General features: G+C 63.2%; 50 protein-coding genes (2 of these 50 running past the window's edge). 37 read left to right on the top strand and 13 right to left on the bottom strand.

From position 1 onward, the window contains the following. The 4 genes from DMB86_RS15300 to DMB86_RS15285 all read right to left on the bottom strand — a co-directional run. Nucleotides 1-137, bottom strand: partial view of a hypothetical protein gene (locus DMB86_RS15300; protein ID WP_113718559.1) — the start only. Its footprint begins 220 nt before the window's first position; the window shows 137 of its 357 coding nt (coding positions 1-137); it begins with the start codon at nucleotides 135-137; its stop codon lies off the left edge, out of view. Nucleotides 138-577: 440 nt separating this feature from the next. Next, on the bottom strand, nucleotides 578-1405 hold the full coding sequence (locus DMB86_RS15295; RefSeq protein ID WP_113718192.1) for a DDE-type integrase/transposase/recombinase: 828 nt from the start codon (nucleotides 1403-1405) through the stop codon (nucleotides 578-580). A 203-nt stretch (nucleotides 1406-1608) separates the two neighbouring features. Continuing rightward, nucleotides 1609-2013: a hypothetical protein gene (locus DMB86_RS15290; protein WP_113718558.1), complete on the bottom strand. Its 405-nt coding sequence runs from the start codon at nucleotides 2011-2013 to the stop codon at nucleotides 1609-1611. Nucleotides 2014-2172: 159 nt separating this feature from the next. After that, nucleotides 2173-2892, bottom strand: coding sequence for an IclR family transcriptional regulator (locus DMB86_RS15285; RefSeq protein ID WP_113718557.1), 720 nt, complete (start codon nucleotides 2890-2892; stop codon nucleotides 2173-2175). Between the two features lie 198 nt (nucleotides 2893-3090). Here DMB86_RS15285 and leuC point away from each other — a divergent pair, with 198 nt between their 5' ends. The 4 genes from leuC to DMB86_RS15265 all read left to right on the top strand — a co-directional run bounded on the left by leuC (nucleotide 3091) and on the right by DMB86_RS15265 (nucleotide 9870). Further along, entirely contained in the window at nucleotides 3091-4605 is a 1515-nt protein-coding gene (gene leuC / locus DMB86_RS15280; RefSeq protein ID WP_113719609.1) for a 3-isopropylmalate dehydratase large subunit, read from the top strand. Nucleotides 4606-4616: 11 nt separating this feature from the next. Beyond that, on the top strand, nucleotides 4617-5216 hold the full coding sequence (gene leuD / locus DMB86_RS15275) for a 3-isopropylmalate dehydratase small subunit (RefSeq protein WP_113718556.1): 600 nt from the start codon (nucleotides 4617-4619) through the stop codon (nucleotides 5214-5216). Between the two features lie 158 nt (nucleotides 5217-5374). After that, complete coding sequence (locus DMB86_RS15270; RefSeq protein WP_113718555.1) at nucleotides 5375-5866, top strand: MarR family transcriptional regulator; 492 nt, start codon at nucleotides 5375-5377, stop codon at nucleotides 5864-5866. Continuing rightward, the gene (locus DMB86_RS15265) at nucleotides 5863-9870 is read left to right on the top strand and encodes an ABC transporter ATP-binding protein (protein ID WP_227878418.1); all 4008 of its coding nucleotides are present in this window, start codon (nucleotides 5863-5865) and stop codon (nucleotides 9868-9870) included. Before DMB86_RS15270 ends, DMB86_RS15265 begins: the two co-directional genes overlap by 4 nt. 141 nt (nucleotides 9871-10011) lie before the next feature. Here the strand turns inward: DMB86_RS15265 and DMB86_RS15260 are convergent, their stop codons facing one another. Beyond that, on the bottom strand, nucleotides 10012-10992 hold the full coding sequence (locus DMB86_RS15260) for a hypothetical protein (RefSeq protein ID WP_113718554.1): 981 nt from the start codon (nucleotides 10990-10992) through the stop codon (nucleotides 10012-10014). Between the two features lie 671 nt (nucleotides 10993-11663). Between DMB86_RS15260 and murA the strand changes: the two genes are divergently transcribed. From murA to DMB86_RS15245, 4 genes are read left to right on the top strand one after another with little or no spacing between them, the layout of a single operon-like run. Next, nucleotides 11664-13001 (top strand): UDP-N-acetylglucosamine 1-carboxyvinyltransferase, encoded by a 1338-nt coding sequence (murA, locus tag DMB86_RS15255; protein ID WP_113718553.1) that lies wholly within the window; start codon nucleotides 11664-11666, stop codon nucleotides 12999-13001. 38 nt (nucleotides 13002-13039) lie between these two features. Further along, nucleotides 13040-13855, top strand: coding sequence for a lysophospholipid acyltransferase family protein (locus tag DMB86_RS21145; RefSeq protein WP_227878417.1), 816 nt, complete (start codon nucleotides 13040-13042; stop codon nucleotides 13853-13855). Continuing rightward, nucleotides 13852-14889 carry an NAD(P)H-dependent glycerol-3-phosphate dehydrogenase gene (locus DMB86_RS21140; protein WP_227878416.1) on the top strand — a complete coding sequence of 346 codons (1038 nt, stop codon included), beginning with the start codon at nucleotides 13852-13854 and terminating at the stop codon, nucleotides 14887-14889. Before DMB86_RS21145 ends, DMB86_RS21140 begins: the two co-directional genes overlap by 4 nt. A 3-nt stretch (nucleotides 14890-14892) precedes the next feature. After that, entirely contained in the window at nucleotides 14893-16035 is a 1143-nt protein-coding gene (locus DMB86_RS15245) for a D-alanine--D-alanine ligase family protein (protein ID WP_113718552.1), read from the top strand. Nucleotides 16036-16104: 69 nt separating this feature from the next. Here the strand turns inward: DMB86_RS15245 and DMB86_RS15240 are convergent, their stop codons facing one another. Both DMB86_RS15240 and relB read right to left on the bottom strand, forming a co-directional pair. Next, nucleotides 16105-16368 (bottom strand): type II toxin-antitoxin system RelE family toxin, encoded by a 264-nt coding sequence (locus DMB86_RS15240; protein ID WP_113718551.1) that lies wholly within the window; start codon nucleotides 16366-16368, stop codon nucleotides 16105-16107. Further along, nucleotides 16352-16579, bottom strand: coding sequence for a type II toxin-antitoxin system RelB family antitoxin (relB, locus tag DMB86_RS15235; protein WP_113718550.1), 228 nt, complete (start codon nucleotides 16577-16579; stop codon nucleotides 16352-16354). The genes DMB86_RS15240 and relB overlap by 17 nt, the downstream gene beginning before the upstream one ends. Nucleotides 16580-16930: 351 nt before the next feature. Here relB and DMB86_RS15230 point away from each other — a divergent pair, with 351 nt between their 5' ends. Beyond that, the gene (locus DMB86_RS15230; protein WP_113718549.1) at nucleotides 16931-17173 is read left to right on the top strand and encodes a hypothetical protein; all 243 of its coding nucleotides are present in this window, start codon (nucleotides 16931-16933) and stop codon (nucleotides 17171-17173) included. A gap of 257 nt (nucleotides 17174-17430) precedes the next feature. After that, a complete protein-coding gene (locus tag DMB86_RS15225) occupies nucleotides 17431-18597 on the top strand; it encodes a methyltransferase (protein ID WP_113718548.1) in 1167 nt (388 codons plus the stop codon). Here the strand turns inward: DMB86_RS15225 and DMB86_RS15220 are convergent. Beyond that, complete coding sequence (locus DMB86_RS15220) at nucleotides 18594-19091, bottom strand: DUF3515 domain-containing protein (protein WP_113718547.1); 498 nt, start codon at nucleotides 19089-19091, stop codon at nucleotides 18594-18596. The genes DMB86_RS15225 and DMB86_RS15220 overlap by 4 nt on opposite strands. A gap of 147 nt (nucleotides 19092-19238) precedes the next feature. Here DMB86_RS15220 and DMB86_RS15215 point away from each other — a divergent pair, with 147 nt between their 5' ends. From DMB86_RS15215 to DMB86_RS20375, 13 genes are all read left to right on the top strand, one after another. Beyond that, complete coding sequence (locus DMB86_RS15215; protein ID WP_113718546.1) at nucleotides 19239-20276, top strand: LCP family protein; 1038 nt, start codon at nucleotides 19239-19241, stop codon at nucleotides 20274-20276. Nucleotides 20277-20762: 486 nt separating this feature from the next. Further along, nucleotides 20763-21152: a hypothetical protein gene (locus tag DMB86_RS15210; protein ID WP_113718545.1), complete on the top strand. Its 390-nt coding sequence runs from the start codon at nucleotides 20763-20765 to the stop codon at nucleotides 21150-21152. Then, nucleotides 21145-22431 carry a glycosyltransferase family 4 protein gene (locus DMB86_RS15205; protein WP_227878415.1) on the top strand — a complete coding sequence of 429 codons (1287 nt, stop codon included), beginning with the start codon at nucleotides 21145-21147 and terminating at the stop codon, nucleotides 22429-22431. The genes DMB86_RS15210 and DMB86_RS15205 overlap by 8 nt, the downstream gene beginning before the upstream one ends. Next, entirely contained in the window at nucleotides 22431-24188 is a 1758-nt protein-coding gene (locus DMB86_RS15200; protein ID WP_227878414.1) for a glycosyltransferase family 4 protein, read from the top strand. The genes DMB86_RS15205 and DMB86_RS15200 overlap by 1 nt, the downstream gene beginning before the upstream one ends. Next, complete coding sequence (locus tag DMB86_RS15195) at nucleotides 24181-25068, top strand: ABC transporter permease (RefSeq protein ID WP_113718543.1); 888 nt, start codon at nucleotides 24181-24183, stop codon at nucleotides 25066-25068. The genes DMB86_RS15200 and DMB86_RS15195 overlap by 8 nt, the downstream gene beginning before the upstream one ends. A 52-nt stretch (nucleotides 25069-25120) precedes the next feature. Next, on the top strand, nucleotides 25121-25951 hold the full coding sequence (locus DMB86_RS15190) for an ABC transporter ATP-binding protein (RefSeq protein WP_227878413.1): 831 nt from the start codon (nucleotides 25121-25123) through the stop codon (nucleotides 25949-25951). Between the two features lie 68 nt (nucleotides 25952-26019). Further along, the gene (locus DMB86_RS15185) at nucleotides 26020-27852 is read left to right on the top strand and encodes a glycosyltransferase family protein (RefSeq protein WP_335645010.1); all 1833 of its coding nucleotides are present in this window, start codon (nucleotides 26020-26022) and stop codon (nucleotides 27850-27852) included. Between the two features lie 14 nt (nucleotides 27853-27866). Continuing rightward, nucleotides 27867-29123: a UDP-N-acetyl-D-mannosamine dehydrogenase gene (gene wecC, locus DMB86_RS15180; protein WP_113718540.1), complete on the top strand. Its 1257-nt coding sequence runs from the start codon at nucleotides 27867-27869 to the stop codon at nucleotides 29121-29123. A gap of 46 nt (nucleotides 29124-29169) precedes the next feature. Continuing rightward, the gene (locus DMB86_RS15175; RefSeq protein WP_171814519.1) at nucleotides 29170-31116 is read left to right on the top strand and encodes a glycosyltransferase family protein; all 1947 of its coding nucleotides are present in this window, start codon (nucleotides 29170-29172) and stop codon (nucleotides 31114-31116) included. Nucleotides 31117-31128: 12 nt separating this feature from the next. Continuing rightward, nucleotides 31129-32325, top strand: coding sequence for a hypothetical protein (locus tag DMB86_RS20385; RefSeq protein WP_129545560.1), 1197 nt, complete (start codon nucleotides 31129-31131; stop codon nucleotides 32323-32325). Nucleotides 32326-32459: 134 nt separating this feature from the next. Further along, nucleotides 32460-33773 (top strand): hypothetical protein, encoded by a 1314-nt coding sequence (locus tag DMB86_RS20380; protein WP_171814518.1) that lies wholly within the window; start codon nucleotides 32460-32462, stop codon nucleotides 33771-33773. Then, nucleotides 33704-34864, top strand: a complete 1161-nt coding sequence (locus DMB86_RS15170; RefSeq protein WP_113718538.1) for a glycosyltransferase family 4 protein — start codon at nucleotides 33704-33706, stop codon at nucleotides 34862-34864. The genes DMB86_RS20380 and DMB86_RS15170 overlap by 70 nt, the downstream gene beginning before the upstream one ends. Nucleotides 34865-35160: 296 nt before the next feature. Next, complete coding sequence (locus tag DMB86_RS20375; RefSeq protein ID WP_171814516.1) at nucleotides 35161-36102, top strand: hypothetical protein; 942 nt, start codon at nucleotides 35161-35163, stop codon at nucleotides 36100-36102. Nucleotides 36103-36214: 112 nt separating this feature from the next. Here the strand turns inward: DMB86_RS20375 and DMB86_RS20370 are convergent, their stop codons facing one another. The 4 genes from DMB86_RS20370 to DMB86_RS15155 form a co-directional block, all read right to left on the bottom strand. After that, entirely contained in the window at nucleotides 36215-37111 is an 897-nt protein-coding gene (locus tag DMB86_RS20370) for a hypothetical protein (RefSeq protein ID WP_171814515.1), read from the bottom strand. Between the two features lie 81 nt (nucleotides 37112-37192). Continuing rightward, nucleotides 37193-38332 (bottom strand): non-hydrolyzing UDP-N-acetylglucosamine 2-epimerase, encoded by a 1140-nt coding sequence (wecB, locus tag DMB86_RS15165; RefSeq protein WP_113718537.1) that lies wholly within the window; start codon nucleotides 38330-38332, stop codon nucleotides 37193-37195. 56 nt (nucleotides 38333-38388) lie between these two features. Then, nucleotides 38389-38979 (bottom strand): YdcF family protein, encoded by a 591-nt coding sequence (locus tag DMB86_RS15160; RefSeq protein ID WP_227878412.1) that lies wholly within the window; start codon nucleotides 38977-38979, stop codon nucleotides 38389-38391. Nucleotides 38980-39001: 22 nt separating this feature from the next. Further along, nucleotides 39002-40189 (bottom strand): CaiB/BaiF CoA transferase family protein, encoded by a 1188-nt coding sequence (locus tag DMB86_RS15155; RefSeq protein ID WP_113718536.1) that lies wholly within the window; start codon nucleotides 40187-40189, stop codon nucleotides 39002-39004. 146 nt (nucleotides 40190-40335) lie between these two features. On the opposite strand from DMB86_RS15155, the gene DMB86_RS15150 reads away from it, so the two are divergent. The 5 genes from DMB86_RS15150 (at nucleotide 40336) to DMB86_RS15130 (ending at nucleotide 46127) form a co-directional block, all read left to right on the top strand. Continuing rightward, a complete protein-coding gene (locus DMB86_RS15150) occupies nucleotides 40336-41178 on the top strand; it encodes an IclR family transcriptional regulator (RefSeq protein ID WP_113718535.1) in 843 nt (280 codons plus the stop codon). A 78-nt stretch (nucleotides 41179-41256) separates the two neighbouring features. Beyond that, nucleotides 41257-41871 carry a TetR/AcrR family transcriptional regulator gene (locus DMB86_RS15145; protein ID WP_113718534.1) on the top strand — a complete coding sequence of 205 codons (615 nt, stop codon included), beginning with the start codon at nucleotides 41257-41259 and terminating at the stop codon, nucleotides 41869-41871. Next, complete coding sequence (locus DMB86_RS15140) at nucleotides 41868-42623, top strand: maleylpyruvate isomerase family mycothiol-dependent enzyme (protein WP_227878411.1); 756 nt, start codon at nucleotides 41868-41870, stop codon at nucleotides 42621-42623. The genes DMB86_RS15145 and DMB86_RS15140 overlap by 4 nt, the downstream gene beginning before the upstream one ends. A gap of 145 nt (nucleotides 42624-42768) precedes the next feature. Next, complete coding sequence (locus tag DMB86_RS15135) at nucleotides 42769-44157, top strand: FAD-binding oxidoreductase (protein WP_113718533.1); 1389 nt, start codon at nucleotides 42769-42771, stop codon at nucleotides 44155-44157. Nucleotides 44158-44276: 119 nt separating this feature from the next. After that, nucleotides 44277-46127, top strand: a complete 1851-nt coding sequence (locus tag DMB86_RS15130) for an alpha/beta hydrolase family protein (RefSeq protein WP_227878410.1) — start codon at nucleotides 44277-44279, stop codon at nucleotides 46125-46127. Nucleotides 46128-46728: 601 nt separating this feature from the next. On the opposite strand, the gene DMB86_RS15125 is transcribed toward DMB86_RS15130, so the two are convergent. Further along, nucleotides 46729-48195 (bottom strand): purine-cytosine permease family protein, encoded by a 1467-nt coding sequence (locus DMB86_RS15125; RefSeq protein WP_113718532.1) that lies wholly within the window; start codon nucleotides 48193-48195, stop codon nucleotides 46729-46731. 213 nt (nucleotides 48196-48408) lie between these two features. On the opposite strand from DMB86_RS15125, the gene DMB86_RS15120 reads away from it, so the two are divergent. From DMB86_RS15120 to DMB86_RS15080, 9 genes are all read left to right on the top strand, one after another. Further along, complete coding sequence (locus DMB86_RS15120) at nucleotides 48409-49590, top strand: acyl-CoA dehydrogenase family protein (RefSeq protein ID WP_113718531.1); 1182 nt, start codon at nucleotides 48409-48411, stop codon at nucleotides 49588-49590. A 227-nt stretch (nucleotides 49591-49817) separates the two neighbouring features. Then, nucleotides 49818-51095: an AAA family ATPase gene (locus DMB86_RS15115; protein ID WP_113719602.1), complete on the top strand. Its 1278-nt coding sequence runs from the start codon at nucleotides 49818-49820 to the stop codon at nucleotides 51093-51095. Then, nucleotides 51092-51760, top strand: coding sequence for an RloB family protein (locus tag DMB86_RS15110; RefSeq protein WP_113718530.1), 669 nt, complete (start codon nucleotides 51092-51094; stop codon nucleotides 51758-51760). The genes DMB86_RS15115 and DMB86_RS15110 overlap by 4 nt, the downstream gene beginning before the upstream one ends. 430 nt (nucleotides 51761-52190) lie before the next feature. Then, nucleotides 52191-52418, top strand: a complete 228-nt coding sequence (locus DMB86_RS15105) for an AbrB/MazE/SpoVT family DNA-binding domain-containing protein (RefSeq protein ID WP_113718529.1) — start codon at nucleotides 52191-52193, stop codon at nucleotides 52416-52418. Beyond that, a complete protein-coding gene (locus DMB86_RS15100) occupies nucleotides 52408-52839 on the top strand; it encodes a type II toxin-antitoxin system VapC family toxin (protein WP_113718528.1) in 432 nt (143 codons plus the stop codon). Before DMB86_RS15105 ends, DMB86_RS15100 begins: the two co-directional genes overlap by 11 nt. Nucleotides 52840-53023: 184 nt before the next feature. Further along, nucleotides 53024-54703, top strand: coding sequence for a urocanate hydratase (gene hutU / locus DMB86_RS15095; protein ID WP_113718527.1), 1680 nt, complete (start codon nucleotides 53024-53026; stop codon nucleotides 54701-54703). Nucleotides 54704-55148: 445 nt separating this feature from the next. Then, nucleotides 55149-55970 carry a hypothetical protein gene (locus DMB86_RS15090; protein ID WP_113718526.1) on the top strand — a complete coding sequence of 274 codons (822 nt, stop codon included), beginning with the start codon at nucleotides 55149-55151 and terminating at the stop codon, nucleotides 55968-55970. Between the two features lie 4 nt (nucleotides 55971-55974). After that, the gene (locus DMB86_RS15085; RefSeq protein WP_113718525.1) at nucleotides 55975-56460 is read left to right on the top strand and encodes a hypothetical protein; all 486 of its coding nucleotides are present in this window, start codon (nucleotides 55975-55977) and stop codon (nucleotides 56458-56460) included. Between the two features lie 260 nt (nucleotides 56461-56720). Next, nucleotides 56721-57671, top strand: partial view of a phage tail sheath family protein gene (locus tag DMB86_RS15080; protein WP_113718524.1) — the 5' portion only. The gene runs 939 nt beyond the window's last position; only the first 951 of its 1890 coding nucleotides appear in the window; it begins with the start codon at nucleotides 56721-56723; the stop codon falls past the right edge of the window.

The raw sequence follows: 57671 nt of genomic DNA, 5'->3' as shown, positions 1-57671 counted from the left end.
TCCGCAGGGACGCTGAGGGTGAAGGCGGTGCCGGCCTTCAGGACCAGGCCGACCTTGGCGAATTGCAGGCCCTGGTAGCTGGCGCCGCCGCCCCAGTGGATGGTGTTTGAGCCGATCACGGAGATGCTGATGGCCATGACTCCGGTACGCCGATGGCGCCGGGTCCGGCGAGTTCCTGGGAAGTCGACGCAGCGCCGATGGGGTTGGCGCATTCAAACGGCAGGCTTGAACCGGCGGCGTGGGGCGAGATGTCGTTGCCCCGGGCAGCCGCAGGGGATCTGGCCCCGCCGGCCCCGAACAGGGTCGCGGAGCGTGTTCCCGGGGACGTGGCCGATTCCGCCGGACCTCCGGCGGTGGTAGTCGGAGCCGGAACGGCGGTGCACCCGGACAGGAGCAGCGCAGCCGCAGCAACGACCGCCGTCGTCCTATCCGCAAGCCAGTCCCAACCATGGCGCCCCATGCCTGCACCCTACAGCTGGACGCTTCCCTTGACAATGAATGCAACCCCTGCAATCGATAACGCAGAAGTTGGACCAAAAACCCCGAAAATCGAAAAATGTCAAGCTGTGTGGAGTCACTAGGCGGTTAGTTTGGCTGGTTTTGTTTCGGGGAGGTTGATGCCGACGTGGCCTGCCGGGGTTGGTGTGGTGGGTCGCTGTCGGAATCTTCCGGGGTTCTTGTCGTAGTAGTCCTGGAGTGCGTGGTCGCGTGTCTTCCACGCGTCCTTCCAGGACCCGTCGTGGACTTGTGAGGGTGAGAAGAGGGCAATTCCTGAGTGTTTGTGCTTGGTGTTGTACCAAGGCACGTAGTCGCCAATGTAGGACCTGGCGGCCTCGACGTCCATGAAGACGCGCGGGTAGCCGGGCCGGTACTTCATGGTGCGAAATCCCGACTCGCTGAACGGGTTGTCATTGGAGACGTAGGGCCGGTTATGGGACAGTTCCACGCCGTGGCCGGTGAGGGCATCGCGGAGCAGGTTGGACTTCATCGCCGGCCCGGAATCGGCATGGACGACCCGGGGCGCGCCGTAGAGGGCGATGGCGGTCTCGAACATGTCCACGGCAAGGTGGTCTGCCTCGCGTTCTTCCACCCGCCATCCGACGATCTGGCGGGAGAAAATGTCCATGATGGAGTAGACCTTGAAGGCTTTTCCCCGCCAGGGCGAGTAAATGTCAGTAATATCCCACGACCAGATCTGGCACGGGCCCGTGGCCTTCAGCACGGGCTTCTGCGCGGATCTGCCGTTCTTGTTCCCGCGCTTGGTGGGGATCGTGGGGCGGAGCATCTGCTCCTCGATCTCCGCGGCGATGCGCCACCAGGTGCGCTGGGAGGCGAGCATGACGCCAGCGTCCCAGGCCACCGCGAAAGAGTGGTCCACGGAGACCTGCCCGGCCCAGCCTTCCATAATGTACTCGGCGATCCGTTCACGGTCCTCGTCGCTGATGCGGCACTCGTACGCCCGCTCCGCCTGGTGGAGCGGGTCCTTTACCCGGGCGCGGGGATTTTGGCGGTAATGCCACGTCGAGCGCGATATGCCCGACAGCTCGAGGGCCTGCCGCTGGGAGCCCGTGAGCTCCGTCAGGGTGCGGATGAGGCGGTTTTCCGTCTCTATGAACTCTTTGTATCGTTCGTCGGTTTCGCATCGGGCTCTGGCACGTTCAACCCGTGCAAGAGCCCGATAGCTTTTCCCAGGGCATCGTTCGTGCCCTCAAGTTCCCGGATGCGGCCCTTGAGCTGTTCAACTTCGGACTGGTGGTCAGCGATTTTCTTGGCGCGCGCTCTTTCCAGCGCGGACCGTTCGCCATGTGTGCGGGCCATATCCCCATGATCCCTTGGAATAAGGGTTCGGTCGAGGTCACCTTCAAACACCATCTTCCGCCACTGCCGAAACGTCCAATCCGCCACTGACCGCGACGCAAGCCATACCGACTTCGACCCATGGGGCTGAAGATAATACTCATGGACGAACTGACGGATCTCCTCACGGGTATACCCCTGCGTAGCAACGCTCATGGCTGTCTCCTTCAATCAATAAGAAAGAACCGGATGGCTCACAACCAGCTTGACGTAGAGGGAATCGGGCATTTCGGTCCAACTTCTGCGTTATGGATTTCTTGGGTGCAACTACTGCGTTATCGATTTCAAGGCGGGGGTCGATTGTCGCGGGACCTGCTACTCCGCCGTCTTGCGCAGCGCCTCGGTCAGGATGCGGGAGGCATTGCAGACCACCTCGGCGTGCAGGCGCCCGGGCTGGCGGGTCAGGCGCTCGATGGGGCCCGAGATGGAGACGGCGGCAATCACGCGGCCGGACGGGCCACGCACCGGAGCCGAGACCGAGGCGACCCCGGGCTCGCGTTCGCCCAGGCTCTGGCCCCAGCCCCGCCGTCGTACCCCTGCCAGGACGGTGGGCGTGAAGCGGGCGTTGTGCAGGCCCTCCAGCAGGCGTTCGTGGTCCTCCCAGGCCAGCAGCACCTGCGCGGCCGACCCGGCCTTCATGGTCAGCTGCGTGCCCACGGGGATGGTGTCGCGCAGGCCGATGGGGCGCTCGGCGGAGGCGACGCAGACACGGGAATCGCCCTGGCGCCGGAAGATCTGGGCGCTCTCGCCGGTGGAGTCGCGCAGCTGCAAAAGCACGGGCCCCGCCGCGGCGATCAGCCGGTCCTCGCCGGCGGCGGAGGCCAGCTCCACCAGGCGGCTGCCCAACACAAAGCGGCCCTGCATGTCGCGGCTGACCAGCCGGTGATGTACCAGGGCAAGTGCCAACCTGTGCACGGTGGGACGGGCCAAACCGGTGGCCGCAACAAGCTGCGCCAGGGTGGTCGGGCCGGCCTCCAGTGCATCGAGCACAAGGGCCGCTTTATCGATGACGCCAACGCCGCTAGAATTGTCCATGTAATGATATTGACGTCTCATTATGTGAGATGCAAATCGACGGGCTGGCATCAGCGCCATCAACGCTGGAACAGTGGAGACATACAAACCACCGAGCTCCGTCCGTGTCGCCAATTCCACGGCCCGGGCGGGCTCCATCGATGAAGGGAGCTGGCCGTGACCGAGGCAACCACACCCGACGCACAGGACCAAGCACAGGTGCCTGCGGTTTCCGCGACGGCCCCGCGCAGGGCAGCGAAGACGCTGGCCGAAAAAGTTTGGCGCGACCACGTGGTCAAGCAGGGCGAGGGCAACGGCGACGCCGCCCAGCCCGACCTCCTCTACATCGATCTCCACCTCGTCCACGAGGTCACCTCCCCGCAGGCCTTCGAGGGGCTGCGCCTGGCCGGCCGCCCGCTGCGCCGCCCGGACCTGACCATCGCCACCGAGGACCACAACACCCCCACTCTGGCCATCGACAAGCCGATCGCGGACCTCACCAGCCGCACGCAGATCCAGACGCTGCGCAACAACTGCAAGGAATTCGGCGTCCGGCTGCACTCCCTGGGCGACGCCGAACAAGGGATCGTCCACGTGGTGGGCCCCCAGCTGGGCCTGACCCAGCCCGGCATGACGGTGGTCTGCGGCGATTCGCACACCTCCACGCACGGAGCGGTCGGCGCGCTCGCGTTCGGCATCGGCACCTCCGAGGTGGAGCATGTCATGGCCACCCAGACCCTGCCGCTGAAGCCGTTCAAGACCATGGCCGTCAACGTCGAGGGCACGTTGCGTCCCGGCGTCAGCTCCAAGGACATCATCCTGGCCATCATCGCCAAGATCGGCACCGGCGGCGGCCAGGGCTACGTCCTGGAATACCGCGGCTCCGCCATCCGCGCCCTGTCCATGGACGCCCGCATGACCATCTGCAACATGTCCATCGAGGCGGGCGCCCGCGCCGGCATGATCGCCCCGGACCAGACCACCTTCGACTTCCTTCAGGGCCGCCCGCACGCTCCCGTTGGCGCCGAGTGGGATGCCGCCGTCGATTACTGGAAGTCGCTGGCCACCGAGGACGACGCCGAGTTCGACGCCGAGGTGTTCCTGGACGCCAACACGCTGGAACCGTTTGTCACCTGGGGCACGAACCCGGGCCAGGGCGTTTCCCTGAACGACGCCGTTCCCTCGCCTGAGTCCTTCGGCGACGACAACGCCAAGGCGGCCGCCGAGCGCGCGCTGGCCTACATGGACCTCGAGGCCGGGACGCCCATGAAGGACATCCGCGTCGACACCGTGTTCCTGGGCTCCTGCACCAACTCCCGCATCGAGGACCTGCGCGCCGCGGCGGACATCATCCGCGGCCGTGAAAAGGACCCCAACATCCGCATGATGGTGGTTCCCGGCTCCGCCCGCGTCCGCCTGGAAGCCGAAGCCGAGGGCCTGGACCAGGTGTTCCTGGACTTCGGCGCGGAATGGCGCTTCGCCGGCTGCTCCATGTGCCTGGGCATGAACCCGGACCAGCTGGAACCGGGCGAGCGCTGCGCGTCCACGTCCAACCGCAACTTCGAGGGCCGGCAGGGCAAGGGCGGGCGCACCCACCTCGTCTCCCCGGTCGTGGCAGCCGCCACCGCCGTCCGAGGGACCCTCAGTTCGCCGTCGGACCTGGAACCGCTGGCCGCCCCCGCCCATCAGGTGGCCGCGCCCGGCCAGACCCAGTCCGCAAGCAACGTAGCGTAAGGAGCCCACCCATGGAAAAGTTCTCCACCCACACCGGCATCGGCGTTCCGCTGCGGCAGAGCAACGTCGACACGGACCAGATCATCCCCGCCGTCTACCTCAAGCGGATCACGCGCACCGGCTTCGAGGACGCCCTGTTCGCGAGCTGGCGCAAGAACCCGGAGTTCATCCTCAACCAGGAGCCGTTCAATGCCGGTTCCGTGCTGGTGGCCGGAGCGGATTTTGGGACCGGCTCCTCCCGCGAGCACGCCGTCTGGGCGCTGAAGGACTACGGCTTCAAGGCGGTGCTGTCCTCCCGTTTCGCGGACATCTTCCGCGGCAACTCCGGCAAGCAGGGCCTGGTGGCCGCCGAAGTGGCACAGGACGACATCGAGCTGATCTGGAAGGTCCTCGAACACGCCCCGGGCACGCAGGTCACGGTGGACCTGGAAGCCAAGATGGTCACCGCCGGCACCGTCGTGGCGCCGTTCCAGATCGACGACTACACCCGCTGGCGCCTGCTCGAAGGACTCGACGACATCGGTTTGACCCTGCGCGACGAGCCGGCGATCACCGCGTTCGAGGCCACCCGCCCGTCGTTCAAGCCGACCACGCTGCCCGCCAAAAGCTAGGATTTCCCGTCAGGGGCTGAACGGCTGCCGGAGACGGAATCGGTGGCGCAGCTCCTGCGGGCTGACCGGCGCCCAGCCCGCATTATGTGCACCGTCGAACCGACCCCGGTCCCCCCCGGCCCGCTTCGCGGCAAATTCACAGCCAAAATAATGGTTCGATGCCCGAACAATGTGTCTACGCTGGATGGGTGGCGGAAACCCGAGAATTCAGAACCGATCCCGCGATCGCGGCGGTCCGGGCGGTGGTGCGCGTGTCGCGGCTTTTGGAACGCTCCCTCGAGGAGCTGAGCCTGCCGCACTACCGGGTCCTGGCGGCAGTGTCCGCCGGCGAGGAGATTGCCTCCCGCGTCGCCGCCCGGCTGGCCCTGGGCCGCCCCGCCGTCAGCGCCGCCGTCGCTGCCCTTGCCGAACGCGGCTTCCTCGTCCGCGTCGACGTCGCGGGGGACCAGCGCGCGGCGGGCCTGCAACTGACCGATGACGGCTGGGCGGCGCTCGCGCGGGCCGACGCCGCCATGGCCGCCGAACTGCGCGCAATTGCCGAAGCGACCGGCGAACCGGAACACCTGATGGACACGATGGGCCTGCTCAACGACGCCGTCAGCCTGGTCTACGCCGAACATAAAAAGGCGCGCGGGGTGGCGGCGCCGTGACCCAGGTGAGGGACCGCGGCACGCAGGGTGACGGCGTCGAACACCGGGACAGGGCCTGGCAGGCGACAGGCCGGACGGCCGCGCCGGGCTGGATCCGCCGGCTCTGGGGCTATCTGCTCCGGCACAAGCTGGACATGGCGCTGGCGGTCTCCGCGGCCGTGGTGGGCAGCGCGTGCCAGACGGTGGTGCCGCTGGTGACCCGGCAGATCGTGGACAACGTGATCCTCACCCGGAGCTCGCCGCTGCTGCCGTGGCTGGTGCTGCTGATCGCGCTCGCGGCGGCGACGTTCGGCTTCTCCTACCTGCGCCGGTACCGGGGCGGCCGCGTGGCCCTGAACGTGCAGTACGACCTCCGCAACGACATGCAGTCGCACCTCCAGTCGATGGACGCCGCCCACCTGGACACCATGCCCACCGGCCAGCTCGTGGCCCGCGCCAACTCGGACACGGCGCTGGTCCAGGGCCTGCTCGCGTTCCTGCCGATGATGAGCGGAAACGTGCTGATGCTGCTGCTGTCCATGGCGGTCATGCTGTACCTCTCGCCCCTGCTGGCCATCATCAGCCTGGTCATGGCGCCGGCGCTGCTGGCGGTTTCCTACCGGATGCGCTGGCGGATCTTCCCGGCGACGTGGGACGCCCAGCAGCGGGAGGGCGACGTCGCGCAGATCGTCGACGAGGCCGTCAACGGGGTGCGGGTGGTCAAGGCCTTCGGCCAGGAGCGGCATGAGATCGGCCGGATGGCGCGCGCCGCCGGCACCCTGTACGGATCCCAGATGCGGGCCACCCGGCTGCAGGCCCGCTACCAGCCGCTGCTGCAGGCCGTCCCGTCGCTGGGGCAGGTGGCAGTGCTGGCGGCCGGCGGCTTCATGGTCCTGCACCACCAGATCACGCTGGGCACGTTTCTGGCGTTTTCCACCTACGTGGCCCAGCTCATGGCGCCCGCCCGCCAGCTGGCCGGCCTGCTGACCATCGGCCAGCAGGCGCGCGCCGGCGTGGAGCGGATCTTCCAGCTCCTGGACCTCAAGCCCACCATCACCGACGCGCCGTCCGCGCTGCGCGTGCCGGACCTGCGCGGCGCCATTGAGTTCCGCAACGTGCGCTTCACGTACGACGCCGGCTCCCGCCCCGTGCTGGACGGCGTCACCTTAAGCGTGGCGCCGGGGGAGCGGGTGGCCCTGGTGGGTGCCAGCGGCAGCGGAAAGTCGACGGCGACGCTGCTGGTCCCGCGCTTTTACGACCCGGCCGCCGGGCAGGTGCTGGTGGACGGGCACGACGTCCGCGGGCTGACGCTGCATTCGCTGCGCCGCCGGATCGGCACCGTCTTTGAGGAAAGCTTCCTCTTCTCCGACACCGTCCGCGCCAACATCTCTTTTGGGCGACCCGACGCCACCGACGCGCAAATCGAGGCCGCGGCCCGGATCTGCCAGGCACATGACTTCATTCAGGGCCTGCCCGCCGGCTATGACACCATGGTCGGCGAGCGCGGGCTGGTTCTCTCGGGCGGGCAGCGCCAGCGCATCGCTCTGGCCCGCGCCCTGGTGTCCGGGCCGCGGATCCTGATCCTGGACGACGCCACGAGCGCCGTCGATTCCCGCACCGAGGAGGCCATCCACGCCGGCCTGCGCGAATCCACGGCGGGCATGACGGTGCTGCTGGTGGCGCACCGGCTCTCCTCCCTGCATCTGGCCGACCGCATCGTGGTGTTCGACGGCGGCCGCATTGCCGCGGCCGGCACGCACGACGAACTGCAAACGTCCAGCGCGCTGTACCGCACGCTGCTGAGCGGCCTGGCCGAGCTCGAGACGGAAGGGCACGGCGACCCGGCCGGCGTCGTGCCCGAAAAACACGGAGTCACGGCGGCGGCCTGGGGCGCCCACCGGGCGAAGGCACTGGCCGGCGCCGGACCCTCGATCGGCGCGCCGAGCCTGGGCGGCGGGCTGGGTCGCGGCGGGGGAGGCGGCTGGCGCCGGAGCCTGGCACCCACGCCGGAGCTGCTGGAGCGCGTGGCGGCGCTGCGCCCGGTCAAGGACGCCGCCGCGGTGGACCTGGCGCGGGAAACCCGGCCGGATCCGCGGTTCAGCCTGTGGCGGCTCATGGGCGAGTTCCGCCGGCCGCTGCTGCTGGGCCTGCTGCTGGTGGTGCTCGACGCCGTCGCCTCCCTGGTGGGGCCCGTGCTGGTGCGCACCGGGATCGACCAGGGCGTCAGCCGGGGCGCGGTGGCGGTCCTGCTGGCGGCGTCGGGCATCTACCTGGCCGCGACCCTGGCGGACCTGTTCATTGAAATTGGCGAAACGTTCGTCACCGGGCGCACGGCCCAGCGGATCATGCTCTCGCTCCGGCTGCGGATCTGGGCGCAGCTGCAGCGGCTCTCGCTGGATTACTACGAGCGGGAGATGGCCGGGCGGATCATGACCCGGATGACCACCGACGTGGACCAGTTTGAGTCGCTGATCCAAAACGGGCTGCTCTCGGCGCTGGTGGCCTTCGTGACGTTTGCCGGAGTGGGCACGGCGCTGGTCATCTTCAACGCCGAACTGGCCCTGTGCGTGTTTGCCGTGGTGGTCCCGCTGGCCATCGCCACCGTCATGTTCCGGCGCCGTGCGGGCAGGCTGTACGACCAGTCGCGGGAGCGCATCGCCGTGGTGAATGCCGACTTCCAGGAAAGCCTGTCCGGCGTGCGGGAATCGCAGGCATTCGTCCACGAGGACGCAACCGGCACGAGGTTCCGGGCGCTGGGACGGCGGTACCTTTCGTCGAGGGTGGCGGCGCAGCGGCTCGTGGCGGTGTACTTCCCGTTCGTGGCGTTCCTCTCCGCCGTGGCCGACGCCATTGTGCTTGGCGTGGGATCGAACATGGTGGTGGCCGGGGCGCTGACCACCGGCGCCCTGATCGCGTTCCTGCTGTACATCAACATGTTCTTTTCGCCCATCCAGCAGCTCTCGCAGGTGTTTGACGCCTGGCAGCAGACGCGGGTGTCCGTCCTGCGGATCGCCGAGCTGATGAAGTTGGAGACCCTGACGCCCAACGACCCGGAGCCTGTGGGCGTGCAGCCCGTGCGGCCTGTGGGTGTGGGGCCTGTGGGTGTGGGGCCTGTGGGTGTGGGGCCCGTGCGGCCCGTCGGTGTGGGGCCTGTGGGTGTGCGGCCCGTGGGTGTGGGGGCTGTGGGGGTGCGCGGACCGGGTGCATCCGTGGACATCGCCGGAGCGCTGTCTCTGAACGGCGTCCACTTCAGCTACCCCGTCCCGCCGCCGCGCGCCGGCGCGGAGCTGCGGGGGCCCGCCGATCCCCGCAGCCTCCGCCCGGACTATGCCGGGTACGTCAAGCCGCCGGAAGCCATCCGCGGCATGGACCTGCGGATTGCGCCGGGCGAAACCGTGGCCCTCGTCGGGGAGACCGGGGCCGGGAAGTCCACGGTGATGAAGCTGCTGCTGCGCTTTTACGATCCCCAGTCCGGCAGCGTGTGCGTCGACGGCACGGCGCTTCGCCGGCTGGACCTGGCAGGGTACCGGCACCGGCTCGGCTACGTGCCGCAGGAGGCGTTCCTGTTCACGGGCACCGTCCGGGACAACATCGCCTATGGCCGCCCGGAGGCCGGCGACGGGGCCGTGGAGGCGGCCGCGCGGGCGGTGGGCGCCCATGACTTCATCGCCGGGCTCGACGGCGGCTACCGGCACGAGCTTGCCGAACGCGGGCGCTCGCTGTCCGCCGGGCAGCGCCAGCTCATTGCCCTTGCCCGCGCCGAACTGGTGGATCCCGCCATCCTGCTGCTGGACGAGGCCACCTCCAACCTGGACCTCGCCACGGAGGCCAAAGTCACCGCGGCCATGCACCGGCTGGCCCAGGGCCGCACCACGGTGGTCATCGCGCACCGGCTGCAAACGGCGCGGGCGGCCGACAGGATCGTGGTGCTGGCCCACGGCCGGATCGCCGAGATGGGCACCCACGACGAACTGATGGCCCGCCGGGGCGCCTACGCGGCCATGTGGGAAGCCTTCGAGCACTGAAACCCGGCCCCGACATCGCCTACGCGGCCATGTGGGAAGACTTCAAGCACTGAAACCCGGCTCCGACAGGCCCAGGATGACGATATGGATTATTGATCCCGATTTATCGACCTCAATTATCCATCGCGTCATCCTGCACACCTATGAGCCGGCCCGGCGCCCCGCATTGGAGGGCAGCCCCGCCCGGTGCAGCTTGGCGACAAGCACGCGCGGGTCCCTGAGGTCGTCCCAGATCCAGCGCACCACGGTGTAGCCCAGCGCTCGCAGGCGGTCCTCCCGCTTTTTCTCCTCAACGACCACCGCGGACGGCGTCCTTCCCTTGAGATAGCGCTGGGCAGAGTACTTTTCCAGGCCGTCAAATTCGCCGAGGATCTTGAATTCCTCCCAGTCGAAGTCCGGATAACCAATCAGTCCCCGGTCATCATGGAAGGGCCTCTGCAGCTCGGGCCTGGGGAATCCATTCAGGATCATGATCGCCCTGCTCCGCGACTCCCCGGCGGACTGCGCGCCGCCATCCGCAACATCAAGCACCCGCAGGACGCGACGCTGTTTGGCCATCGAGGGCAGCCTGGCAGCAGATGCGCGGACGTCCTCTTCGTCGAACACCAAGTTGGTGTTGATGGGAGAGCCGGGCAGCGCCTTGCGCTGAAGCAGCTTGTCCATGGCCGGCAAGGACCGCTCGAGGGACAAATGAACGGCCAGATCTCGCGCCGTCTCCACCGGCCGAGTCACCTGTAGCCCGAACATGGTCCACGGTTCAGGGTCTCCTGCGACGGCCATGATCCTCCGTACGCCGTGTCTGCTTTGACCCCCGGGAGTGCCCGCCGGGACGAGTGTCTGGACGTCCCGTGGAACACCGACCACGGGCAGACCCATGACCTCTGCCGCGGATTCCCTCGCGAACACGGGCGGAACCACGGCCAGCTCGTGCACGGCCTGGACCTTCATGCGGTGCTGCTCCCACGGCTTCAGTGCGGTCCAAACCTCAGCCGGCAGGTAAAGTCCCTGCCGGATCCGGACCAGTTCGCCGGCGTCAGCGCGCTTTGAAAGTTGCCGGCTGGCGTGCTCGTTCATGAACTTGCTCGGGGCAGTGATGAACGGAGGCAATTCAAGCATGGTCATGCGTTCATGATTCTCCGGCTGCGTGGCGTCCGCCGGCCTGTTCCTGCCAATTGTGGACAGGCAGGTCGCCGCTGGACTTGTGGAGGAAGCAGCCGCAGTACTCGCCGGCTGCCGCCGCCCAGGCTGGGTGCCGCCGCCGTCGCCGGGTGTCGCCGTCGCCGCCGGGTGCCGCCGCCCAGGCCGGGCGCCGCCGCCCAGGATGACGCGATGGACATTTGATCTCGATATATCGGGATCAATTATCCGAATAGTCATCCTGCACGGAATTTCGACGCCGAACCCCCTCCGGACCCGACCCCTGCCCCGCACCCGGACCCCCGCCCGGAAGTACGACGCCGGATCCGCCCCCTGCCCCGCGCCGCCCACGCCTGGTGCTGCCGCCCCGACTTGCGCCCAGACCCGCCGCCCACGCCTGATGCGGCCGCCCAGGATGACGCGATGGACATTTGATCCCGATATATCAGCCTCAAATATCCATATTGTCATCCTGCCCGGAAGTACGACGCCGGACGCGCCCCGGACCCTGCCCCGCCCCCTGGAACCCCGCGCCGGATCCGGACCGGACCCCCGCCCGATCCCGCCGTTTCGGCATCGCCCGGGGGAGAAACTATGCTTGGTTGAGGCTTCCCGCGGTTGAGGGGGATCCGAGCCGCAACAAAGGATGTGTATACATGAGCAGGATTCTGACGGTCCGTGGAGGTGTCCCGCTCAAGGGACGGGTGCAGGTGCGGGGTGCAAAAAACCTGGTGCCGAAGGCCATGGTGGCGGCGCTGCTGGGCAATGCCCCGTCCACGCTGCGCAACGTCCCCGAGCTCAAGGACGTGGAGGTTGTCACGTCCCTGCTGCAGATCCACGGTGTCACGGTGGTCAAGGACCCGGTCACGGGGGACCTGACCATGGACCCGTCGAATGCGAAGAAGGCGTCAAGCTCGGAAATCAATACGCACGCCGGTGATTCGCGCATTCCGATCCTGCTCTGCGGGCCGCTGATCCACTCCATCGGCCACGCGTTCATCCCGGACCTGGGCGGCTGCAAGATCGGCGACCGGCCCATCGACTACCACCTGGACGTGCTGCGCAAGTTTGGCGCCGTGGTGGACAAGACCGGCACCGGCATCCTGATTTCGGCACCGACCGGCCTGAAGGGCACCAAGATCTCGCTGCCGTACCCCAGCGTCGGCGCCACCGAACAGGTCCTCCTCGCCGCGACGCGCGCGGAGGGCATCACGGAACTGAGCGGCGCCGCCACGGAGCCGGAAATCATCGACCTCATCGCGATCCTGCAAAAAATGGGCGCCATCATTTCCGTCCAGACGGACAGGACCATCCGCATCGAGGGCGTCAGGGAGCTGACCGGCTACGTCCACACCGCACTGCCTGACCGCAACGAATCGGCATCGTGGGCGTCGGCCGCGCTGGTCACCGGCGGGGACATTTACGTTGAGGGCGCCTGCCAGCGGGACATGATGACGTTCGTGAACACGTTCCGCAAGATCGGTGGCGGCATGGACATCCACGACGACGGCATCCGGTTTTACCACCCCGGCGGGGACTTGAAGCCGCTGGTGCTGGAGACGGATGTCCACCCCGGTTTCATGACGGACTGGCAGCAGCCGCTCGTGGTGGCGCTGACCCAGGCGCGGGGCGTGTCGATCGTGCACGAGACCGTCTATGAAAACCGCTTCGGATTCACCGAGGCGCTCGCGCGGATGGGCGCCAACATCCAGCTGCACCGCGAATGTCTGGGCAGCGTCCCGTGCCGCTTTGGCCAGCGCAACTTCATCCATTCGGCGGTCATTTCCGGCTCCACGCCGCTGAAGGGCGCCAGCATCGACATCCCTGACCTGCGCGGCGGATTCAGCCACATGATCGCGGCCCTCGCCGCCCGAGGCACCTCCACCGTGACGGGCATTGACATCATCAGCCGCGGCTACGAACGCTTCACCACCAAGCTGGAGGGCCTCGGCGCCGACTTCGACGTCCGCGACACCAAGCGGGCGCTGGTCTAGGAATGGGCACACACCACCGGCCGTTCAAGGCCAGGAACATGCCGTGGTCCACACGGCTGGTTTTTGCCTTCATGGCCGGGATTGCCTTGCCGGTCATGAACGCGCTCACCGGCAAGGAATGGGATGGGCTGGAGAAGCTGCCGGCCAACGAAGGCTTCATTGTGGTGCCCAACCACTGCACGGAGATCGATCCCATCGTGGTGGGCCACATGCTCTACTCCCAAAATGTCATGCCCCACTTCCTTGCCAAGGACGGCCTGTTCGAAGTTCCCGTCCTCGGTGCAATACTGCGCGGCGCCCGGCAGATCCCGGTGGAACGCACCGGCGCCGGGGCCGGGAAGTCGCTCGACGGCGCCAAGCGGGTCCTGGACGAAGGCGGCGCCGTGGTGGTCTACCCCGAAGGCACCCTGACCCGCGATCCCGACCTCTGGCCGATGAAGGGACGCACCGGCGCCGCCCGGCTTGCGCTGAGCACGGGCGCGAAGGTGGTCCCGGTGGCCCACTGGGGCGCCCAGGAACTGTTCCCGCGCTACGCCAAGAGCTTGAAGGTCTTCCCGCGCAAGAAGGTCCGCGTGCTGGTGGGCGACCCTGTCGACTTGGACGCGTTCATGGGCCTGGACGGCGACAAGGCCACGCTGGAGGCCATGACGGAGGCCATCATGAAGGACATCACCGCCCTGATGGAAACCCTGCGCGGCGGGAAGGCTCCCGCCCAGCGCTGGGACCCGTCCGCCCACCACCAGTCCACCCACGGGCGGTTCGTGGAGCGCGGCGCGAAGGATCCCGGGACGCGCAAGCCTTCCGGACAGACGGCGGACGACGCCGGCACGACGGAAACAGGGGACGTGCAGTGAGCTGGGTGGATGGCACGGCACCGGCCAAGGTCGCGGTGCTGGGCGCCGGCAGCTGGGGCACCACGTTCGCCAAGATCCTGGCTGACGCCGCGGCGGGCACCGACCGAAAAGTCATGCTGTGGGGCCGCCGACAGGAGGTGGTGGACCAGATCAACTGCCACCACCGCAACCCCCGCTACCTTTCCACCACGGAACTGCCGCACAGCATCAGCGCCTCCACGGACGTCGTCGAGGTCCTCAAGGACGCCGAGCTCGTGGTGCTGGCCGTCCCTGCGCAAACCCTGCGGGAGCAGCTGCGCGGGTGGGCCGGGCAGCTGGCGGCGGACGCCGTCGTCGTGAGCCTGATGAAGGGGCTGGAACTGGGCACGGACCAGCGCATGTCCCAGGTGATCGAGACGGAGCTGCACCTTGCCAAGGACAGGGTGGTGGTGGTCTCCGGACCCAACCTGGCCATGGAGATCGCCCGGCAGGAGCCCACGGCGTCGGTGGTGGCGTGCGCGGAGGAAAAGACGGCCAAGTGGGTCGCGGAGGCGTGCACGGCGCCGTACTTCCGCCCGTACACCAATGACGACGTGGTGGGCGTGGAGATCGGCGGGATCGTCAAGAACGTGATTGCGCTGTGCGTGGGCATCTGCGAGGGGCAGAAGGTGGGGGACAACACGAAGGCGTCGGTCATCACGCGCGGGCTGGCGGAGACCACGCGGTTGGCGCTGGCCCTGGGCGGCAAGGCGGAGACGCTCTCCGGGCTGGCCGGGCTGGGCGACCTCGTGGCGACGTGCTCGTCGTCGCTGAGCCGCAACCACACCGCCGGGCGCATGCTGGGCGAGGGCCTGACGCTCGAGGAGGTCAACAACCGCATGACGCAGACGGCCGAGGGCATCAAGTCCGGCCGCGCCGTCAAGGACCTGGCCGCCAAGCTGGGCGTCGAGATGCCCATCACCAACGCGGTGGTCGCGGTGCTGGAAGGCAAGCTGACCGTCGACCACCTGGGGCCGCTGCTGCTGGCCCGCGAACTGAAATCCGAAGGCGAATAACGCGTGAGCACTCAATCCAACGCTGTCACCGGGGCCGGCCGCATCCGGGTCGCCATCCTGTTCGGCGGGCGCTCCAGCGAGCACGCCGTCAGCTGCGTCACGGCGGCCGGCGTGCTGGGCGCCATTGACAAGACCAAGTACGACGTCGTCCCCATCGGCATTGCGAAAAGCGGCCAGTGGGTGTTGGCCGGGAATGAGGTCGCCGGCTGGTCCCTGACCGCGGGCACCTTGCCCGAGGTATTGGCCGGGGACAGGACTGTTTCGCTGGCCCACCTGGGCGGGGACCACCAGCTGGTGGTGACCGAACCGAGCAGCGTCCCCGAGGAACTGGGCTCCGTGGACGTGGTGTTTCCGCTGCTGCACGGGCCCTGGGGAGAGGACGGCACCATCCAGGGGCTGCTGGAACTTTCCGACACCCGGTATGTGGGGGCCGGCGTGCTGGCCTCCGCGATCGGCATGGACAAGCACTTCATGAAGGTGGTGTTTGAGGCCGCCGGGCTGACGGTGGGCCCGTACGTCGCCGTGACGGACCGCGACTGGACCGTTTCGCCCGACCGTGTCAGGGAGCGTGTGGCCGCGCTGGGATTCCCCGTCTTCGTCAAGCCCGCCCGCGCCGGGTCCTCCATGGGCATCTCCAAGGTCGATTCCCTGGACGGGCTGGACGCCGCCATCGAGGAAGCACGCGAGCACGACCTCAAGCTGGTCATCGAGGCCGGCATTGTGGGACGGGAAATTGAAATCGCCGTGCTGGAGGGCCGGGGGAGCGACGCCCCGCGCGTCTCGCTGCCGGGCGAGATCGCCATGGTCGACGGCGCCCACCACCAGTTCTACGACTTTGAGGCCAAGTACGTCCAGGGCGGCGCCGTGAACCTGAGCTGCCCGGCGGACATGCCGGAGGCGGATATTGCCCGCGTCCGCGAGCAGGCGGCGATGGCGTTCGACGCCGTCGGCGCCGAGGGCCTTTCCCGCGTGGACTTCTTTTACACGGCCGCCGGCGATCTGATCATCAACGAGATCAACACGATGCCCGGCTTCACGCCGAGCTCCATGTACCCGCAGATGTGGGCCGCGTCCGGACTGTCCTATCCGGAGCTGATCGACGAACTCCTCCAGCTGGCCCTGACCAGAAAGACCGGACTGCGGTAGTTGGGCCTGTGGTCGAGCAGCGAGCCCTGCGAGCGCGTCGAGACCCAGAGACCCCGGCCCGAGGTTAAGTCACCGGTAGATTTTTGAGCGATGGCCGAGGTCGAGGGCAACGATGACGAGTTCCTCGCTGATCACGTCGCAGATGATGCGGTAGTCGCCAACCCTGTAACGCCACAGGCCGCCCAAGGATCCGGTGAGTGCTTTGGCGCGTGAGCGTGGGTCTTCGAGGGCAGCAACGTCATCGAGGTCGTCCACAATACGTCGGGCGACGGCTTTGTCGAGTCGTTGGAGGGCCTTCACCGCGTCCGGGTCGTACTCAACCTTCCAAGCCAAGAGAGCGCCTTACCTCGTCACTGGGGATGGTCCGCCTGCGGCCGGCACGAATGTCGTGCGCGTTCTGCGCAACGGAGTATTCCCATTCCAGACGGTCGAGGCCGGAGACGATGAGTTCTCGAACGTAGAACGCCTTGGTCCGGCCCGTGGAAGCGGCCAACCGGTCGAGGCGTTTTTCAGTTTCCGGGGGTAGACGAACCGAAGTAGGCATGGCCACTCCTTCACAAAGATTACATGTATTCACAATGCTACGCCCGAGCGGACGCGGGCTCCAGTGGGCGCGTTGAACACCTCAAACTCAGCCTCGGGCCCGCGCCTGAGAGTAGGTAGCGCTGAGCCTCACACCGCACATCGTCTAAACTTGGGCGGTGCCGGCCATCTGCCGTGGCGGGGGCTGATCCGGTGGTCGAGCCTGTCGAAACCCCCGGTGGGCGAGCAGCGAGCTCTGCGAGCGCGTCGAGACCCAGGCCCCCAGCCCCCCACCCAACTATCCAGAAAGGCCAGCCGCGTCTTCGCAGACATTGACTGGCGGAAATTCGGAGGGCTTGCCACGGCTGCGCTGGTGGGCCTCATCCCCGGCGCACTTCTGCTGAAAGTGGTTCCCGCGGCTTGGCTGGACATGGACATGGGCATCGGCGCGCTCATCATCGCCAGCTTGTCGGTCTCGCTGCTGGCCAGGCCGCGGCCGCGTGGTCGCGGTGCGGGGACCACGCTGGTGGCGGGGGTGGCCAGCGGCGCCATGAACGCCTTGGCCGGTGTGGGCGGTGCGGCAGCCATGGTCCGCGGCGCCGCAGCACTCCTGTGACTGCGTCGAAAGTGTCTGTCAGGGACCCCGGTGTCCGAAGGCATGTCGGGGTCGTGATTTCGGCAGGATCCTTCACGGACCGGCGGACTCCTCGAGCGGGTCGCCGCGCGCCGTCCCGGCGCAGCCAACGCAGCCAACTCCGATGCCTCGACCCGGCGCTAGACTTGGGGACTGGCCACCGCTTGCCGATTTCGTCGCGACCCCGCGTGTCGGGCTTGTCGCGACCCCAGCACCCCAACCCAGGAGCACCCCTCACCATGACCCCCGATCAGACGCCGCCCGAGCCACGCGAAACCATCACGTGGACGCAGGACGGCACGGAGCGGACCGCCAGGTGGCGGTCGGCCAACGGGTCCAAAACGCCCAAGAGCGTGGTGGCCGTGGACGACTTCCTGACGGCCGACGACGCCTACCGCCTCGCCGCCCAGGGCACCGCCATGCTGTGGACCGGCGACTACCACAACGCCCGCCAGCTGCTCTCCGCCATGGGCCGCCGCCTGCCGGACGGCACCAGGAAGGGCAGGAAGCACGACGCCGGCAGTGTCGCCGATGCGTTCTACCGCTACCGCCAGTCCCGTTCCCAGCGTGCCCGGATGCTTGGCCTGCTGCTGGTTCCCCTGGAGCCGGGGCCCGCGGTGGCCCTGCGCCGCGCACCGGACATCAAGGAGGCCTGGCTGGCCGCCGCCGGACCGGTCACGGAGCCGGAGGTGGCGCCGCTGCAGGATGTGCTCGGTGCCATCGGCGCCTGGGAGTGGCGCCGGAACGGGCTGTACGTCGAGGCCCTGGATGCCTTGATCCATCCTCATTACGGGACGTTTGCGCCCATCCGCAGCGAGTACCTGGACCTCGTGGCGCAGGCGCCGCTTCCGTCGATGGATCTGGCGTTCGACGTCGGCACCGGCACCGGCGTCCTGGCCGCCATCCTGGCCCGGCGCGGCGTCAGGAAGGTCATCGCGACGGACAGCGAGCCGCGGGCCATTGCCTGCGCCATGGACAACCTGCGGCGGCTGGGGCTGGACGGGCAGGTGGAACCGGAACTGACGGACATGTTCCCCGCAGGCCGGGCGCCGCTGGTGGTGTGCAACCCGCCGTGGCTGCCGGGAACGCCGCACACGCTGCTGGACAACGCCGTCTACGATCCCAAGAGCCGCATGCTGAAGGCGTTCCTGGCAGGGCTGAAGGAACACCTCGAGCCCGGGGGAGAGGGCTGGCTGGTCCTCTCCGACCTGGCCGAGCACCTGGGCCTGCGGTCCCGCGGGGAACTGCTCCAATGGATCGAACAGGCCGGGCTCACGGTCAAGGACCGGCTGGACACCCGGGCGGCGCACCCGCGGTCCATGGACCGCAGCGATCCGTTCTTTGCCGCCCGTTCCCGGGAGGTCACCTCGCTGTGGCGGCTCGCGGCCGGGCAGCCGACGCCCTAGCCCGCCTTCGCGCTCGGCAGGTTCTCGACGTCGCCCGGTCCCACGCAGGCACGCTCCTTGGGCAGCCGGGCGGCCGCACTGGAGAGTTCGGCCAGCACGGAGCTGGAGGGGATCTTGTTGGGGTCGATGACCACCTCGGCGGCGGGGTTGCGGCCGTAGGTGGTCATGGTCCAGTTGGTGCCGCCATCTTCGATGATCCAGTCCACGCCGTTGACACCGACGCACTTGGTGGTGGTGGGGCCCGGGACGTCGACGCCGCAGCGCAGGACCACCAGGGACGGATCTCCCCAGGCTGCCGTGGCCTGACTGGTGGTGGTGCGGCGCTTCGCGCCGGCGAGCGTGTCGGGCAGGGACACCATCATGGGCGCGCAGGCGGGGTTGTTCGAATCCTGGGCGGCGGCGACGCTCACGGACGGCGAGCAGCCGGTCAGCACCAAGAGCGCCAAGGCCGCGCAGGGCACAACGATCCGCCAGGACAGGGATTTCAAACGCATGAACCAAGCCTAGCCCGCAAATCTGGGAGGACCCGCACGGCAATAGCCGGCCGTTGGCCGCCCAAGACGGTCACGACACCGCAACATTGAGGCGGCACCCAGCCGAATTGCCGGAGATTTCCAGCAGGCCGGTGCGATGATGTCGCCATGAGCGAACAAATGGCCCCGCCCGTCCCTGCCCGCCGCAGGCGCAACACCCGCAGGAACGTCCTGCTGTTCTTCCTGGGCATTTTTGTCGTGGCCGCGGTGGTCAGCGGCTTGTTTGTCTACAACCTGGCCCACAGCTTTGACACCAAGACGCAGAAGATCTCGCAGGCCTTCCCCAACGAGGCGTCCCGGCCGGTCAAGCCCACGGAGGGTCCGGCGTCGGGCGCCATGAACATCCTGCTGCTGGGCAGCGACACCCGCGGCGCGGCGCTGGCCCAGGCGGAGGAAGGCCAGCCGTCGGACCAGCGCTCGGACACGATGATGTGGGTGCACATTCCGGCGGACCGCAAGCACATCTACATGATGTCGATCATGCGCGACACCTGGGTGGACATCCCCGGCCACGGCCAGGCCAAGATCAACGCCGCCATGGCGTACGGGGGAGTGCCGCTGGTGGTGCAGACGCTCGAGGGGCTGTTCAAGAGCAGGATCGACCACGTGGCGATCGTGGACTTTGAGGGCTTCAAGGCCATCACGGACGCCCTGGGCGGGGTGGACGTCAACGTGCCCATCGGCTTCAAGGCGCACACGGCGGACATGACGCTCAAGGCCGGCCCGCAAAAGCTCAACGGGGACCAGGCCCTGGCCTTTGTGCGGGAGCGGTACGCGTTTGTGGACGGCGACTACCAGCGGGTGAAGGACCAGCAGATCTTCCTCAAGGCCGTCATGAACACGGTGCTGACCCCGGCCACGCTGACCAATCCCGTCAAGGTCACGGAGCTGGTCAACCAGGTGTCGCCGTACCTGAGCGTGGACAAGGGCCTGGACTCGGCCACGGTGGGCGCCTTGGCCGTGAGCCTGAATGCCGTCCGAGGCTCCGACGTGGTGTCCTTCACCCTGCCCACGCTGGGCACCGGCACCAGCGCGGACGGCCAGTCCATTGTGTTGAAGGACGACGCCGCCATCTCGGCCATTGCGAAGGCCCTCACCGACGATTCACTGGGGACATACCTGAAAGCAGCGAAGCTCGGTGGTTGAGCCCGTCGAAACCCGGTGATTAAGCAGCGGTGATTGAGCCTGTCGAAATCCGCGCGTCGAGACCCTGACGCCGGTGGTCGAGCAGCGAGCTCTGCGAGCGCGTCGAGACCCCGGTCCCAGCCACTCCACCAACGGAATACTGACGCGACGCTCACCGGCCCTCGACGCGCCGAAGACGGGGCAGCCCCACGGGAGCCAGGGCCTGGCACACAACGGTCGCGAAGTTCTCCGCGACAACAAGGAATATTGGACCAAGAAACAGCGCCTTTTAGCACATAAACATGGTGAAGAGCGGTGGAATCCATGGGTGCCAGCCGCAGGAACCACGTGCTCATGGGCAGATATGAGATAATAAATCGTTTGGACCGTTCGCTAAAGCAACGTTGTGAGTCTCCACAGGGCAGCTTTGTGAGTCCAAAGGTCGCTAACTCGCACGAAACCTGGCTTCATCACGGCCGGGCGCAGATGAGATATCTAGGGGAAAAATTGGGGCTGTCGCGCTCACGCCACCGCTTTGTGCTGGTCGTTGCCATTTTGCTGGCAACCACTTTCGGGACCCTTTTTGCTGCCGGTCCCGTCCTTGCGAACCCGCCAACAGTGAAGGCCACCACCGCGGCGGCACTCCCTGCCACGCAGGCTCTCACCCGCCAGCCCGCATCGTCCAAGACAACAGCGTCGACGGCCCAGATATACACAACCAAGAAGCCCAGCGCAACGAGCGCGGAAACCACCCCAACACCTGTGGGCAGTCCGCTTTCGGTCCAGCTCGCCACCATCGCAATTCTGCTGGCCCTGGGCTTCGCCTACTTCCGCGTCATGGGCGGCTCCGGCCGCCGCGTGCCGGTCACGAAGACCGAGCGGGCCAGCCTTGCTTAAGAAGACTTCATCCAAGCCCGGACAAACGGGTAAAAGCAAGCGCAAAGACCGCGGGCAGCGCCCGGGCGGCCCGCTGCGGATCATGCTCCTGATCCACTCGTACTGGCCCGAGCACAGTCCGCCGCAGCGGCGCTGGACCACCTTGATCCGAGAATTCCGCAAGGCCGACTGGGATGTTGACGTGGTGGCGCCCGTGGCACACTTCCCGCACGGCCGGCGCAGCCTGCCCCGCAGCGACGCCGGCGCACCGTTCCGCGGCCAAGTCGGACCCCACGGGGAGCGCATCAAACGCGTCCCCTACATCCGCCACAGCGGCAACTTCCACGTGGCAAGGCTCGTGGACCAAGTCTTCTCTGCCGCCATGTCCATCCCGGCAGGCCTCATGTGGCGCAAGGCCGACGTCGTCGTCGTCACCGCGCCCAGCCTGCCCATCATGGTGGCCGGGTATGTGGTGGCCAGGCTCCGCCACGTTCCCCTGATCGTCGAAATGCGCGACGCCTGGCCGGACTTGGCCCGCGACGCACGTCTCGTCAAGGGCAGCGTCAAGAGCGTCGTGGAGCGCGTGGTGGAGGCCATCCAGCTGCGCGCCGATCTTGTCGTGTCCGTGACGGAAGGCTTCGCGGAGACCCTCCGCGCCCGCGGCGTCAAGAACGTGGTGACCGTCAGCAACGGGCTGGACCTGGATTCCGTGCCCATCTTTGCCCCGCCCGCACAGGAGCGCGAAACCTTTGAGGCGCTGTACCTGGGCAACCACGGCGAGAGCCAGCGCCTGGACGTGGTGATCCGCGCCAGCGCCCTGGTGGGCAATTCCATGCGCCTGCACATGGTGGGCCACGGCACCCAGCGGCCCAGCCTGATGGAACTGGCCGAAGAGCTCGACGCCCCCGTCACATTTCACGAATCGCTCCATGGCCAGGACGTGCTGAACCGCTACAAGGCTGCGGACACCTGCATTGTGTCCCTTCGCGACGACTGGAAGTCCTTCGAGGCTACCGTGCCGTCGAAGACGTACGAGGTCATGTCGATCGGCCGCCACGTCACCGCCATTGTGCGCGGCGAGGCGGCGCGCATTGTCAGAGAGGCCGACGGCGGCGACGTGGTCGCCTGGAAGCCGGAGGCCGTCGCCGAACTCTGGCGCGGTCTTGCCGCGGACAGGACCCGTCTCCAGGCGGGCACCTCGGGCCGTGACTGGGTCCGCGAAAACGCCAACTACCCGTCGCTGGCGCTCAAGTACATGGACACCATTGGGGCGCTGGTCCGCAGCAAGAGTGCTGTCTAGTGGACCTGCGTAAGAACCTCACACTGGCGGCAACCACTGCCGCCAGGCACCTGCTGGATGATCCCGTCGTGCTGGCGCTGCAGATTTCCCGCCGCATGCCGGCATCCCTGGTGCAGCCTGCGGCCAAGGGCGTCTGCCGCGTCCTGCCCCGCTCCGCATCCGCCCCGGCACTCGTCGCCGCGTTCGTTTCCGGCGACGCGGAGGGGCTGCGCCGTCGCTTTGAAAAGCGGCTCTCGGGCGGACTGACGGGCAACCGCGCAAGGCTGGCGGCCGACGTCGCACTGGCCGCGGGTGAGCCCGCCTGGGCGGACAAGTTCCTTCCCGCCGCCGGGGCAGCACGTTTCCCCGCCACCCTGGCCCGGCGCAAGTGGTACGACGGCGACATGGCGGGTGCCGTGGCTGCCCTCGACTCCCAGCGTGGGGGCATGGCGAAGCACCGCCGGCGCCTGGCCGGGGAGCTGCGCACCTTCTCGGGCTGGGCCCCGGAGCTGGGGGCCGTCCCCATGGAACCGTTGCAGGGCCGCGTGCTGCACTTCCTGACGAATTCCCTCCCCCACACGGGCAGCGGGTATGCCCAGCGCAGCCACTCGATCCTGACCGCCCAGCGCGACGCCGGCTGGGACGTTCTTGCCGTCACGCGCCTGGGCTACCCGGTGCAGGTGGGCAAGGTGACCGCCCGGGAGCAGGACGTCATTGACGGCGTCACGTACCGCCGGATGATTCCGTCGCGGCTGGCAGCGACGGCGGATGCCCGCATGCAGCAGGAGGCCGAGGCGCTGTTGCGGATCGCACTGGAATTCCGTCCCGAGGTGCTGCACACCACCACGCACTTTGCCAACGGCCTGGTGGTGGGGGCCGTGGCGCGCGCCCTAGGCATTCCGTGGGTCTATGAGGTGCGCGGGCAGCTTGCCGACACGTGGGCGTCCACACGTGGCGCGAAGGCCAAGGACAGCCAGCGCTACGTGCTGTTCCAGGCCCGCGAAGCTGACGTCATGCATGCCGCGGACCAGGTGGTCACGCTGGGCGACGCGATGAAGGAAAGCATCGTGGCCGCGGGAATTCCCGCGGACAAGGTCCTGCTGGCTCCCAACGCCGTGGGCGGGCAGTTCCTGGAGGAACCCAGGACCCATGAAGAGGCCAGAACGGCACTGGGCCTGGACCCTGAACTGAACTACATCGGCACCGTCAGCTCCCTGGTGGATTACGAAGGCATTGGCGACCTTGTTGACGCCTTTGCCATTTTGGCGCCGACGTTCCCCAAGCTTCGCCTGCTGGTGGTGGGAAGCGGCGCGTCGCTGCCGGTCCTGCAAGACCAGGTCAAGCAACTGGGGCTAGCGGGCAAGGTCACATTTACCGGGCGCGTTCCGCGCGAATCCACGCCGTTGTACCACCAGGCAATGGACATCTTTGTGGTTCCACGCAAGGACCTGGCCGTCACCCGCGCCGTCACGCCGCTGAAGCCTGTGGAGGCGCTGGCAAGTGGCCGCCCGGTCGTGGCCAGCGACCTGCCAGCTCTCCGCGAGATCATCGAAGAAAATGTGAACGGCAGGTTGAGTCCGGCCGACAATCCGTCAGGATTGGCCAACGTTTTGTCCGGGCTGTTGTTGAACCCGGCACTGCGTGATCGTTTGGGCAAAGCGGGGCGTAGGGGTGTTTTGGAATTGCGCACGTGGAGTGCCAACGCAGCGGCCTACAGTGCTGCCTACAAGAAAGTTGCGAGTTTGTCATTGGAAAAGCGGAGATTTTCGCATGACTGAGATTTCGACCGAATTGCCCAAGCCTTCAGCAGTCCGCGACGTGCCGATCGACTTCGGTGCGTTGACCCGGGTTGGTGCACGCCCGGCGTTCTTTGACTATTTGGTTCGGCTCTGGGACTTCCGCCACTTTATATATTTTGATGCACGTGCCCGGGTGCAAAGTGGGACACGGCGTGACAAGTTGGGCAGCTTGTGGCTCCTGCTGAATCCCATTCTGAACGGAATGACTTATTTTTTGGTTTTTGGTCTTTTACTTAAAACCGGCAAGGGTATTCCTAACTTTATCGGATACCTCGTTGTTGGTATCTTCATGTACCAGATCACCTCCGGTGCTATCATGAGCGGCGCCCGCTCAATGCAGCAGAACAAGGCCTTGATTCAAGGATTCAGTTTCCCGCGTGCCGCCCTGCCTATTGGTGTGAATCTACGCGAGCTGCTGGGGAATATTCCGCTGATTATTGCCATGCTACTCATTGTGTTGCTTGTGCCACCTGTTGAGCCCATCAGTTGGCGGTGGCTACTGATTATTCCCGCAGTGGGACTGCAATTCGTCCTCAATCTCGGATTAGGTCTAATCTTGGCTCGGATTATTTCCCGTATACATGACGTAACGCACCTATTGCCATTCATGCTACGGCTCCTGATGTATATGTCGGCCGTTTTTTATTCATTTGAGCGTTTCGTCAATGAGCCCATTATTCTCAGAATATTGCAGACCAACCCCATGTTCATTATTATTGATATCACCCGCGATGTAATACTCTATGGAGTGACACCAACATGGCATGCGTGGGCGGTACTGACAGCGTGGTCATCCATTGCACTTATCGTCGGGATGCTCTTTTTTTGGAAGGCAGAAGAGTCCTATGTCCGCGGCTGATGAGCTAACTCGATTGATAACGGATCCCTGTGTCGTCGCCGAAAATGTAGCCATGAAATACCAAGTAATTTCCACCGAGGTGCAATCCATCGAGCCCAACCTCGGTTGGAAGTTGCTACGGCGTATGACCCCCAGAGCAAACACCGTCACAGTCAATGCCCTGAATAAACTGTCCTTGGTGGTCCGTCGCGGTGAGTCCGTGGGCATTATCGGGCGCAATGGTTCGGGTAAAAGCACATTGATGAAGCTAGTAAGTGGGCAAGTGCGGCCCACGAGCGGGGCCATCCATGCATCCAGTACTCCGATCATGCTAGGCGTCAATGCAGCCCTGGTGCAGGAGTTGTCCGGGGACCAAAACATTGTTCTAGGTTGCCTGGCAATGGGATTGAGCAGGAATGAAATCGACGAACGATATGATGAGATTGTTGAAGTCTCAGGACTTGAAGAATCCATCCATCTTCCGATGAAGTCGTACTCATCCGGTATGGGGTCCCGACTCCGCTTCGCCATTGCCGCCTGCGGTAACCCCGAGATCCTGCTCATCGATGAGGCCCTTAACACCGGTGATGCCCAATTTGCAGCCCGCAGTAAGCTCCGAATGGACGAACTTCGTGCGAAAGCAGGCTGTGTCTTTTTGGTTAGTCACAGCTTGGACACCATCAAAGACATGACGGGGCGCGTTGTCTGGCTGGACAAGGGGGACCTCATCATGGACGGAAGTCCCAAGGCGGTCACGAAAAAGTATACAGAGTTCACGAAGTTGCTCTCCGACGGAAATCACAACTCCGCCCAGAAACTTCGCGCTGAAATTCGGGCTTCACTTGTGGTTGCCAACGTCGTAAACACGACAAATAGCGGCCGCCGATTTGCGGTTGGTGCCTGATGTATACATTCAATGAATCTAGGACTGCCTTGTGGCACCTAAGGACCGGCGGGCTGGCAGAATTGAAGTTGTGGCAGAAGCGCCGACATGTAGAACTTGGATTTACTGCTCCCACTAGCGTGCAGGGCGTTGAAGCAGGATGGGTGGGCCGTGGCAAGAAACGTCGCCTGTCCTTTATTGCTGCCGATCTTCCGCTGGGCGATCCCCGCCGCACGGACCTCACCGTTGGGGTCATCCTTGATGAGTTTTCCGCTATGGCCTTACGCTTCGAGTGGAATGCGGTGGCACTGGATCCAGTCGCCTGGGCGGAACAGCTGGAAGGCCTGGACCTGGTCTTCATCGAATCAGCGTGGGCAGGCAATGAGCGGCTTTGGCGCGGGAAAATTGCCGGGGACGGTGGTCCGGAACAGACGTTCATCGATATGCTCGCCGCCTGCAGGGAACGTGGCATCCCCACGGTCTTTTGGAACAAGGAAGACCCGCCGCACTACGACGACTTCCTGCCGGCGGCCAAGCTCTTCGATGTTGTCTTCACCTCCGATGAGGGCCGCATTGACAGCTATCGTACCGATCTGGGCCACGACCGCATAGGCGTGCTGCCATTTGCCGCGCAACCCGCCGTGCACAACCCCGTTCGCCCGGCAAAGGGCTGGCACCGGCGAGACGCGGCCTTTGGCGGCATGTACTTTGCCCACAAGTACCCCGAGCGCCGAGAACAAATGGACCTCCTACTCAATGGCGTCATGGATGCCTCGGCCAAGATGAACACCGGCCTGGAGATCTTCTCCCGACAGCTGGGCGGCAATGCCGAATACCAGTTCCCGGCACAACTCGATTCACGCGTGGTTGGTTCACTTACGTATCCACAGATGCTTTCCGCTTATAAGGCGTACAAGGTTTTCCTCAATGTCAATTCCGTGGTGGACTCCGCCAGCATGTGCGCCCGCCGGATCTTTGAAATCTCCGCAGCCGGGACGCCGGTCATCAGCACCCCCAGCGCGGCCATCAGGAACTTCTTCACGGCAGACGAGGTCCCCGTTGCGGACACCCGCCAGGCGGCGGCCCACCTGAGCCGGGCCCTGGTGAAGAATGCCGAGCTCAATGACAGGACGGCACACCTGGCCCAGCGGCGCATTTGGCAGGAACATACTTACGCGCACCGCGTGGAATCAGTGCTTGCCCGTGCCCTGCCGGCCAGGACATCAGGCATGAAGCGACCTACGGCCTCCGCGTTGGTGCCGACGATCCGACCACACAAGGTGGAAGATGTGTTCCGGACTGTCGCCGGGCAACGAGGGATCTCCACCCAGCTGGTACTACTGACACACGGTTTTGAACTGGAAGAGAAAACTTTGCGTGAGCTGCAGAACCGTTATGGGCTTACGGACGTTATTCTCTTGAAGGCCGGACGAGATGTGACTTTGGGGGAGTGTCTAAACCGCTGCGTGAATGCGGCAGATGGGGATATATTGGCCAAGATTGACGATGACGACTTTTACGGCACCTCCTACCTTTCGGACCAGATCTTCGCGATGGACTTTTCCAAGGCAGATGTGGTGGGTAAGCAGGCGCATTACATGCATCTGGCCGCATCCAAGGCCACTATCCTGCGGTTTGGCCATAGGGAGCACCGATACACTGACTTCGTCATGGGGCCCACTATCGTCGCTAGCAAAGAAATTTTCGTTGCCAACCCTTTCCCAGCCCTAGGCATTGGAGAAGACTCGGGCTTTTTACGCAGTGCCGGAACATCCGGGATGCAGATATATTCTGCGGACCGTTTCAATTTTTACCAAGTGCGGGCCGGAGACGGCCACACCTGGCAAGTGGAAGACGCCGAATTACTCGCATCCGGCGACCTCAAGTTCTTTGGCGATCCAAAGAATCAAGTATCAATCTGATGGGGACTATTTAAATGTCTAAAATACAAACCGTTGCCGTTATTGGACTTGGCTATATCGGGTTGCCGACGGCCGCTATACTTGCTGTCAACGGCATCGATGTTGTCGGAGTCGACGTCAACCAAAAAACGGTGGATGCTGTTAATGTTGGGCAGGTCCCATTTGTCGAACCGGACCTGGCAGCGCATGTCGCAGGTGCCGTTAGTCAAGGTAAACTGAAGGCGACGACGGATACTCCGGCAGCCGACGCATACATTGTTGCAGTTCCTACGCCATTCAACGAGGATCATACGGCGGACCTGTCATATATTGATGCGGCAGCCAAGGGAATCGCGCCTCATCTTAATGGTGGAGAACTCGTCATCCTTGAATCAACTTCGCCGCCAGGTGCGACCCAGCACCTCGGGGACTTGCTCGTAGAGTTGCGTCCCGATTTGAGCCTGGATGGTTCTAATGGCAAGGCCACGATTCTGCTGGCGCACTGCCCAGAGCGCGTACTGCCAGGCAGAGTCATGATCGAGCTCGTTACCAATGACCGAATTGTGGGCGGTATCACTAGAGAAGCCGCTGATATGGCCAAGGAACTATACAGTGTATTTTGCCAAGGCGAAATTCTCATCTCTGATGCTAAGACTGCCGAGATGGCAAAATTGGTTGAGAATTCATATCGTGATGTTAATATAGCCTTTGCTAATGAGCTTTCCATCATAAGTGACAAGATAGGCATAGATGTATGGGAACTTATTCGCCTTGCAAACCATCATCCTCGAGTCAACATTCTGCAACCAGGGCCCGGTGTGGGTGGACATTGCATTGCCGTCGATCCTTGGTTTATAGTTGCCGCTGCTCCCAACGAATCCAAGCTGATACGTCAGGCACGTGAAGTCAATGATTCTAAACCTCATTGGGTGCGGGACCGCGTACTCGCCGAATTATCCAAACATGACCCTGAAGCTGAAGTTGCGGTGCTTGGACTGGCGTTTAAGGCTAATATCGATGATCTGAGAGAGTCACCCTCGGTAGGTATCACTGCTGATCTTGCTGGTCGGTTGCCGAAGACACGAATTAATGTTGTTGAACCTCATGTCAATTCCCTACCAATCGCCCTCGTTGGTTATGACCGCGTTGCCCTCATGGACATTGATGCAGCCGTTGGCCGATCGAAAGTGGTAGTAATTCTCGTGGACCATGAAGCCGTTAAGTCATTTAATTTCGCGTCATTGACGGGCAAATCACTCATTGACACGCGGGGAATCTTGAATGTTGCCTAATAGCCGTAATTCCGCTTCAGCTCGCCTAAGTAGCGCCATAGGAGCATTGCTAGAATTGGTCGATGAAGACAGCTCTGACGCCTTTCGGAAGGCTGCCGCTGACTCGCGAATCGCAACGGAAGAGGCGACTAGGGCACTAGAGGACTTTGACCGACTTCTTTTTGTAAAGGGAGATTCAGGCAGGACAAACATCAATAGCGCGCGCGCTAATGATGTAGCGGGACGCTCAATTCATGCTTCAAGGGGTTCGAAGAGCACGACGGTTTCGCCGTATGAATTTGCGGCATACGAGCCAATAGGGTCCAATCCGAACCGCCCGGAACTTCGCGTCGCTTCAATTCTTGACCCTTTTTCTCAGGCCGCCTTCTCATTTGAATGGACGAATATTGTACTGAGCCCAACGGGTTGGCGAGATCAAATGGAAAACGAAAGACCCGACTTGCTTTTTGTGGAGTCCGCCTGGCAAGGCAATGATGGTAGCTGGACTTACATGTTCACGGGCCCCAGTGCGCCGCGTATAGAAGTTATTGAGCTATTGAAATGGTGTGGAGACGAATCAATTCCAACGGTTTTTTGGAACAAAGAAGATCCTCCCCACTATGAAGACTTCCTTAGAACTGCCGCGCTATTCGACGTTGTGCTAACTTCTGATGTTACGTGCATTCCCAAGTATAAGGCCGACCTAGGGCATGACCGAATCCACGTGTTGCCATTCGCTGCCCAGCCAAGGCTACACAATCCAGCGAGGCCCGGAAAAGTGACGCGGGATCGCGAGGTTGCGTTTGGCGGCATGTATTTCCATCATAAATATCCCGAACGTCGTGCTCAAATGGACTATCTCCTCCCCGCTGCCAACGAATTTAGTCTAGACATATATTCAAGACAACTGGGTGGGGATCCTAACTACCAATTCCCTTCGCCGTTTTCGGACAATGTCAGGGGCAGTCTGAAATATGATGAAATGCTTACCGCTTATCACGCGTATAAGATCTTCCTCAATGTGAACAGTGTCACGGATTCTCCTAGTATGTGCGCCAGAAGGATTTTTGAAATCACTGCCTCCGGTGCAACAGTGGTCACTCCTCCCACGCCTGCAATTAAGGAGTTTTTCCCTGACCAGTCGATTCCTGTTGTAGTTGACGAAAAAGACACCTACCACCAGATTCGAGGATTGCTACGAAGCGAAGATTACCGAACACGGAAATTGCACATTGCCCAGCGCCATATCTGGGAAAACCACACGTATTCTCAGAGGGTCAAGGAAGTCTGTGGCTATATTGGCCTAACCGTGGACGACGCCAGTCCAAGTGTATCCGTCCTTGCACCTACGATTCGTCCTGATCAGATAGATACGATTCTACAAAATGTAGGCCGGCAAAGGTATAGGGATATTCAGTTAGTTCTCAATACACACGGATTTGATATCGAAGAACGAGAACTACGGAAGCGTGCCTCAGAATACGGTATAGAAAACTTAGCTCTCATGAGTGCCCCCCGCGAACGTAGTTTGGGTAGTTGTCTGAATCAGATGGTTGGAATGGCGGAGGGGGACGTACTTAGTAAAATGGATGATGATGACTTTTATGCAGAAAATTATATTCCCGACCTTGTGCACGCTCTTCACTATTCAAGTGCCGATGTAGTTGGAAAGGCGGCCACGTATATATACTTTGAATCTAAAGATGCAACGGTTTTGACATACGAATCACATGAACACCGTTATTCGGATTTTGTTCGCGGTGCAACTTTGACGGCCCGTCGTGAAACATTTGTCGAAAATCCGTTTCGTGATCTAAGTGTCTCTGAAGACTCTACGTTTCTAAGGGAGATAGCTTCTTCTGGTGGGCTAATCTATTCCGCCGACCGTTTTAATTATGTTATAAACCGCAAAGCCAACACTTCGGAACACACCTGGCAGGTTGGAGATCATGAGTTATTCGCATCTGGGCCAGTGTGCGTCTATGGCTCCCCATTGCGGCACGTGTCAGTCTGAGGGGTTAGAATAGTGAGTAGAACATTTGCCGTGTTGCTACGCCGGCGGAGTAATTTTATATTGCTCGGATCACTCGGGGTCATTGGCGTAATTGGAACAACGCTTCAGGCTGCGGAGTCAGATAGTTATTGGAGCCTCATTCCGTTCTTGAGTCTATTTTTCCTTGGCTGCGGTATCCTTTTGCTTCTACAACGATTGATTGACGTCGTTCTTACTTTCCGCAGGGCTGAAGAGAAAAGAATCAAGCAACTAGGTGTAGTTGTGCGAGAGTCCGCGGGGGACGTTTCAGCATTATATGAAGTTTTGGCTGAAGAAATAGCTGGCGCCGCGCGGGTTCACGAAGAGGCCAGAACTGCGGCCGTGTCCTACCATATGCGTGAGACGACCGCGGGCCTGCAATTGATTAACAATGGAGTAGGTCGATTGAACGGTCGCTTGTTGGATTTGGTGACGGCGAGCCAAGGCATCGGCAGTGTACTTGTTCCTGCTAGTGATGATGAGCCTACGCAACACGACGCGAGTGCGTGTACTGCACATCAGCATTTTGTTGCGTTTGATGAGGATGTACCGGACGCGTCAGCGAGAGTATTAGTAGCGGGTGATATAGAATATCACGCAAACGACCTAGAAATTTGGAATTCAAATCTTATCACTTGGATCGACCGAATATACTTCCAGTCGGGCGGGGTCGCTCCGAGGTCATTCACAGTGGCCCCCCGGATTATTCAGCGTGCTGCAGAGGCGATCAGCAAGGACGCAGTTATTGTCGATTTTGGCATTGATTCCCTGACTTATTTCCTTTCAGAATATGGAAACCCAAGCCTTTCGCTATATGTTATTGATACTGATATTAGGCTGAGTGCCATTTCGGCTGAGGCTCTTGGACAGAGATCTAATGTCTTTGGAGCTGTGGATCTAGCCATAGACGGTATTCTTGGACAGGTGGGGGTTGGCTCGTCAGAGGCCATTTGCATTTTAGTCACTGAGCCTTCGTCGAAGACTATGGAGCTGCTGGGGGACTTTTGCAGGAGCGTGCCCAGTTATCTTTCCTTGAAAATTATATCCGTTCCCCGATTGTCGGAAGTCTATACGAGGGAGCCTGATGAGCTGACATCGCTACTTAAGTCATGGCGGTTTATTCGTCAAGACGCCGCACCGGACGTACTGCTCCACACCTGGGGGCGTCCTGCCAATGGTGTCGTAGAATGACGAGTGAATTCACGGTACATTTGCCGGTTATATCGGGGTCTAGGGTCGACTTTTCGTCGACCCTCCAGGCCGGCGAAGGGACGATAGAATCGGTCGAGCATCGGTCTTGGCACATCCAGTATGGGGATTTAGATTTGTCGAACCTGGAGACTGAACTTTTTGTCGTTATTCAACTCGCCTGGGAATTAAAGTCCCTCACAGATTCGGACAAAGCTTCGTCCATCACAGTCAGGACGGACTATGCCATTAGTATCGACAGTTGGCGATTCATCGAACGTATGATCGTGCCGTGCAGCTCTACTGGAAATAAATTGCAGAATTTGTCAGTGTCTTCATTTCCTCCAAAATTTCTTCGAGACCAAATGATGGCTGCGGGGTTTGAAAGTAAGACCCTTATTTTAGCCCCGAACGGTATCCGCAGCGAGCTAATCGAGACGCTTTTGGGACTGTGCATGGATGAGTCGGAACCGGTGGATCACGTTTGGTTTGACTCCTTCGAAGGTCCGACTGGGGTATTATCTGACGGCGTCGGTCAAATGGCGTACGGGACCGATTTTCGATTCGATTCGCCTAATAATTCGCGCTGTACCCAGGTCCCTGTGATTGCGGCACTGTTCGGCGCCCTTCCGATACTGTTAGTCGGGCCCTACACCGACGTAGTTCTTTTTGAAGCCGGGTCGACGCGTTACAAACCAATTGGCACGACAGAGGTGAATCGTGAGAGCGAATTATCGACCGTAATCAGTGGTATTCAGAATTTTATGAATACGGCAATTTGTTCGCCAGTTCGTATCTCCAATTTTGGTGAGTCGATTAGTAATACATCGATTGCCCGGATTATCGATTATCTAGAACCCCACAAGCTAGAGCCAATACGGTCAGATATTAGGACCTACTTCGCGAACAACCCGAGCGATGGTGCTTGGCTCATTCTGAGCGATTTAGCAGAAAATCGGTTCTATAGGGAAATCGATTATTCAGCTGCGCTTGCTGCCGTCGGCCTTGACGTCGAAGATGCCGTGTTTGATGCTACGGAGGCTGATGTTCCAGTTTCTGACGGCGTCCTAGGCGAACTATTTTCTCGCCATCCAGTACCCATCGATATAATGACCGATATTTGTCGCACAGATTTGGCTCTGATTTATTGGGATATCAAGGCATCACGCGCAATGAGGGTACTTCAAATCGCTATGGCTCGGAGTCACTTGGACTGGACGCGTCGTGTAAATTACCAGTGTTTTAATGCTAGGAGTAATTTTCTGAGTCGGCTTGCAGGGGATTTGATAGCGGCTGAAATTGGTAGATCCGATTGGCCCGTGAAAGTGGCAATATCCGAAACGTTATCGTATGAAAATATTGACATCTCCATCCCTAATCCATGGCCGATAGGGTTCGCGCGGGCGTCGCACTCTCTGGGGTCGCATTCTTTGGGATTGGCGGACCTTTGAGAATTCTGATAACCATGCACGCTGTCTCCGATTGGGGTGGTTTGCACGAAAACATATATTTCGCTGCGAAGAGTTTGGTTTCCCGAGGCCACATAGTAGATGTACTCTGCACGGGTACTAGGTTGCCTGACCTCCTGCTAATAGCCGGGGTCAATGTGTTGCGTTACGGTTTGGATGAAGACTCTGCTGCCACTGCTCGGCGGATTGCCGCAGTGGATTCCTATGACCTTGTCTATTGCCATCCTTTTGTCGCCAGGGAGGTCGGCGTGCGTGTGGCTGGGATCTTGGGGATTCCTTTCGTTGCGAGTTTTCATGGAAATTATCTTGACGCTTATTCTACTTGGTTCGATCGTGCACGAATTACGACTGCGGTGAGCCCTGCCTTGGTAAATATGTTGTGTCGTGAAACGAATGTTTCTCCTGAATTAGTAGTGACGATGAGGAATGGAGTTGACGATCAGATATTCGATTGCCGCATATTGACTCTTGATGAAAAATTGAATATCTCCTCGGGTACTTACGATGTGGTGGTTCTTTCGAGGCTTGATCCGGACAAACGTCTGTTATGGGATTCCGTATTCTCAGGTATGGCCTTACTAGCTGCGCAACATCCAGGCAGACGGTGGAGAATCAGAGTCCCCGGAGATGGTAATGGGGTGTCGGAGGCCGATCGGTTGTTTACTGAATTCAGTCGCCATCACGATAATGTCGAAGTTGAATGGCTTGGTTGGATGAGTATGTCTGACGTTCCTAGGATTCTCCGGCGTAGTTCCTTGGTCTTTGCCTCGGGTCGAGGAGCAGCCCAAGGCATTGCTGCAGGAACGCCAACGATCGCTACTGGATCACAGGGCACATTTGGGCTACAAACAGGCCGTCGACTGGATATTGGGCTTTGGGGTAATTTTGGTGGGTTCCCAATCCCAATTTCACCCTGGACAGATGAAGGAGATATCGAATTGGTGCGATTGTTTGGAGACTACGATTCCTACGGGATCGAGCAGGTGCGATCAAGGGCAAGGATTGCGCCGCTATTGCGCCAGAGCCGTATCGATTTAGAACTCGGTAGTTTGCTGGAACAGGCGGTGGGTTAGTCGGCCTATGGTGTATGGCTACTTTTGAATTCGACCATTGGCCGGTAAAGTCTATTTGTTCTAAGACCGTGCCGCTATTTTCACTACTTAGCTTTGTGCGGTCAGTGCGGAGAGTGATTTGACAGGTAGATGCAATAACTGGCAGTCGTTCAGACTACGGAATCTAACGTTGTTGATTTCTAGATGGCGCATGTATTTCACCATGCTGATTTCGCCGTTTTACTGCAGGATTATTGCGATCAATGTAAGTCAATAAAATTTCTGCGAAACGAAGTATTTGTTTATTATGCGACGTTTTGCACTATAAGATCGGGGAATATGTGATGCGGGATCAAATCATAGATCGATCCGTTCATCGGGTTACTGGATTTAGTGATCTTGGAGGTTTCTTATCGGCGGAGATCGTTCCTCCTGGTATTTTGTCTATTGGGAGCAATGGCGTCCCCATAGATGTCATGAACAGCCCGGCTGATTCAGACACAACCATTGTGAGCCTCCACGGTGCCATAGATTCTCAGGCGCCTTTGCCTATGCTCGTTGGATTTGGAGTCACGAGAGGACTTCCGGCCAGCCGAATTTTCATTTCGGACCCATCGCTCTACATCTCTGAGAAGCTCGGTCTTTCTTGGTACGCCGGTTCTATGGTGCAAGTCGACCTGCAGCGGCAGCTGGTGTCCATCATCGAAAGAATTGTTGCGTCGACCAATTCTAAGAATTTGATATTCTTTGGAAGTTCTGGCGGTGGATTTGCGGCGCTTGCGCTGTCGAGACAATTTTCTGGATCTCTTGCGCTTGCCATGAATCCGCAGACAAGTTTGGCTGAATACTACCCAACTGCAGTGGATAGGTATTTGTCGAACGCTTGGTCAGTGGATGATGGTGATCTCGGGAAGTTGCCAAATTCGGTTCAGCATGATCTAGTTTCGGCCTATATTGATGGATTCGAAAATACGGTTGGCTATATGCAAAATGTGCGTGACTTCTTTCATATACAAAAACACCTTATTCCATTCATCAACGGCGTTCCTTCGAATCCTAATGTATATGTTCTTATGGAACGTTGGGGCGAGGATGGCGGGGACGGACACGTACCGGCACCGAAGGATAAAATCCAAGAAATACTAACCGCGGCGGCGAGTTGTTCCGGAGACTGGGATTCCGGGTTGTCAGCCGTTGGTTTTATCCGCGGTCCAATGACAGAAATGGTACGGGACCTTGGGGGACAAAGATTGTTGTGAGTCCCTTTCGGGTGGGTTAGGGTGCCGGGTGTCCGGATACCCGACCCATACCCCAGGACGCTACGTATGCAGGAATCCTTTGGCCTTTGGGCTACCTCTCCGGGCGGCGACCCTACGCCGGCTCGCTTGGCCGGGTAGAGTCTTTAGTGATTCTAAACCCTGCTTCTCTGAGCGAAGTTTGCCAGTCTTGTCCCCCAGCTATATGTTCCAGAATATTCGTTAATATTTCCTTGGGCGGAGGAGTGTGTCCAGCCCGCCATTTATCCGCAAGGACTGCTATGCGGTTTTTGTTGTTTAGCGACTCGATGAATGGATTCATATGTCGTTGGATGTGTGTTTCATCATTGAGATTCTGAATGTAAGCTATATCGCAATTCAGCGAATTAGCGTATATTTCGACTAGGTTGGTGATTATTGACTTCGGAGTGCGGTCGATTTCAGATGCCTTCGTAATATTTAGGTTAAAGGCATTTCGAGCGTACGCAATTACAGCGTGATCATTGTACTGCCCGATATCTGTTTGTGGATTGAATGCGATCGCCAGTGATTCGGGAAAACGCGAAGCGAAGTACAATGAAGCGAATCCGCCTCCCGAGCCTCCAAAAAAAGCAATTCGTCGGGAATTGTGACTTTCCCAGATTTTGCGAATTATTCGTTCTAAAATAGATTGAAGGTTTTGGTGTCTGTTGCCGGCATACCATCCAAGCAGGAGCTCATCTGAGAGACCGAGTGTTGGGTCCGATACGAATATTCTATTGGCCGCGACATTTGTGGAAATGCCTTGACCTGACAATACGGGGAGCGTATGGGTCTTTTCGATTGCCCCGTGAAAGAATACGATCGTGGTATCGGACCCAATGTCGCTATTTAGTACATCGATGGGGATCCCGTTATCCATTATTGTCGTGATGCCGAGTGGAACGGTCGGCGTCGATGTGTATTCAGTCAGGCTCGCGAAGCGGGTGACTTTATTTGCTTTGGTGTCAATGAATCGTGTCCGCATATTCATCCCAGGTGTGTTTATCTGTTGTGGCGCGTGTGGTGTTCTATTTTGGCCGATGTCAATTGGTTGATTTGGCCGAACTGGTATTTATTCAAATTGGTCAACCCTAGAGCCAATGCCTAGTAAGTGGGCGATGGCCGCGGCTGTTCGGGCGGCGGCCTTGCCGTCGCCATAGGGGTTCACCGCGTTCGCCATGGCCTCAAAGTGGGCGGGGTCGTGGAGGAGTTGGCTGACCTCGGTGACGATTCGTTCCTCGTCAGTGCCGATGAGCCTTACAGTCCCAGCTGCGAGAGCCTCCGGGCGCTCCGTGTTGTCCCGCATGACCAGTACCGGCTTGCCAAGGCTGGGTGCTTCCTCCTGCACGCCGCCGGAGTCCGTCAGGACCACGTGCGCCAGAGACAGCATGCGCGTGAACTCGCCATAGGCCAGCGGCTCGGTGACCATGACGTTCGGCAGCGACTCAATGGCCGGCAGCACGGCTTCGCGAACCACTGGGTTCTTGTGGGCAGGCAGCACGATCACGAGCTCGGGTTCGGCCTTGGCGATGCGGGCCAGTGCGCGTCCCACGGCCCGCATGGCGTCGCCCTGGTTTTCGCGGCGGTGGGTGGTGACCAGCAGGATTTTGCGGCCGCGCGCGGCCAGCTTCTCGAGTGCCGGATCCGTGAACGGAACCTTCTTGTCCACCGTGGTGAGCAGGGCGTCGATCACGGTGTTGCCCGTGACCACGATGTCTTCTGCCTTGACACCCTCGGCCAGCAGATTTGCTTTGCTGGTGCTGGTAGGTGCCAGATGGAGGCTGGCAATCTGAGTAGTGATCTTGCGGTTGGCTTCTTCGGGGAAAGGGGAGAACAAGTTGTGGGATCGCAAGCCCGCCTCGGCGTGGACCACAGGTATGCCGCGGTAGAACGCGGCGATGGCGCCCGCCGTGGACGTAGTGGTGTCGCCCTGGACCACAACGACGTCGGGCTTGGAAACGGCAAACAGCTTGTCCAGGCCGTTGATGGTGCGGGTGAGGATGTCCGAGAGCGACTGGCCCTGCTGCAGGATGTCCAGGTCATGGTCCGGGGTGATGCCGAAGAGGTCGTTGACCTGATCCAGCATCTCCCGATGCTGTCCGGTGACTGTTACGAGGCAGTCAAGAACATCAGAGTCATTAAGTGCGGCGACGATGGGAGCCATCTTGATGGCTTCAGGGCGGGTGCCGTAAATAGGCATGATGACGGGCATTATTCCCCCAAGGAATCATGAGCGGTGAATACCCAGTTTATCCGAGATATTCCGCACTATTTGCCGACGGGTGCCTGACACTGCGGCCGGAGGTGGACGTCCAGCAATCCGCCGGTCTCGATGACGAACCGGCGCAGCCACTGCCACGTGGAGAACTGCGGCGTGGTGGAGAACATGGTGACGTCCGCGTTGACGCACTGGCGCATCAGCAGGCCCGCCCGCTGGATGTGGTACTTCGAGGTGACCACTGCCATGGTCTTCCACTGGTGCTCCGCGGCCAGCTTGCCCAGCGCCGAGGCCTCCCCGCGGGTGTCCATGGTGCCCGGGGTGAAGCACACCACGTCGGGATAGGTGGCCTTGTTGCTGTGGGTTCTGCAGTAGTCGTCGGCGCTGGCATTGCCCGGGGTGTTCGTGTGCGAGATCACCAGATACGGTGCGTTGATCTCGGCCCGCAGCATCATGGCGTCCAGCAGGCGCTCCTTGCTGGCTCCGCCCAGCATCACGACGGCGTCTGCTTGCTTGGGTGCCGGCGTGTGCACGTTGTAGAACAACTGGTACGCCGTCAGGAGCCAGCCCAGGAAGAGTGCCGCAAGGACCGCAATCGAAATGAGGGCAGTCTTCTTGCGTGGCATTTTGAGGGCGGGCATTGCCCCATTCTAACCGCGAGGCTCAGGCGCCCGTGCGCAGCGGCCCGGACGCCCACTGGTCGATCAGGGCGTTGTGCTGGCCCAGCGTGGGGGCGGGGGAGGGAGCCACCGAACCCGTCAGGCGCAGCGGCGAGGCGAGCGTGCGGAAGCCGTCGGACTCCGTGGCGACGGCGCCACGGTGAACGGCATGCTCGCTGTTGAGCGCCTGGTTCACCGTGGACACCTTGGACACCGGGACGTGGTGGGCGGACAGGAGTTCGATGGCCTCGTCCGCCGTGAACGGGAGCAGGGCCGCCTCGAGGGCTTCGCGGAACTCCACGGGGAATTCGTTGCGCCGCGTCTGTTCCCTGAATCGCTCGTCCTCCAGCCATTCCGGGCGGTTTAGCGCCTCGGTCAGGCGGGGGAACAGCCTGTCGCCGGCAATGGCAATCGCGATGGCGCCGTCGCCGGTCTGGTAGGTGCTGAACGGCGTGGACATGGCGTGGTCGTTGCCGCACGCCACCGGCTCCTCCCCGTGCAGGGCGCGCATGCCCACCGACTCCAGCACGGAGACCAGGCTGTCCAGCATGGCCACGTCGATGTGCTGGCCGAGGCCGGTGGTGTGCCGCTCGTTGATGGCGGCCAGGGCGGCGATGGCGCCGTACAGGCCGGGGATGACGTCGCCGATGCTGATGCCCACGCGCGTGGGCTGCCCGCCGGGCCAGCCGGTGATGGACATCAGCCCGCTCATCGCCTGGGCGATGAGGTCGTAGGCTGGGGCGTTTTGCAGCGGGCCGTCCTGGCCGAACCCGGAGATGCTGACAACGACCAGCCGCGGGTTTTCCGCCATGAGTCGCTCGGCGGACAGCCCCAGCCGATCCATGACGCCCGGGCGGAAGTTCTCGATCACCACGTCGGAGCGTCGGGCAAGGTCCAGCAGGCGGTCGCGTTCGCCGTCGTCCTTAAGGTCCATGGTGACGCCGAACTTGCTGCGGTTGAAGAGCCGGTAGTAGGCGGACTCGCCGTTGTACCAGGGGCCAAAGTGGCGGGAGTCGTCGCCGTCAGGGCTCTCCACCTTGATGACCTCGGCGCCGAGGTCCGCCAGGATCATGGCACAGAACGGGCCGGCCAGGACGCGGGAGAGGTCCAGGACGCGCAGGCCCTCAAGGGAGCCGGGGCGCCCCAGCCCGGCGGCGGGGGAGGGGAGGGCTGCTTCGGGAATCGAGGGCATGGCGGGGTCGGTCCTTCAGGGTCGTGGCGGGCCCGGATGTCCGGGAAGGTGTACCCACCATCCGACCACCGAAAGGGGTCCTGCGGCACATGATGTCTCCGTGCAGCGTCTGTGATCACAGACATGTTGCGCAGTAGGATGGTGGAATGAACTCGCCCCAGCCGCCGGCGCAGGTGCCGGCCGCCAAGAACGTCCTCTCGGTGCTGCGTTATGTGGCCGCCCAGGCCGGCCCGGTGGGCGCCGCTGCCATTGCGCGCGACGTGGGGCTGCCCCGCTCCACCACTTACCACCTGCTGGCGGCCCTAGTGGACGACGGCTTCGCGGTGCACCTGCCGGAGGAGCGCAAGTACGCGCTGGGTGTGACCGCCCATGAGCTGGGCACGGGCTACTCGCGCCAGGCGCCGCTGCAGCGCATCGCCCGCTTTCCCATTGCGCAGCTGGTGGTCCGCACCAAGCGAACCGCGCACCTGGCCGTCATGCACGGGCGGGAGGTCATCTACGTGATCGAGGAGCGGGCCAAGCGGCAGAGCGAACTGGTGACCGACGCCGGCGTCCGCCTCCCCGCCCACCTCACCGCCAGCGGCCGGGCCATGCTGGCGTCCATGTCAGCCGCCCAGCTGGCCGCGCTCTACCCGGGTCCGGAGGCGTTCCCCACCCGCTACGAGAATGGGGTCCATTCGGTGGAGGCGCTGAACGAGCTGCTGGCCCGCATCCGCGAGCGCGGCTTTTCGTGGGAGCAGGACGAGGTCACCGACGGCTTCTCGAGCCTGGCCGTGCCCGTGGTGGACCGCAGCGGCTACGCCGTGGCCAGCGTGACGCTGACCGTGGCCAACCGGCCGGCGCTGTCCACGGCGGCCGCCGCCCGCCATGCCGCCGAAGGCACGGTGCCGGAGCGGACCGTGCAGCTGGAAGATCTCGCCACGCATTGGCTGCCCGAGGTCAAGCGCTGCGCGGCGGAGATTTCGCGGAGGCTGCGGCCGAGCGGGTAGGCAGGGCCGGGGTCTCGACGGGCTCGACCGCCGGCAGACTCTTGACAGCGGCTTCTGCGCAGGCGAACAATTCTAACTATGTTAGGTACGTCGAATCGTGATAGGCAAGCTGAACGTCGTGAGGCGACGCGCGTCGAGATCCTGGAGGCCGCTTGGGAGATCGCCCGCGACCATGGCCTGGCGAACCTCACGCTTCGAGCTGTGGCCTCCCGTATTGGGATGCGCGCGCCGTCGCTGTATTCCTATTTCGCGTCAAAGAACGACATCTACGACGCCATGTTCGGGCAGAGCTGGTCCGACTATCTCGCCCTCGTCGAGGAGCACGAACCAACACTCCCCGAATCACCACGGGCCGCACTGAAGTCGATGACGCACCTGTTCTTTGACTTCGCCGTTGCCGACCTCGCCCGCCACCAGTTGATGAACCAACGCACCATCCCGGGCTTCGAGCCGAGCCCCGAGGCATACGCCCCCGCCATTGCGGTGCTGCAGCGTGGACGCGCCCTGTTCACCGAGCGTTGCGGCGGGGACCAGGGCAAGTTCGACATCTACACCGCCCTCGTCGGCGGACTCGTCGATGCCCAACAAGCAAATGATCCCGGCGGAGACCGCTGGGCCCGGCTCATCGATGAAGCAGTGGACATGTTCGCAGATCGTCTCGGGCTGCCCCCAACCCCCAGGAGAACACCATGATTGCCACACTCACACAGGCGCGCCCCCGCGTGTCCACCCTTGACCGGCCCACGCTGATGCGGTTGGCCGAGACTGAATACGGACGCTTCGCATCAGCCCTCCGGGAACTCGACGGCGCCGATTGGGACCGGACAACCAACTGTCCGGGCTGGAACGTGCGGGACATGGCCGGCCATTGCCTCGGCATGGCCGAGATGGCGTCCTCGATCAAGGAGACCATCAGGCAGCAGCGGCTCGCTGGCAAGCGTGGAGGCATCCCGATCGATGCCCTCACAGGGCTCCAGGTCGAGGAACACGCTACCCTTTCGACGTCGGAGGTCGTCGACCGGTTCGCCGCCATCGGGCCAAAGGCGGCGAGGGCCCGGCGACGCACCGCTGGACTCGTCCGGGCCCGCAGGCTGCCCGGCTCGCAGATCGTCGGCGGAAAAACCGAAACGTGGACCATCGGCTTCCTCACGGACACGGTTTTGACCCGGGATCCGTGGATGCACCGCCTGGACATCGCGTTGGCAACGGGCCGACCTCCGGTCCTGACGCCCGGTCACGACGCCGTGATCGTGGCCGACGTCGTCATCGAGTGGGCGGCCCGCCATGGCCAGCCCGTGCAGCTGACGCTGACCGGTCCGGCCGGCGGCCGTTGGCAGTTCGCTGCCGGCGGACCCGATGTGGCCTTGGATGCCATCGAGTTCATCCGTGCCGTTTCAGGCCGGGCGCCCGCGGTTGGCCTGCTCGAGACTCAGGTTCCGTTCTAACGACGGCGACAGCGTATGGCGACGGCGACTGCGCGGCTCGGATGAGCCACCGCGTGACCCCACGTGGCCCGGCACCGTGGGTATCGTGGCTGTAAAGCAGCCGCAGCGGCATGCGCCGCCCCTAAGGACCAAGGACGCCCACCACATGACAGCCCTTCCAACCAGCACCAACGCTGCAGCCATTGACGAGTTGGCGGCGTCGCTGGGAAGCAAGGTCTCCACGGACCGCGGCGTCCGGGCGGCACGCGGGCACGACCGCTCGCACCTGCCCTGGGAACCGCCGTCGGCCGTGGTGCACTGCACCAGCACCGCGGATGTCTCCACCGCGCTGGCCATCTGCTCCCGCCACGGCGTGCCCGCCGTGCCGATCGGGGCCGGCACCGGCCTGGAAGGCGGGGCCAACAGCACGGCCGACGCCGTCTGCCTTGACCTTTCCGGCATGGACGGGATCCTGCGCATCGGGGCCCGGGACCTCGACGCCACCGTCCAATGCGGTGTCATGAAGAGCTCGCTCAACGCCGCCCTTGCCGACCACGGGCTCACGTTCCCCGTGGGACCCGGCGTCGATGCCAGCGTAGGCGGCATGGCATCCACGGGGGCCAGCGGAACCACGGCCGTCCGCTACGGGACCATGAAGGAGAACGTGCTGGGCCTGACGGTGGTCCTGGCCGACGGGACCGTCATCAAGACGGGCGGGCGCTCGCGCAAGTCGGCCGCCGGCTACGACCTGACACACCTCTTTGTCGGCGCCGAGGGAACCCTGGGCATACTCACCGAGGTGACGCTGCGCGTGTACGGAATTCCCGAGGCAACCGCCGTGGCCATCTGTTCCTTCCCCACCCTGGAAAACTGCACGGCGGTGGTGCAGGCGACGCTGGAGGCGGGCGTTCCCATCTCCCGTGTGGAACTGCTCGACGACGTCACCGTGGACTCCGTCAACCGCTACACCGGCCTGGGACTGCCCGTCATGCCCACGCTCATCTTCGAGTTTGAGGGCTCCCCGTCCAGCATCGCCGAACACAGCAGTACGGTGCGTGCCCTGGTGGACCGGCACGACGGCGTGGGCTGGGACTATGCCGACGAGCCCGGTCGGATCGGCCGGATCTGGCGGGCCCGGCACGACGCCCTGCCGTCCTACGCCGCGCTGGTGCCCGGTTCCAGCACCTGGCCGACGGACGTCTGCGTTCCCATCTCGCGCCTCGCGGAATGCATCACGCTGACCAAGGAGGACACCGATGCCCATGGAGTCCTGGCGCCGATCGTGGGCCATGTGGGCGACGGCAACTTCCACCTGGCCTTTGTCCTGCCGCCCGGGGACGAGAACGCCGTCGCCGCGGCCGCCGCGCTCAACGGCCGGCTCGTGGACCGTGCGCTGTCCATGGGTGGCACCTCGACAGGCGAGCACGGGATCGGCCTGGGCAAGACGGCGTCCCTGGCCAAGGAGCATGCCTCCGCGCTGCCCGTCATGGCGGCCATCAAGAAGGCCCTCGATCCCCGCGGGATCCTCAACCCGGGCAAGGTGCTGGCGGGGTAGGCGCAGCTTGCCGGTTCCATTTTGGTATGGAGCATAGAGGTCGGGCCATCTGTTCCAGCTTCAATGGGCCGTTCAGTTAGACTGGCCCGGAAGTTTCGGACGTTTCGGTCTGAACATGCATGAGTGATGTTGATGGGGGTTTTATGTCAAGCGAACCGATCTTGCTGTTTTTGCATGGCGTTGGCGACGGCGATCCAGGCGACCGATGGAAGCTACGGATCGCTGAAACGCTGTCTGGCCTGGGCTATTCCGGTTTGGACGCGGCCAAAGTCATTGCTCCTAAGTATGCACACGCACTCAAGGGGTGGGACGAAGAAGTGCCCTTGCCGGGGACGACAGCCAAACGATTCCCGCGCGAGGCCGCGAAGAAAAACCGCCGTGACTTTGAACGCCGCACGGGAGCCATTGAATTCAGGCTCGGGCGGCATGAGCGTGGCAACGGGTTCCCTGGCTTTGATGCCGCCATCAACTTGGCAGTTGGACATCCCAAGTTCATCCAAGCGGACAACTACCTCACGAAGCGTCAAATAAGGGCCCAAGTGCTCACGCGTATCCTTGAAAAGCTTCCCAAGCGAGGGAAACTGGTTATCGTCGCGCACAGCCTTGGTTCCGTGATTGCCGCTGATTTGGTGCCCCGATTGCCCGTGGGACTTGACATTGCCGGCATGGTCACAATCGGAAGCCCGCTCGCAAATGGCAGCTTCAATGTTGACAAGTTGCGGGAGGAATTGAAGGATCCGCCAAGCAACCTGGGATGGTGGGTCAATTTTTGGAACGACAACGACCTCGTCGCCGCTCATCGTGGCGTGTCGTCCGTTTTCCCGTGGATCGTCGATTTTAGGCTAGAGACGAAAAAGTTCGGATTGGAAGCCCATTCTGCGGAGGAATACTTGTCCAACGAAACCGTCGGACAAGCCATCGGGTTCTCGCTATTCGGGTCCACCTCGAAAGAGGTTGCCCATGTTGAAATCGGGGCTGACATCCCCTTGGACGACACCGAACGCCTGGGGCTGACGGCGCTTCGGTATGCATACCTGGTGAAGATGAAACTCACCGGTGACGTGAAGGACCGCTATGCCGGAGCGCTTCGACAGGTGCAGGCAAGGCTCGTTGACGATATCAAGCGGTGGAATACCGACCAAGGGCGCGCCACGTCGTCGCAGATCTCGCGCCTGGCATTTGATTTCTCCGATCCGCAAGCGGCGGTGCCTGAGCCGCGACCGAGCAGCCACATCCCGGCGGACCAAGCCGTGGTGTTGCTGACCATCCTCGCGGCCGAGAACATCATCCGCCCCTTTGAAATAGTGGTCCCAAAGGATATACGCCAGGCGGCCATGGAGGATCTCACCGCCGAAATGGGACTTGGAAGCCAATACGGCACAGAGGTATTCCTTGCAGCCAAACATGCCCGGGAGGTTCTGAGCGGCGCCCGCGGAATGAGTTGGATCAAGTGGGGAGCCCTCGGCGTCGGTGCGGCCGCGTTGGTCGTGGCTACCGCGGGGCTTGCCCTTGCGGCTGGGGCCGGTCTTGCCGGGGCCGCCCTAATAACCAGCGCGCTTGCTAGTTTCGGCCCGGGCGGGATGATTGGTGGACTCGTGACGGCTGGCACCCTCGCTAGCGCAGGGGGCGGCGGTATCGCCTTTGGCCTGGCCAGCCCCGCCACCACGGCCGAGATCGTCGAAGGGGTCGTTGCACGCCAGCTTTCTGCAGCCATGCTGCGGAAGCGCCTGGAAATCGACCAGGATCCGGCCACCTGGAGGCTGCTGGTAGAGACTGAGATCCATGTCAGGCGTGAACATGAGCGGCTCGACGAGTTCTCAGACGAGTCTTCGCCGGGACTCAAGGAACTGAAACGCAAGATCGATGCGGTCGAACGAGCCCTCAAATGCCTGCGAGACAACGGACTTGAGCCGAATGTTGCATCCAGTTGGGACGAGGAGGAACAAGACAGCAGTCGACCGGTCCATTGACGTACCAAAGCGCCAAAACCTTGACGGCCGAGTATTACCCTTTCGGATTTTAGGCAAGCAGTTTCGTCATTCAAACTGGTCGACAGAAGCCCGGGGCGGCCCGGTATCAACTGGGCCGCCCCGGCTTCATTGCCCTTCGGCGTCCACCTCTCGCGACCGGCGCCCAGTCACGCGTCCACGCCGCGAAGCACTGCTGCCTCCGCCTCCCGGGAGCCCAACGTGACCGGACACCCTCGCCCGCAAAGCGGCGCACGCTCACGCCCTCGGCCAGGCAGGCAGCCTCCGGGCTGGCGGCGCCGCAGCCCACCGGCAGCCACATGAAATTGGCTCCGCTGCGCGGCACGTCCACCCCGCGTAACGCGAGCGCCGCGGCCAGGTCCTTGCGGACCGGGGCCGACGGCGGCAGGAAGGATTCTTTGGACGACGCCCGCCACCGCGGCGGCTGGCTCCCGCCGGCTGTCGAATAGACGGGGAGTGTGGCGACGAGTGCGCGGGGTTCCGGAGTTGTTGCTCCTTGGGTCTCGACAGGCTCGACCGACGGGGTCTCGACAGGCTCGACCGACGGGGTCTCGACAGGCTCGACCGCCGGGGGCTCCGGCGCCTATGCGACAGGCTCGACCGCGGAGGTCTCGGCCAGTTGGTAATCGGCCGCCGGGTAGACCATTTCCGCCGGCGGGCGCTGGAACTTTTTGGCCACCGGGTAGTAGACCGCCGCGGTGACCACCAGGCCCACCAGCCAGGAGATGTCCGCGCCGCCCAGCAGGGGAGTGATGGGGCCGGTGTACATGGACTGGGCCAGGAACGGGATCTGGACGACCACGCCGAGCGCGTAGGTCAGCAGCGCCGGCACGTTCCAGGCGCCGTAGCGGCCCTTGGGGTCGTAGAGCGCCGGGACGTCCACCTTCTCCTTCGACACCAGCCAGAAGTCCACCAGGTTGATGGAACTCCACGGGATGAAGACCATCAGGAGCAGGAGGACGAAGTTCTTGAAGTTGGAGATGAAGTCCGCCGACGCCGCGATGGCGATGATGACGGAGACCGTGATGAAGCCGATCACGTAGGCGAACCGGACCCACGGGGCGAAGCGCAGTTGGCGTGTGAAGGCGCTGACGCTGGTCAGGATGGTCATGTAGCCGCCGTAGGCGTTGAGCGTGTTGACGGTCAGCTTGCCCACCACGATCACCAGGTACATCAGCACGGCAATGGCCCCGCCGCCGGACAGCTCGCCCACAAAGGCCACCTGCCCGTCCAGGAACTCGTGGCCCTTGGGCATGGCGATCGCGGCAAACAGCGCCCCGAGCGTCATGGACCACTGTGAACCCAGCACGGCGCCCGAGAAGCAGGAAAGGAACGTCCGCCCGGCCGGGGTGTTGGCGGGCAGGTAGCGGGAGTAGTCGGCCACGTAGGGGCCGTAGGTCAGCTGCCAGCCGGCGCTGAGGGAGATGGCCAGGAGGAACGTGGGGACGGCGAATTTGCCCGTGCCCATGACGGCGCCGACGTCGTGCTTGATGAAGAGCTGGACGGCCAGGTAGGTGAAGCCGACGATGCCCACCACGGTGGAAATGCGGCCCAGCAGGTGGATGTATTTGTAGCCCAGCGTGGCCACCAGCACGGTCAGGGCGCCAAAAATGATGACGCCGACGGCGGGATGGCCGGTGGGGATGATCTGGCCCACGGCCTGGCCGGCCAGCACGGCGCCCGTGGCCGCGAAGCCCAGGTACATGATGATCACCAGCACCAGCGGGATGACGGCGCCAAATACGCCGAACTGGGCGCGGCTGGAGATCATCTGCGGCATGCCGAGCTTGGGGCCCTGGGCGGCGTGCAGGGCCATGACGGTGCCGCCGAGGAGGTTGCCGATGAACAGCCCGATGATGCCCCAGAAGGCGTCGGCGCCGAAGATCACGGCGAGGGCGCCGGTGACGATGGCGGTGATCTGCATGTTGGCGCCGAACCACAGGGTGAACTGGCCAAACGGCCGTCCGTGGCGTTCGGCGTGCGGCACGAAGTCGATGGAGCGGCGTTCAATCACCGGCCCTGACTTCTTGACTGTTTGAATCCGTGACATGTGGTTCCTCCGATGGGATCTCGCGGTGCCCTGCTTCGGTTACCCATCTGAGCATGGATGGTGCTTCCCCCCGTGACGCGGTTCACGAATCCGGTCTGTGATCACAGACAAAGCGGCATTCTCTGTGATCTGGCCCAATCCCGGTGCGGGCTGCGGCTATGTTCGAGGGACACCCCCTTCCCACTGATCCCTTTCCATCGGAGGAAATTTCTCATGAGCGACTCCGCCGCCGCCCTGCCGTACGTTGACGGCGACTTCTTCTTTTTTGAAAGCCTGCTGCCAGCCAACGAGCTGGCCCGGCTGAACGAGATCCGCGACTGGATGGAGGCCCACGTGCGCCCCATCTCCCGCGAATACTGGGGCCGCAGCGAATTCCCCGTCCACCTGATCCCTGGCGTGGCGGAGCTGGACATGATCAGTCCCGTGCGCCGGCAGGGCCATTCGCACCTCCTGGCCGGCATGGTCACGGCCGCGATCCACCGCGTGGACGCCTCCTTCGGCACCTTCTTCAGCGGCCACGACGGCCTGTTCACCGGCTCCATCGAGCTGCTGGCCTCGGAGGAGCAGAAGGCCGCGTGGCTGCCGGACATTTACTCCTTGAAGAAGACCGGCGTGTTTGCCATCACCGAGCCGCTGGCCGGCTCCGACGTGGCCGGCGGCACGCAGACCACGGCCGTGCGGGACGGGGACTCCTGGATCCTCAACGGCGAGAAGCGGTGGATCGGCAACTCGACGTTCTCCGACTACGTCATTGTCTGGGCCAAGGACGTGGCGGACGGACAGGTCAAGGGCTTCCTCGTGGATACTTCCACGCCCGGCTTCAAGGCGACCCTCATTGAAAACCGGATCGCCCTGCGCGCGGTCCAGAACGCCGACATTGTCCTGACGGACGTCGTCGTGCCCCACTTCAACAAGCTGGCGGGAGCCAACAGCTTCCGCGACACCAACAAGGTCCTCAAGACCACCCGCGCCACGGTGGGCTGGCAGGCCGTGGGCATGCAGCTGGCCGCCTTTGACGTGGCCCGCAAGTACGCCGTGGAGCGCCACCAGTTCGGCAAGCCGATCGCCAGCTTCCAGCTCATCCAGGAGCAGCTCGTCACCATGCTCTCCAACGCCCAGGCGTCGATGGGCATGATGGTCCGGCTGGCCCAGATGGAGGACGACGGGACCACCCGCAACGAGCACTCCGCCCTGGCCAAGGCGTTCGTGACCAAGTGCATGCGCGAGACCGTGGCGCTGGGGCGGGGGATCCTGGGCGGCAACGGCATCTCCGTGGACTACGAGATGGCCAAGATCTTCTGCGACGCCGAGGCCATCTACACCTACGAGGGCACCTACGAGATCAACACGCTGGTGGCCGGGCGCGCCATCACGGGGATCGCTGCGTTCACGTAAAAGTTCGACGGCGGCCGCCTCGCCCGGGTGGGCGGCGGCCAAGTGGGCGGGCGGCGGTCAGTGGCATCGAGCCTCCGCCGCTGCACCCGTCCTGAATTGGGGGACGGCCTTGGAAGGCAGGTCTCAGCTTTCCTAGCGTGTTTTTGATCTGCATCATTGGCGCACTTAGATTGGTGTTTTGGTACGATGTAGACGAAATCACTTATCTATCCGCAATGAGGTGGCTCGTGCTTATCCGATTTGAAGTGGAGAACTTTCGCTCGATACTAGAACCCGCGGAGCTGTCAATGGTTGCAATTGACGACCGGCGTGAGGCTCGGGACCATCCCAGGATCGGGGCGTCGCTGGTACCTGTTGCCGGGATTTTCGGCCCGAACGCTTCGGGGAAGTCAAACGTGTTGGCGGCACTTGCGTGGCTCCGGATAGCGGTCCGCGATTCCCTCCGCCGCTGGGACGATGAAATCCCGGTCGAGCCGTTCGCTTTTGGGGACGCGAAACACCGCGATTCCTCATTTGTCCTTGAAATGGAAGTGCAGGGCGTTCGCTTTGAATACCTGCTTGACGTCGGGCGAGAGCGCGTCAGCTATGAGGCGCTTTTCCACTACCCGGAGGGGCGGCGCCGGCGGATCTTCGAGCGCAACCTAAACGAGCTGGTTCTTCAGCGGGGCCTGGGGGAGCTTTCCGGCACCAGGTCTCTGCTGACGGACCGATCTCTGGCACTGTCCATCATGCGCAGGTTCGATGAGCCAGACACGTCGTCGTTTGCGCGGGAGCTTCTACGCCTCAGCACGCTGGGGCAGCCGCTGAACCGCGGTATGCGCCCCCTGGGTGGAACCGTAGTTTCGACGCTGCGGGTCTTTGACCGACCGCAGGATGAGGAGCTCAACCTGTTTGGTGAGGGGGAGCTGGGGGCGGAGCCTGAATTGCAGTCCACGAGGCAACAGGCAATTTCCCTCCTCCAGCTTGCCGACCTCGGCGTGGCGGATGTGGAGATTGAGGAGACCACCATCCATTCTCGCAGCGGGGAGCCGGCCATTCGACGCTCCCCTCGACTTGTTCACTTGATGAACAGTGAGCGCTTATCCTTTGACTACCTGGACGAGTCTGCAGGAACGCGGACTTGGTTCGAGCTTATTGGGCCTGTACTGAACTCGCTTCGCACCGGGGCCCTTGTCATTTTCGATGAGCTAGAAGCAGGGTTGCACCCTACGCTGACGGCACAATTGATCAAGCTATTTGAGGCGCAAAACTCCAATCCTTATGGAGCGCAGCTCGTTTTTACGTCCCACGACGCCAACTTGCTCAATCACCTAAATCGCGACGAGGTGTGGCTTACGGAAAAGAACCCGAATGGTTCCACCAGATTTGCAGCGCTCTCTGATTTTGCAGGGGAGCGGGTGAGACGTTCCGCAAATCTTGAAAGCGGCTACCTGAGCGGACGGTTCGGAGCGCTTCCTGATGTGTCCCGTCCCGGGGTGTTGCGCGACCTGGGGCTCATAGGATGACAGCCAAAGGCCGGGCCAACCAGAGAGGCAAAAGGCTCAGACGCACTACGGAAACTAAGCCTGTTCGCATCACCTTTCGAATCTACTCAGAAGGTGAGTCAACTGAACCGGAATACATCGACGCCCTAAAACGCCTCCCGGAATTTGCGGAAACGATTGCGGTGGATATCGCGATCGAAGAGGTTGGCGCGACTCCCATGCATCTCGTTGAGTCGGCATGTGCCGCAAAGCACCGGGTTGATTTGGACATTGACTTCTACTGGTGTGTTTTCGACGTCGAGCACCCAAAGCCTCATCCATATCTTGACCGTGCCACAAACATGGCACGCGACAACGACGTGTCCTTGGCGATAAGCAATCCGTGCTTTGAGCTGTGGTTGATCCTCCACTATCGGGACCAGACGGCTCACCTTTCCACGGACGAGGCCATCCGGCTTCGAAAGGGACTGGATGGTTCTGACGGGAAACACCTTGACGGCGCCACATACATGGCGGCCAGAAGGGACGCAATACGCAGGGCGCAGTCGCTGCGCAAGAAACATCTTGGTGATGGCACCAAGTTCCCCCATGACAACCCCTCTTCATCATTTGATGAACTCGTAACGCTCATCGATGCAAAGGTGAAAGCAGCCGGGGGCGGCCGGGTTCACCGCGACGCTGATTGAAAACCGGATCGCCCTGCACGCGGTTCAGAATGCCGACATTTTCCTGAGTGACGTCTTCGTGCCCCAGTTCAATAAGGTGGCGCAATCCAACATCGTCCGGGACACAACGCACCTGTGAGATCAACACCTGGTCGCCGGGCGGGCGATCACGGGGAACGCGTCGTTCACGTAAAGGTCCGATGGCGGCCGCCTCGCCCGGGTGGGCGGCGGCCATGCTGGTGCATGGAATCGGCAACCGCGGAGCATGGGACAGACACATTCACGACTTACACGATATTCATGACTTACACGTATATTCAGGTGCCTATTCAGGCGTCCCGAGCACGGACAACCGGTTCGCGCCCACTGCCGGGTCCGCCCTTGTCTGCTACCTGATCGGCGCTCCGTCGGCGTATCATGTATTACGTCAGCAACGTGTCAGGAGGCGCAGGTGAAGCTCAACAGCAAGGGCCAGGTGACCATCCCGGCCGAGTTGCGGCACCGGCATGGATTTGACGAGGGCGACGAGGTCGACGTCGTCGAGGACGGCTGCACGCTACGCATCGTGCATTCAACGCCCGGCCAGAGCAGAGGTGAACGCTTGGTCAACCGGTTGCGCGGCCGGGCAACGACGACGCAGACAACCGACGAGCTGATGAAGTTGCTGCGTGGCGAGTGACGGCGGGCCGCGGGTCACGCTGGTCGACTCCAACGTGCTTCTCGACATAGCCACCGACGATCCAGTGTGGTCGCGGTGGTCCAGCCGGGCCCTTGGGCGTGTCCTGGATGAGGGCGTGGCCGTCCTGAATCCCCTCGTCTATGCTGAGGTGTCCGTCGGCTTCGACCGGATCGAGGATCTGGATGACGTGCTGCCGACGACGGCGTTTCGGCGCGAGCCACTTCCGTATCCGGCGGGTTTCCTCGCCGGCAAGGCCTTCCTGAGCTATCGTCGCCGCGGCGGCACGAAGTCATCGCCGCTGCCGGACTTCTACATTGGTGCCCACGCGGCGGTGGCTGGTTACCGACTGCTCACCCGAGACGCGCGCCGATACCGCACCTACTTCCCACGAGTGGCTCTGCTGTCCCCGACGGAGGGGTGAGCCGCCGGGGTGGGCCGGCCGCCCAGGGCGGGGGTCCCGGCGTCGTGCGTCCACGGCGGCCGCATTGTCTTGGATCACAGACACCACGGTTGCCGCACGCCTAGGATTGCGGCGCCCGCGGGGGTTGGATGGAAGTAAGGGAAATCCCGCCGGACTTTTCGGACCAACATCTAAGGAAACCATCATGGCAACGATGCATGACCCCTCCCGCACCATCCGGGCCGCCCGCGGCACCGACCTTTCCGCCAAGTCGTGGCAGACCGAGGCGCCCCTGCGCATGCTCATGAACAACCTGGACCCCGAGGTGGCCGAGCGCCCCGAGGACCTGGTGGTCTACGGCGGCACCGGCCGGGCGGCGCGCTCCTGGGAGGCCTATGACGCGATCGTGGCCACGCTGAAGACGCTCGACGACGACGAGACCCTCCTGGTGCAGTCCGGCAAGCCCGTGGGCGTGTTCCGCACCAACGTCTGGGCCCCGCGCGTGCTGCTGGCCAACTCCAACCTGGTGGGCGACTGGGCCACCTGGCCGGAATTCCGCAAGCTCGAGGCCGAGGGCCTGATGATGTACGGCCAGATGACGGCCGGGTCCTGGATCTACATCGGCACCCAGGGCATCCTGCAGGGCACCTTCGAGACCTTCGCGGCGATCGCGGAAAAGCGCTTCGGCGGCACCCTGGCCGGGACGCTGACCCTGACCGGCGGCTGCGGCGGCATGGGCGGCGCCCAGCCCCTCGCCGTCACCCTCAACGGCGGCGCGTGCCTGATCGTGGACGTGTCCGAGGAGCGGCTGCGGCGCCGCGTGGGCAAGAGGTACCTGGACGAGGTGGCCCCGGACCTGGATGCGGCGCTGGAGCGCGTCCTGTCGGCGAAAGCTGCGAAGACCCCGCTGTCCGTGGGCGTTGTGGGCAACGCCGCCGAGATCTTCCCCGAGATCCTGCGCCGTCACCAGGCCGGCGAGTTCACCGTGGACATTGTCACTGACCAGACCAGCGCCCACGACCCCCTCTCCTACCTGCCCACCGAATACTCCGTGGAGGAGTGGGCCGCCGAGGCCGAGGCGGACCCGGACGGCTTTACCAAGAAGGCCCAGAACGCCATGGCCCGCCACGTGCAGGCCATGGTGGTATTCCAGGACGCCGGCGCCGAGGTGTTCGACTACGGCAACTCCATCCGCGACGAGGCCCGCAAGGGCGGCTACGCGAGGGCGTTCGAGTTCCCCGGCTTCGTCCCGGCCTACATCCGCCCGCTGTTCTGCGAGGGCCTGGGCCCGTTCCGCTGGGTGGCCCTCTCCGGCGACCCCGAGGACATCCGCGTGACCGACGAGGCCCTGAAGGAGCTCTTCCCCGAGAACGCACACCTGCACCGCTGGCTCGACGCCGCGGCGGAGCACGTCGAGTTCGAGGGCCTCCCCGCGCGCATCTGCTGGCTGGGCTACGGCGAACGCGCCAAGGCCGGCGTGCTGTTCAACGAACTGGTGGCCTCCGGCAAGGTGAAGGCCCCGATTGTGATTGGCCGCGACCACCTGGACTCCGGCTCCGTGGCCTCCCCGTACCGCGAGACCGAGGCCATGAAGGACGGCTCCGACGCGATCGCCGACTGGCCGCTGCTGAACGCCCTGCTCAACACCTCCTCCGGCGCCACCTGGGTTTCCATCCACCACGGCGGCGGCGTGGGCATCGGCCGCTCCATCCACGCCGGCCAGGTCTCCGTGGCCGACGGGACCCCGCTGGCAGCGGAGAAGCTGTCCCGGCTGCTGACCAACGATCCCGGCATGGGCGTGATCCGCCACGTCGACGCCGGCTACGAGCGGGCCGTGGAGGTGGCCGCCGAGCGTGGCGTCCGCATCCCCATGCAGGAGCAGTAGCGTTTTCCTGCGGTCTTCTGCGGTCTTCTGCGGCGGCGGCGTGCCAGGCTGACGACGGCGTGTGAAATTTCATACGCCCCGTTGCTCGCCGGCACCGCGCCACTTTTGAAGTGGCGCACCGTCAGCCGCCAGCCGTGCGCAGCTTCAAAGTTTCGGCCGCCCCATGGCCGCGCACGCCGTTGACCGGCCTCCTGAATTGGGCAGATACTGGGATGGTCGAAGCGGGGTTTCACTTCTGGGGCGCCGCGCGGCCAACGCCGAGGAGCCGATAATGGGATCGGAGAGTTTGCGGCAGTTTCAACGCGTGCCTGCCCCCGGCCGTGCGTTGCGGGTACTTCCGGCAGGCAGACCTGCGGCACACCAGACCGCGAATCACGGCCGTCCGGGCACGGCGGACCCCGGATGGGGGCACGACTTTTCCAGGATTCCGGTGTACACGCGGCCTATGGCGGCCGACAGGGGGGCCGCAGCCCAACGCCTGGCTGCCGGCCACACCATGGCGCTTCTTCCGGAGTCCGGGCCCGGCGACGGCCGCGGCCTGGCGGTCACGGACGCGGAATCCACCGACGACAGGTCAACGGCCGCCCTCATCGGCGGCGGCATAGGTGCCGTTGTGGGCGGCATTGCAGGTTTTCTGCTGGGCGGCGGGGCGGGGGCCGTCATCGGCGGATTGGGCGGCGCGGCGTTGGGTGCGGGAATCGGGGCGGCCCTTGGCGGCGGCCCGGCCGGTCCGTCCGGCCCCGTGCCCGTGGCCGTCCGCAACGGGCCCGCGCACACCCCGATCGACCGGCCCGACGTTGCGGGGATGGCCATCGCCATCACCTTGACGTCGTCAACCGGCAATGACGCCGACATGGCAGCGGTTCAGGACAGTGAACAGGTCAGCTCCTCCTTGAACCACACCGGTTCCTATGCGACTGTTCCGTCTGGGCGCAGCAACAACAGCGGGTACATGGCGGGGTTCCCGATCCCGGATGACCAACACACGGAAGGCAAGGCCAGGATTATCGACTGCGCCGACAACCTTGGCGGCAACGGCAGCATGGAGCGCGAACAGTTGGACACGTTCACAGCGCCCGGCAGCGGCGTCACCACCCCGACGGCCATCCCCAATTCGGGCTATCTCATCCGGCGCATCATCACCGTCACCGGAACGCGCATCGTGTTCCGGCTCCAAAAGGACCCACACGCCTGCACGGTCAACGGGTTTACCACGGCCGCAGGGCCGTCACCGTCCCAGGGTGAAGACGTAGTGGTCAGGCCGTAGCGCAGTGGAAAATCCGCCGGAAAATCCAGCAGGGCGCCCCCACCTGTTCGTCCGGGAGGGAGGGCGGATCGTCGATGCGCCCCCGGCGGACCAGGCCGTGGCGGCAGGGTATGCACAAGCGGCGGACAAGGGCCACGCGGCCGGCGGCTACCGGCTGACCCTGTTGGCCGAAGGTCCGGCATGCACGGTCGGCCAGACAGTCAGGATCATCCATGTCTGCGAGTCCGTGGCAGCGGACGCCCCCGTGTATCCCATGGGCCCCAAACCTGTCACCGGCGAATACGTCGACGGGCAACTGGTCGCGCCCCAGGGCCCGGCGGACGACCATCCCCTCATTCCGCCGTCCTACGACGGACGGGTGGCCCCGGGGCCCGGCCTCGACTTCAACTTCGACATCACGGAATACACTTTTGGCACTCCCGGACGGCACTCTGTGCAGTGGCGGCCCGGTTCCTGGGAGTCGAACACGTTGTGGTTTGACGTCACGTAGCGTTCGCGGCGCCGGGAGCGTGACCGTGGGATTCCCCGCGCCGCGGACGGACTCCGGCGCGGGGCGCTTGCCTGCCATGGACGCATTTGCGCAATCCGCGCCGGCCAAGATTCTTGTTGACACGATGGGCCGCTGCGGCGCATTCTAGGCATTATTCTGCATCGCGTCGCCATGAGTCTTTCAACGCGACGGCGGGCCCGGCATCAGGACCCCCGTTTAGCACCGACAAGTTAAGAGCTCCAGTTCTGGTGGGGGATCCAATGCCAGTCACAACAAGCTATCCGGGCGTCTATGTCACCGAAGTGTCCAGCGGGGTCCACACCATCACGGGTGTGGCCACTTCCATCACCGCCTTCATTGGCAGGGCGGCCCGCGGACCCGTGGATGCACCGGTCACCATCAACAGCTTTTCCGATTTTGAGCGCACCTTTGGCGGGCTGTGGCTGGGCAGTTCCCTGGGCTACGCGGTCCGCGACTTTTACCGCAACGGCGGCAGCCGGGCCATCGTGGTGCGGCTTTTCCACAACAACTACGCAGACGCCACGGCCCGGGCCAATGCCGTCGCGGCCGCAACTGCCACGGCGGCGGCGGCGACGGGCAGCAGCGCCCAGGCCGCCGCCGCGGCGGCGGCCGCCAAGGCCGCCACGTACTCCAGCGGACCGGAGAAGGCTGCCGCGGACGTCGTGGCCGCCGCCGCGCAGGCCGCCTCCACCGCATCCGGCGCAACAGCCGCCACGGTGGGGGACGCCGCCACGGCGGCAGCGGCGACCGCCACCCCGCTTGACGCGGCGCAGCTCGCCATGTCCACCCTCACGCTCAACGCCAAGTATCCCGGCGCCTGGGGCAACAGCCTGCGGGCCCGGGTGGAATACGTCACCGTCAACGGCGTGCAACAGCCGGACGTTTTCAACCTCCTGGTCCGCGACGGCACCACGGGCAAGGTCGAGACGTTCCTGAACGTCTCGGTGCTTCCCGGCGACGTGCGGCGGGTGGACGCGGTGCTTGCCGGCGGCTCCGGGCTGGTCACGGCCGCCGGGCTTCCGGCCTCCCGCCCGGACAAGAGCCCGGACCCGGACACCTCCCGGCACCAGTTCGACAAGTGGGGCGACAACGCCGTGGCCGAAGTGCCGGCCGACAACACCACCAACCCGCCCACCCCCGCCATCCCGGCCCTGCCGGCCACCAACGCGGTGGTGGCCCCTGCCGGACTG

The organism is Arthrobacter dokdonellae (genome assembly GCF_003268655.1).
GTDB lineage: Bacteria > Actinomycetota > Actinomycetes > Actinomycetales > Micrococcaceae > Specibacter > Specibacter dokdonellae.
Note: the sequence above shows the minus strand (reverse complement) of the source record. Positions and strands in the feature narration are given on the sequence as shown.

Coding starts and splice junctions, on each gene's coding strand:
- DMB86_RS15195 (WP_113718543.1), top strand. CDS start 24,181: ATGACTGAGATTTCGACCGAATTGCCCAAGCCTTCAGCAGTCCGCGAC.
- DMB86_RS15260 (WP_113718554.1), bottom strand. CDS start 10,992: ATGACCATGCTTGAATTGCCTCCGTTCATCACTGCCCCGAGCAAGTTC.
- DMB86_RS15130 (WP_227878410.1), top strand. CDS start 44,277: ATGAGTGATGTTGATGGGGGTTTTATGTCAAGCGAACCGATCTTGCTG.
- DMB86_RS15150 (WP_113718535.1), top strand. CDS start 40,336: ATGAACTCGCCCCAGCCGCCGGCGCAGGTGCCGGCCGCCAAGAACGTC.
- DMB86_RS15155 (WP_113718536.1), bottom strand. CDS start 40,189: ATGCCCTCGATTCCCGAAGCAGCCCTCCCCTCCCCCGCCGCCGGGCTG.
- hutU (WP_113718527.1), top strand. CDS start 53,024: ATGGCAACGATGCATGACCCCTCCCGCACCATCCGGGCCGCCCGCGGC.
- DMB86_RS15120 (WP_113718531.1), top strand. CDS start 48,409: ATGAGCGACTCCGCCGCCGCCCTGCCGTACGTTGACGGCGACTTCTTC.
- DMB86_RS15145 (WP_113718534.1), top strand. CDS start 41,257: ATGTTAGGTACGTCGAATCGTGATAGGCAAGCTGAACGTCGTGAGGCG.
- DMB86_RS15225 (WP_113718548.1), top strand. CDS start 17,431: ATGACCCCCGATCAGACGCCGCCCGAGCCACGCGAAACCATCACGTGG.
- DMB86_RS15135 (WP_113718533.1), top strand. CDS start 42,769: ATGACAGCCCTTCCAACCAGCACCAACGCTGCAGCCATTGACGAGTTG.
- DMB86_RS15160 (WP_227878412.1), bottom strand. CDS start 38,979: ATGCCCGCCCTCAAAATGCCACGCAAGAAGACTGCCCTCATTTCGATT.
- DMB86_RS20370 (WP_171814515.1), bottom strand. CDS start 37,111: ATGAATATGCGGACACGATTCATTGACACCAAAGCAAATAAAGTCACC.
- DMB86_RS15285 (WP_113718557.1), bottom strand. CDS start 2,892: ATGGACAATTCTAGCGGCGTTGGCGTCATCGATAAAGCGGCCCTTGTG.
- DMB86_RS21145 (WP_227878417.1), top strand. CDS start 13,040: ATGCCGTGGTCCACACGGCTGGTTTTTGCCTTCATGGCCGGGATTGCC.
- DMB86_RS15170 (WP_113718538.1), top strand. CDS start 33,704: ATGGCCGATAGGGTTCGCGCGGGCGTCGCACTCTCTGGGGTCGCATTC.
- DMB86_RS15270 (WP_113718555.1), top strand. CDS start 5,375: ATGCCCGAACAATGTGTCTACGCTGGATGGGTGGCGGAAACCCGAGAA.
- DMB86_RS15125 (WP_113718532.1), bottom strand. CDS start 48,195: ATGTCACGGATTCAAACAGTCAAGAAGTCAGGGCCGGTGATTGAACGC.
- DMB86_RS15140 (WP_227878411.1), top strand. CDS start 41,868: ATGATTGCCACACTCACACAGGCGCGCCCCCGCGTGTCCACCCTTGAC.
- murA (WP_113718553.1), top strand. CDS start 11,664: ATGAGCAGGATTCTGACGGTCCGTGGAGGTGTCCCGCTCAAGGGACGG.
- wecB (WP_113718537.1), bottom strand. CDS start 38,332: ATGCCCGTCATCATGCCTATTTACGGCACCCGCCCTGAAGCCATCAAG.
- DMB86_RS15295 (WP_113718192.1), bottom strand. CDS start 1,405: ATGGAAGGCTGGGCCGGGCAGGTCTCCGTGGACCACTCTTTCGCGGTG.
- DMB86_RS15220 (WP_113718547.1), bottom strand. CDS start 19,091: ATGCGTTTGAAATCCCTGTCCTGGCGGATCGTTGTGCCCTGCGCGGCC.
- DMB86_RS15290 (WP_113718558.1), bottom strand. CDS start 2,013: ATGAGCGTTGCTACGCAGGGGTATACCCGTGAGGAGATCCGTCAGTTC.
- leuD (WP_113718556.1), top strand. CDS start 4,617: ATGGAAAAGTTCTCCACCCACACCGGCATCGGCGTTCCGCTGCGGCAG.
- DMB86_RS15110 (WP_113718530.1), top strand. CDS start 51,092: ATGACAGCCAAAGGCCGGGCCAACCAGAGAGGCAAAAGGCTCAGACGC.
- DMB86_RS15215 (WP_113718546.1), top strand. CDS start 19,239: ATGAGCGAACAAATGGCCCCGCCCGTCCCTGCCCGCCGCAGGCGCAAC.
- relB (WP_113718550.1), bottom strand. CDS start 16,579: ATGCCTACTTCGGTTCGTCTACCCCCGGAAACTGAAAAACGCCTCGAC.
- DMB86_RS15090 (WP_113718526.1), top strand. CDS start 55,149: ATGGCGGCCGACAGGGGGGCCGCAGCCCAACGCCTGGCTGCCGGCCAC.
- wecC (WP_113718540.1), top strand. CDS start 27,867: ATGTCTAAAATACAAACCGTTGCCGTTATTGGACTTGGCTATATCGGG.
- DMB86_RS15190 (WP_227878413.1), top strand. CDS start 25,121: ATGAAATACCAAGTAATTTCCACCGAGGTGCAATCCATCGAGCCCAAC.